This is a genomic window from Pseudoalteromonas citrea, assembly GCF_000238375.3.
Classification (GTDB): Bacteria; Pseudomonadota; Gammaproteobacteria; order Enterobacterales; family Alteromonadaceae; genus Pseudoalteromonas; species Pseudoalteromonas citrea.
In genome coordinates this window covers 576,716-634,386 of the sequence record NZ_AHBZ03000012.1, presented here as the reverse complement: position 1 = coordinate 634,386, position 57,671 = coordinate 576,716, and the positions used below count along the sequence as shown (strand labels likewise).

49 protein-coding genes and 1 tRNA gene (2 of these 50 running past the window's edge) are annotated in these 57,671 nt (G+C 40.5%); 41 read left to right on the top strand and 9 right to left on the bottom strand.

The window, feature by feature from the left end:
• From PCIT_RS02875 to lpxC, 13 genes are all read left to right on the top strand, one after another.
• A protein-coding gene (locus PCIT_RS02875; RefSeq protein ID WP_010361401.1) for a peptidoglycan glycosyltransferase FtsI crosses the window boundary here: on the top strand, positions 1 to 1,686 show its 3' portion. It extends 129 nt beyond the left edge of the window; the window shows 1,686 of its 1,815 coding nt (coding positions 130–1,815); the start codon falls outside the window, past its left edge; its stop codon occupies positions 1,684 to 1,686.
• Positions 1,679 to 3,142, top strand: a complete 1,464-nt coding sequence (locus tag PCIT_RS02870) for a UDP-N-acetylmuramoyl-L-alanyl-D-glutamate--2,6-diaminopimelate ligase (RefSeq protein WP_010361402.1) — start codon at positions 1,679 to 1,681, stop codon at positions 3,140 to 3,142. The genes PCIT_RS02875 and PCIT_RS02870 overlap by 8 nt, the downstream gene beginning before the upstream one ends.
• Positions 3,139 to 4,530, top strand: coding sequence for a UDP-N-acetylmuramoyl-tripeptide--D-alanyl-D-alanine ligase (locus PCIT_RS02865; RefSeq protein ID WP_010361403.1), 1,392 nt, complete (start codon positions 3,139 to 3,141; stop codon positions 4,528 to 4,530). The genes PCIT_RS02870 and PCIT_RS02865 overlap by 4 nt, the downstream gene beginning before the upstream one ends.
• A complete protein-coding gene (mraY, locus tag PCIT_RS02860; protein WP_010361404.1) occupies positions 4,524 to 5,606 on the top strand; it encodes a phospho-N-acetylmuramoyl-pentapeptide-transferase in 1,083 nt (360 codons plus the stop codon). Before PCIT_RS02865 ends, mraY begins: the two co-directional genes overlap by 7 nt.
• Entirely contained in the window at positions 5,607 to 6,932 is a 1,326-nt protein-coding gene (gene murD / locus PCIT_RS02855; RefSeq protein ID WP_010361405.1) for a UDP-N-acetylmuramoyl-L-alanine--D-glutamate ligase, read from the top strand. It begins immediately after the preceding gene.
• A complete protein-coding gene (ftsW, locus tag PCIT_RS02850; RefSeq protein ID WP_010361406.1) occupies positions 6,929 to 8,104 on the top strand; it encodes a cell division protein FtsW in 1,176 nt (391 codons plus the stop codon). The genes murD and ftsW overlap by 4 nt, the downstream gene beginning before the upstream one ends.
• Positions 8,101 to 9,165 carry an undecaprenyldiphospho-muramoylpentapeptide beta-N-acetylglucosaminyltransferase gene (gene murG, locus PCIT_RS02845; RefSeq protein ID WP_010361407.1) on the top strand — a complete coding sequence of 355 codons (1,065 nt, stop codon included), beginning with the start codon at positions 8,101 to 8,103 and terminating at the stop codon, positions 9,163 to 9,165. The genes ftsW and murG overlap by 4 nt, the downstream gene beginning before the upstream one ends.
• Before the next feature lie 19 nt (positions 9,166 to 9,184).
• Complete coding sequence (gene murC / locus PCIT_RS02840) at positions 9,185 to 10,636, top strand: UDP-N-acetylmuramate--L-alanine ligase (protein WP_040698039.1); 1,452 nt, start codon at positions 9,185 to 9,187, stop codon at positions 10,634 to 10,636.
• A complete protein-coding gene (locus PCIT_RS02835; protein ID WP_010361409.1) occupies positions 10,633 to 11,541 on the top strand; it encodes a D-alanine--D-alanine ligase in 909 nt (302 codons plus the stop codon). The genes murC and PCIT_RS02835 overlap by 4 nt, the downstream gene beginning before the upstream one ends.
• A gap of 1 nt (position 11,542) precedes the next feature.
• Complete coding sequence (locus PCIT_RS02830) at positions 11,543 to 12,322, top strand: cell division protein FtsQ/DivIB (RefSeq protein ID WP_010361410.1); 780 nt, start codon at positions 11,543 to 11,545, stop codon at positions 12,320 to 12,322.
• Positions 12,319 to 13,551 carry a cell division protein FtsA gene (gene ftsA / locus PCIT_RS02825; protein WP_010361411.1) on the top strand — a complete coding sequence of 411 codons (1,233 nt, stop codon included), beginning with the start codon at positions 12,319 to 12,321 and terminating at the stop codon, positions 13,549 to 13,551. The genes PCIT_RS02830 and ftsA overlap by 4 nt, the downstream gene beginning before the upstream one ends.
• Before the next feature lie 21 nt (positions 13,552 to 13,572).
• Positions 13,573 to 14,805, top strand: a complete 1,233-nt coding sequence (gene ftsZ, locus PCIT_RS02820) for a cell division protein FtsZ (RefSeq protein ID WP_010361412.1) — start codon at positions 13,573 to 13,575, stop codon at positions 14,803 to 14,805.
• An 84-nt stretch (positions 14,806 to 14,889) separates the two neighbouring features.
• Positions 14,890 to 15,801: a UDP-3-O-acyl-N-acetylglucosamine deacetylase gene (gene lpxC, locus PCIT_RS02815; RefSeq protein ID WP_010361413.1), complete on the top strand. Its 912-nt coding sequence runs from the start codon at positions 14,890 to 14,892 to the stop codon at positions 15,799 to 15,801.
• Positions 15,802 to 15,835: 34 nt separating this feature from the next.
• Here lpxC and PCIT_RS02810 read toward each other — a convergent pair whose 3' ends face one another.
• A complete protein-coding gene (locus PCIT_RS02810) occupies positions 15,836 to 16,330 on the bottom strand; it encodes a DUF721 domain-containing protein (RefSeq protein WP_040698036.1) in 495 nt (164 codons plus the stop codon).
• Positions 16,331 to 16,733: 403 nt separating this feature from the next.
• Between PCIT_RS02810 and secA the strand changes: the two genes are divergently transcribed.
• From secA to nagP, 5 genes are all read left to right on the top strand, one after another.
• Positions 16,734 to 19,442 carry a preprotein translocase subunit SecA gene (secA, locus tag PCIT_RS02805; RefSeq protein ID WP_010361415.1) on the top strand — a complete coding sequence of 903 codons (2,709 nt, stop codon included), beginning with the start codon at positions 16,734 to 16,736 and terminating at the stop codon, positions 19,440 to 19,442.
• A gap of 67 nt (positions 19,443 to 19,509) precedes the next feature.
• Complete coding sequence (gene mutT, locus PCIT_RS02800) at positions 19,510 to 19,902, top strand: 8-oxo-dGTP diphosphatase MutT (protein ID WP_010361416.1); 393 nt, start codon at positions 19,510 to 19,512, stop codon at positions 19,900 to 19,902.
• Positions 19,903 to 20,020: 118 nt separating this feature from the next.
• Entirely contained in the window at positions 20,021 to 22,090 is a 2,070-nt protein-coding gene (locus PCIT_RS02795; RefSeq protein WP_010361417.1) for a M13 family metallopeptidase, read from the top strand.
• A gap of 215 nt (positions 22,091 to 22,305) precedes the next feature.
• Entirely contained in the window at positions 22,306 to 24,885 is a 2,580-nt protein-coding gene (locus PCIT_RS02790; RefSeq protein ID WP_010361418.1) for a family 20 glycosylhydrolase, read from the top strand.
• A 263-nt stretch (positions 24,886 to 25,148) separates the two neighbouring features.
• Positions 25,149 to 26,450 (top strand): N-acetylglucosamine MFS transporter NagP, encoded by a 1,302-nt coding sequence (gene nagP / locus PCIT_RS02785; RefSeq protein ID WP_010361419.1) that lies wholly within the window; start codon positions 25,149 to 25,151, stop codon positions 26,448 to 26,450.
• Between the two features lie 480 nt (positions 26,451 to 26,930).
• Here nagP and PCIT_RS02780 read toward each other — a convergent pair whose 3' ends face one another.
• A complete protein-coding gene (locus tag PCIT_RS02780) occupies positions 26,931 to 27,092 on the bottom strand; it encodes a hypothetical protein (RefSeq protein ID WP_157592884.1) in 162 nt (53 codons plus the stop codon).
• A 483-nt stretch (positions 27,093 to 27,575) separates the two neighbouring features.
• Positions 27,576 to 27,651: transfer RNA gene (locus tag PCIT_RS02775), tRNA-His, on the bottom strand.
• 179 nt (positions 27,652 to 27,830) lie between these two features.
• On the opposite strand from PCIT_RS02775, the gene PCIT_RS02770 reads away from it, so the two are divergent.
• From PCIT_RS02770 to PCIT_RS02680, 19 genes are all read left to right on the top strand, one after another.
• Positions 27,831 to 28,649: a mechanosensitive ion channel family protein gene (locus PCIT_RS02770; protein ID WP_010361420.1), complete on the top strand. Its 819-nt coding sequence runs from the start codon at positions 27,831 to 27,833 to the stop codon at positions 28,647 to 28,649.
• Positions 28,650 to 28,667: 18 nt separating this feature from the next.
• Entirely contained in the window at positions 28,668 to 29,444 is a 777-nt protein-coding gene (locus PCIT_RS02765; RefSeq protein ID WP_010361421.1) for a DUF481 domain-containing protein, read from the top strand.
• A gap of 169 nt (positions 29,445 to 29,613) precedes the next feature.
• Complete coding sequence (locus PCIT_RS02760; protein WP_052023330.1) at positions 29,614 to 32,232, top strand: polysaccharide biosynthesis/export family protein; 2,619 nt, start codon at positions 29,614 to 29,616, stop codon at positions 32,230 to 32,232.
• Positions 32,233 to 32,305: 73 nt separating this feature from the next.
• Complete coding sequence (locus PCIT_RS02755) at positions 32,306 to 33,340, top strand: nitroreductase family protein (RefSeq protein WP_010361424.1); 1,035 nt, start codon at positions 32,306 to 32,308, stop codon at positions 33,338 to 33,340.
• Positions 33,337 to 34,329 carry a polysaccharide pyruvyl transferase family protein gene (locus tag PCIT_RS02750; RefSeq protein ID WP_010361425.1) on the top strand — a complete coding sequence of 331 codons (993 nt, stop codon included), beginning with the start codon at positions 33,337 to 33,339 and terminating at the stop codon, positions 34,327 to 34,329. Before PCIT_RS02755 ends, PCIT_RS02750 begins: the two co-directional genes overlap by 4 nt.
• An 8-nt stretch (positions 34,330 to 34,337) precedes the next feature.
• On the top strand, positions 34,338 to 34,493 hold the full coding sequence (locus tag PCIT_RS02745; RefSeq protein WP_157592883.1) for a hypothetical protein: 156 nt from the start codon (positions 34,338 to 34,340) through the stop codon (positions 34,491 to 34,493).
• Positions 34,494 to 34,549: 56 nt separating this feature from the next.
• Positions 34,550 to 34,945 carry a type II secretion system major pseudopilin GspG gene (gene gspG / locus PCIT_RS02740; RefSeq protein WP_010361426.1) on the top strand — a complete coding sequence of 132 codons (396 nt, stop codon included), beginning with the start codon at positions 34,550 to 34,552 and terminating at the stop codon, positions 34,943 to 34,945.
• A complete protein-coding gene (locus PCIT_RS02735; protein ID WP_010361427.1) occupies positions 34,942 to 36,603 on the top strand; it encodes a GspE/PulE family protein in 1,662 nt (553 codons plus the stop codon). Before gspG ends, PCIT_RS02735 begins: the two co-directional genes overlap by 4 nt.
• Complete coding sequence (locus PCIT_RS02730) at positions 36,603 to 37,802, top strand: type II secretion system F family protein (protein WP_010361428.1); 1,200 nt, start codon at positions 36,603 to 36,605, stop codon at positions 37,800 to 37,802. Before PCIT_RS02735 ends, PCIT_RS02730 begins: the two co-directional genes overlap by 1 nt.
• Positions 37,786 to 38,196, top strand: a complete 411-nt coding sequence (locus PCIT_RS02725) for a prepilin-type N-terminal cleavage/methylation domain-containing protein (RefSeq protein WP_010361429.1) — start codon at positions 37,786 to 37,788, stop codon at positions 38,194 to 38,196. The genes PCIT_RS02730 and PCIT_RS02725 overlap by 17 nt, the downstream gene beginning before the upstream one ends.
• The gene (locus PCIT_RS02720) at positions 38,186 to 38,593 is read left to right on the top strand and encodes a PulJ/GspJ family protein (protein ID WP_010361430.1); all 408 of its coding nucleotides are present in this window, start codon (positions 38,186 to 38,188) and stop codon (positions 38,591 to 38,593) included. The genes PCIT_RS02725 and PCIT_RS02720 overlap by 11 nt, the downstream gene beginning before the upstream one ends.
• Positions 38,593 to 39,297 (top strand): prepilin-type N-terminal cleavage/methylation domain-containing protein, encoded by a 705-nt coding sequence (locus PCIT_RS02715; RefSeq protein ID WP_010361431.1) that lies wholly within the window; start codon positions 38,593 to 38,595, stop codon positions 39,295 to 39,297. The genes PCIT_RS02720 and PCIT_RS02715 overlap by 1 nt, the downstream gene beginning before the upstream one ends.
• A gap of 4 nt (positions 39,298 to 39,301) precedes the next feature.
• Positions 39,302 to 40,189: a type II secretion system minor pseudopilin gene (locus tag PCIT_RS02710; protein WP_010361432.1), complete on the top strand. Its 888-nt coding sequence runs from the start codon at positions 39,302 to 39,304 to the stop codon at positions 40,187 to 40,189.
• 2 nt (positions 40,190 to 40,191) lie between these two features.
• The gene (locus PCIT_RS02705; protein WP_157592882.1) at positions 40,192 to 41,271 is read left to right on the top strand and encodes a hypothetical protein; all 1,080 of its coding nucleotides are present in this window, start codon (positions 40,192 to 40,194) and stop codon (positions 41,269 to 41,271) included.
• A 13-nt stretch (positions 41,272 to 41,284) separates the two neighbouring features.
• On the top strand, positions 41,285 to 41,839 hold the full coding sequence (locus PCIT_RS02700) for a hypothetical protein (RefSeq protein WP_010361435.1): 555 nt from the start codon (positions 41,285 to 41,287) through the stop codon (positions 41,837 to 41,839).
• A complete protein-coding gene (locus PCIT_RS02695; protein ID WP_010361436.1) occupies positions 41,836 to 42,315 on the top strand; it encodes a hypothetical protein in 480 nt (159 codons plus the stop codon). The genes PCIT_RS02700 and PCIT_RS02695 overlap by 4 nt, the downstream gene beginning before the upstream one ends.
• The gene (locus tag PCIT_RS02690; RefSeq protein WP_010361437.1) at positions 42,299 to 44,383 is read left to right on the top strand and encodes a secretin N-terminal domain-containing protein; all 2,085 of its coding nucleotides are present in this window, start codon (positions 42,299 to 42,301) and stop codon (positions 44,381 to 44,383) included. The genes PCIT_RS02695 and PCIT_RS02690 overlap by 17 nt, the downstream gene beginning before the upstream one ends.
• 299 nt (positions 44,384 to 44,682) lie before the next feature.
• Positions 44,683 to 46,152 carry a hypothetical protein gene (locus tag PCIT_RS02685; RefSeq protein ID WP_010361438.1) on the top strand — a complete coding sequence of 490 codons (1,470 nt, stop codon included), beginning with the start codon at positions 44,683 to 44,685 and terminating at the stop codon, positions 46,150 to 46,152.
• Between the two features lie 129 nt (positions 46,153 to 46,281).
• A complete protein-coding gene (locus PCIT_RS02680) occupies positions 46,282 to 46,827 on the top strand; it encodes a hypothetical protein (protein WP_157592881.1) in 546 nt (181 codons plus the stop codon).
• Between the two features lie 151 nt (positions 46,828 to 46,978).
• Here PCIT_RS02680 and PCIT_RS02675 read toward each other — a convergent pair whose 3' ends face one another.
• A complete protein-coding gene (locus tag PCIT_RS02675) occupies positions 46,979 to 48,241 on the bottom strand; it encodes a flippase (protein ID WP_010361440.1) in 1,263 nt (420 codons plus the stop codon).
• Positions 48,241 to 49,119: a hypothetical protein gene (locus PCIT_RS02670; RefSeq protein ID WP_010361441.1), complete on the bottom strand. Its 879-nt coding sequence runs from the start codon at positions 49,117 to 49,119 to the stop codon at positions 48,241 to 48,243. The genes PCIT_RS02675 and PCIT_RS02670 overlap by 1 nt, the downstream gene beginning before the upstream one ends.
• Positions 49,120 to 49,492: 373 nt before the next feature.
• Here PCIT_RS02670 and wecA point away from each other — a divergent pair, with 373 nt between their 5' ends.
• From wecA to PCIT_RS02655, 3 genes are all read left to right on the top strand, one after another.
• Positions 49,493 to 50,569: a UDP-N-acetylglucosamine--undecaprenyl-phosphate N-acetylglucosaminephosphotransferase gene (wecA, locus tag PCIT_RS02665; RefSeq protein WP_010361442.1), complete on the top strand. Its 1,077-nt coding sequence runs from the start codon at positions 49,493 to 49,495 to the stop codon at positions 50,567 to 50,569.
• 108 nt (positions 50,570 to 50,677) lie between these two features.
• A complete protein-coding gene (locus PCIT_RS02660) occupies positions 50,678 to 52,066 on the top strand; it encodes a lipopolysaccharide biosynthesis protein (protein WP_010361443.1) in 1,389 nt (462 codons plus the stop codon).
• A complete protein-coding gene (locus PCIT_RS02655) occupies positions 52,063 to 53,202 on the top strand; it encodes a TDP-N-acetylfucosamine:lipid II N-acetylfucosaminyltransferase family protein (RefSeq protein ID WP_010361444.1) in 1,140 nt (379 codons plus the stop codon). Before PCIT_RS02660 ends, PCIT_RS02655 begins: the two co-directional genes overlap by 4 nt.
• Here PCIT_RS02655 and rffA read toward each other — a convergent pair.
• The 4 genes from rffA to rfbB are packed head-to-tail and all read right to left on the bottom strand — an operon-like array spanning position 53,199 to position 56,942.
• Entirely contained in the window at positions 53,199 to 54,338 is a 1,140-nt protein-coding gene (rffA, locus tag PCIT_RS02650) for a dTDP-4-amino-4,6-dideoxygalactose transaminase (RefSeq protein ID WP_010361445.1), read from the bottom strand. The two genes, PCIT_RS02655 and rffA, sit on opposite strands and share 4 nt — an antisense overlap.
• Complete coding sequence (gene rffC, locus PCIT_RS02645) at positions 54,335 to 55,030, bottom strand: dTDP-4-amino-4,6-dideoxy-D-galactose acyltransferase (protein ID WP_010361446.1); 696 nt, start codon at positions 55,028 to 55,030, stop codon at positions 54,335 to 54,337. Before rffC ends, rffA begins: the two co-directional genes overlap by 4 nt.
• Positions 55,020 to 55,889 carry a glucose-1-phosphate thymidylyltransferase RfbA gene (rfbA, locus tag PCIT_RS02640; RefSeq protein WP_010361447.1) on the bottom strand — a complete coding sequence of 290 codons (870 nt, stop codon included), beginning with the start codon at positions 55,887 to 55,889 and terminating at the stop codon, positions 55,020 to 55,022. The genes rffC and rfbA overlap by 11 nt, the downstream gene beginning before the upstream one ends.
• Before the next feature lie 9 nt (positions 55,890 to 55,898).
• The gene (gene rfbB, locus PCIT_RS02635) at positions 55,899 to 56,942 is read right to left on the bottom strand and encodes a dTDP-glucose 4,6-dehydratase (protein WP_010361448.1); all 1,044 of its coding nucleotides are present in this window, start codon (positions 56,940 to 56,942) and stop codon (positions 55,899 to 55,901) included.
• A gap of 217 nt (positions 56,943 to 57,159) precedes the next feature.
• On the opposite strand from rfbB, the gene PCIT_RS02630 reads away from it, so the two are divergent.
• On the top strand, positions 57,160 to 57,671 hold the 5' portion of the coding sequence (locus tag PCIT_RS02630) for a Wzz/FepE/Etk N-terminal domain-containing protein (RefSeq protein ID WP_162144425.1). Its footprint extends 421 nt past the window's final position; the window shows 512 of its 933 coding nt (coding positions 1–512); its start codon is at positions 57,160 to 57,162; its stop codon lies off the right edge, out of view.

The following is a 57,671-nucleotide window of genomic DNA, read 5'->3' as shown; positions in this document are numbered from 1 at the left end:
AAGGCTCGTGCTGAAAATGCCAAACGGACCGTTCGCGTGGAAACGCTAACAGTACAGCGCGGTATGATTTTTGACCGTAATGGCAAAGAGTTAGCGGTAAGTGTTCCCGTTGTGAGTGTGTATGCCGATCCTCTGGCATTAGACAAGTCGATCGCTAAAAAAGTACTTCGAGCAGCACGTAAAAATGGCGAAGACCATAAAGCACTCGCGTTAGATGAAGTCACTTTGAACGAGAGAAAAATACAATGGTACGCGCAAGACTTACGCTGGCGAGAGCTTGCGGATGTATTACAAATCGATAATGACAAAGTAGATTCGCGTCTACGAGGGAATACCAGTCGTCGTTTTGTGTATTTAAAGCGGCAAGTAACCCCTGCCGTTGCAAATTACATTCGTCAACTTAAGCTGCCTGGTATTCATTTGCTTGATGAATCAAAACGATTTTACCCCAGTGGTGAAGTTTCTGCGCATGTTTTAGGTTTCACGAATATTGATGGTGTAGGAATTGAAGGCATTGAAAAACTGTTTGAAAATGCTTTAACTGGCGCAGAGGGCCGCCGTACTATTCGTAAAGATGCGCAAGGACGAGAAGTACAAGTTTTATCTGAAGAGCAGCGAGTAGAGCCAGAAAATATTGAACTCAGTATTGATTTACGAATTCAAGCCATCGCGTATAAAGCATTAAAAAGTGCCGTACTCAGTTACAAAGCAACATCTGGTTCTGCGATGGTTGTGGACGTGACCACAGGTGAAGTCTTGGCGATGGTAAATAGCCCGAGCTTTAATCCTAATGACATGCGAGATGCGGCGCCCTATAAACGCAGAAACCGTGCAATTACAGACTTATTCGAACCCGGCTCAACACTTAAACCTTTAGCAGTATTAGCTGGACTGGATTATGGTGCAATTGAAATAGATGACACGGTCAATACTTTCCCTGGCTGGATGCGTTTAGGCGGTAGCTTAGTGAAAGATACCCGTAATCATGGCGAAATGTCTTTGCGAGAAATTCTAAAAGTATCATCCAATATGGGGGTTGCAAAAATAAGTCAAATGCTGCCCAAAGAATATATGGTTGGGCTGTATCAAAAAGTTGGTTTTGGACAGGACACGGGCACGTTGATGGTAGGAGAAAGTAGCGGACTATTTTACCCAAATCGTCGTTGGTCAGATTTTGAGATAGCAACGCTTTCTTACGGGTATGCTGTTTCAGTAAGTACAGCGCAGATTGCGCGTTTGTATGCAACATTTGGTGCTGGCGGCATTTCACGACCCCTTACTATTTTGAAGCAAGAAAAGCCTCAAGAAGGTCAACGTGTGTTTGAAGAAGAGCATGTAAAAGCCGTAGTTGCGATGATGGAATCGGTATTTGAAAAAGGCGGGACTGCGACCAATGTAAAAGTGGATGGTTACCGCGCGGCTGGAAAAACAGGTACATCGAAAAAAGCGGTTGCTGGTGGTTATGGTGATGAATATGTTGGCTATTTTGCCGGTGTTGCACCTGCAAGTGATCCTAGACTTGCTGTGGTTGTTATGGTGAATGAGCCTGGTGATGATATTTATTATGGGGGCCAAACATCAGGCCCCGCTTTTGCAGAAATCATGTCAAACTCATTGCGTATTCTCAATGTTGCACCAGATAAAGATCGAGTAGCACGCGTATCGGAGGATAAGAACGATGCGTGATCTAGCCCAAATACTTATCCCATTAGGCGTTTCATGCCCGACTCTGTTAGTTGAGCATTTACGTATAGACAGTCGAGAAATTCAGCCGGGAGATGCTTTTATTGCGCTGCGAGGTCATATTCAAAATGGTGAGGAATATGTGCATGCAGCATTTGAGCAAGGCGCAAAATGTGTTTTGGTCGACAGAGAAAGTGATGTGTTGCCAGAAGATAGCCGTGTTATTAGAGTAACGGACCTTAAAAAACGCATAGCGCAAATTGCGGCCGACTTTTATGGGCGGCCAAGTGAACAAATGACATTGGTCGGAGTAACAGGCACTAACGGCAAGTCAACCACCACAGCGATGATTGCTAATTTAGCGCAACTATGTGATAGCCCATCCGCGGTGATTGGTACCTTGGGTTATGGACCTGTCGATCAATTAACCCCTTTAGCGAATACCACCCCATCCTCGATTGACTTACAGCGTATTTTGGCCACGTTAAGAGAAACAGCGCAACTCGTTGCAATGGAAGTATCGTCACATGGTTTAGAACAAGATAGAGTGGGTCAGAATCGCTTTGAAGCAGCTGTTTTTACAAATCTTTCGCGTGACCATCTAGATTACCATGGCTCCATGCAAGCGTATGCAAATGCGAAACTTAAGCTTTTCAAGGCGTGTCAGCCAAGAGTGAGTGTGCTGAATATTGATGATGAATATGCACAGCAGTGGTTAGATGCACACACCTTCAATCATTTAGTTATGTATGGTTTGAAGCCAGCAAAGCACAATTTCAGCCAGTATGTTTGGTTTGATGACGTGCAGTGCTCTCAATATGGCATTCGTGCAAAAATTCATACCAGTTGGGGCGATACAGACGTTGAATTGCCATTATTTGGCTTATTTAATTTATATAATTTAGCGGCGTCATTAGCGACCTTATTAACGTTAGGTTATGACCTGAAAGCGCTGTTACGAGCGGTTAGTGCGCTAAAGCCCGTTGCTGGGCGAATGGAGGCGACGTTTACCGTAAACAAACCGACCTGCGTTGTCGATTATGCCCATACACCAGATGCGCTGGAATTAGCGTTAAAAGCCTTGCAACAGCATGTTCCCGGTAATGTGGTTTGTGTCTTTGGATGTGGTGGTGATCGGGATGTTGGCAAACGGGCATTAATGGCACAAGCGGCAGAAAAATATGCCAATAAAGTGATTATCACCAGTGATAACCCACGTAGCGAAGATCCAGACAAAATCATTGCAGATGTTAAGGCTGGGCTCAGTCAACCTCAGTATGCTTACTGCCAATCAGATCGTGCATTAGCAATTAAATATGCGATTGAGCAGTCACCGAGTAATAGCGTTATTCTCATCGCCGGTAAAGGTCATGAAGATTACCAGATCATCGGTCAGCAGCGTATCGCATTTTGCGATAGACAATGGGTTAAAACAATTTTAGAGGGGAAAGGAGCATGATCAAAGTGGATTTCACTTGGCTTGCTGATGTACTAAATACCTCTTTTAATGGGGAAAGTAGACTGATCGGTAATATAAATACCGATACAAGAACAATAACAACAAATGAAGTGTTTCTTGCACTAAAGGGCCCTAATTTTGATGGTCACAAGTTTGTCCAACAAGCACAAGAAAAAGGGGCCATTGCAGCAATTGTTGAGAGCAAAGTTGATTGCGATATTCCGCAATTTGTCGTAGAAGACACACGTTTAGCATTGGGCGCAATCGGTAAAGCGATCATGGCCCAAGTTGCGCCAAAAACTATCGCGATAACAGGCAGTGTTGGCAAAACGACGGTAAAGGAAATGTGCGCAGCAGTGCTTGCTCGCAGAGGTCATGTACTCGCGACTAACGGCAATTTTAACAATGATATTGGTGTCCCTTTAACCTTAATGAGATTAGAAGCGCAGCATGAGTATGCGGTGATTGAATTGGGGGCTAATCATATCGGTGAGATTGCGTATACAGCCGCATTAACACAACCTGATGTTGCTGTGGTATGCAATGTTGCGCCAGCGCATATTGAAGGGTTTGGCTCAATTGAGGGAGTTGGCCAAGCGAAAGGTGAGATCTTTTCTGGATTAAAAGCCAGCGGTGTCGCGGTTATTAACTGCGATAGTGAATTTGCTGGTATGTGGCAAAGTGGGTTGGGTGATAAATCGCAAGTGCGTTTTTCACTGACAGAAAAGTTAGACATTTGGGTTGAGAACGTTGTACTCGATCACATGGCGTACGCCAGTTTTGAATTATGCACTGAAAATGAACGAGTTTCGGTAACATTGCCATTACCAGGTGAGCACAATGTGATGAATACCCTAATTTGCGCTGCATTAACTACGCAATTAGGTGCAAGCTTACAGGACGTCGCCGAAGGTGTATCACAAATGAATGCGCCAAAAGGCCGGGTAAATTTAATTAAGGTACATGACTCATTGACAGTGGTTGATGATACGTACAATGCAAACGTTAGATCAGTGAAGGCAGCAATTGATCTTTTAACGCAGATGCCGGGACACCATATCTTTGCGTTAGGCGATATGGGAGAACTTGGTGAGCAAGCACGAGAATACCATGAAGAAGTTGGAGAGTATGCGCGCGAGAAAGGCATTGACGAGCTATTCACCTTAGGGGTTTTAAGCCGCTATGCCAGTGATGTATTTGAGCAGTCAGGGCAACACTTTTCAACAAGAGAGCATTTATTAGAAGCTGTAAAGTTAAGCCTTTCTAAACAGTTAGGGCATTGTACTGTGGTAGTAAAAGGATCGCGCAGTTCTCGTATGGAATTATTAGTAGCAGATTTAGTCGACAGTGGCCGTGAAACAGGCACTGATGGAGCATCAGTATGTTAGTTTGGTTAGCTGAGTATTTAACCCAATATTATAGTGGTTTTAATGTTTTTTCGTATTTAACCCTACGTGCTATTTTAGGTATTTTAACGGCATTATTTATCTCATTGTATTTTGGGCCTAAGTTAATACGTGCATTGCAACGTATGCAAATAGGACAAACAATACGTGATGATGGTCCTGAATCTCACTTATCTAAGTCGGGCACACCCACCATGGGCGGATTACTCATTTTAGCTGCCATCTTTGTGAGTACGTTGATGTGGGGGGACTTGGACAATAAATATGTGTGGGTTACTCTATTTGTAATTGGTAGTTTAGGTATTGTTGGCTTTGTAGACGATTATCGTAAGGTGATCCGAAAAGACAGTAAGGGCTTGATCGCTCGTTGGAAGTACTTTTGGCAATCTGTAATTGCTATCAGTGTAGCCAGTTTTATGTATTTTACTTCTCACTCTGCGTCAGAAACCGTCTTGGTAGTACCATTTTTAAAAGATGTCATGCCTCAGTTAGGTTTGTTCTATTTAGTGATGAGCTACTTTGTCATTGTGGGTACTTCAAATGCGGTGAATTTAACGGACGGCCTAGACGGCTTAGCCATTGTACCAACCATTTTAGTTGCTGCGGCACTGGCAATTATTGCGTATGTTACTGGTAATGTGAACTTTTCATCTTATCTCCATATTCCTCATATACCTTTGGCATCAGAATTGGTGGTGGTTTGTACCGCAATCGTGGGCGCTGGGTTAGGCTTCTTATGGTTTAATACATATCCTGCTCAAGTATTTATGGGCGATGTAGGTTCGTTGGCCTTGGGTGGTGCGTTAGGGATCATTGCTATTTTAGTCCGCCAAGAACTGGTGTTACTTATCATGGGCGGTGTTTTTGTTATGGAAGCCCTATCGGTTATTTTACAAGTTGGTTCGTATAAATTACGAGGGCAACGCATTTTTAGAATGGCACCGATTCATCACCACTATGAATTAAAGGGTTGGCCAGAGCCAAGAGTGATAGTTAGGTTTTGGATCATTTCTATTATCTTAGTTCTAGCTGGATTAGCGACGTTAAAGATCAGATAAATGCAATATTTAAAAGCGCTTAAAAATAAGAAAATAACAGTGCTCGGGCTCGGTGTAACCGGTCTGGGCATTGTGCGTTTTTTATTGTCGCATCAGATTATACCTAAAGTGGTTGATAGTCGTGCTGTTCCACCCGGCGCAGACTGGTTAGCAGATAATGCCCCGGAATGTGAGGCTGTTTTTGGTCCATTAGCCGAAGCTGGCTTATCTTATGCCGAGATGGTGATCATCAGCCCAGGCATTGCCCTTTATGAAAGTAGTGTTGCACATGCAATTGCTAAAGGGGTAGAAGTCATTGGTGATATTGAACTATTTGCTCGCTTAAATACGACTCCTGTAGTAGCGGTAACTGGGTCAAATGGTAAGTCAACAGTAGTGAGTCTAGCAACCGAGGTATTTAAAGCTGCGGGATTAAAAGTTGGCTTAGGAGGTAACATTGGTACGTCCGTGTTGACACTACTTGATGAGCCGCATGATGTATATGTCTTAGAATTATCAAGCTTTCAACTAGAGACCACAGACAGTTTAGTGTGTCGTTCAGCAATGATCTTGAATGTTACTGAAGATCATATGGATAGATACCCTGACTTTGCAGGGTATTGTGCAGCTAAACAACGGATTTATAAACATGTAGAGCAGTTAGTGTTTAATGCTGATGATGAATACACCTTTTCTGCGAGTAAACAAGGCACAAGTGTGTCAGTTGATTCTGGTGATTATAGAGTCTTGACTGACAATGGTATGGCGTATTTTTCGGCTTATGGTGAAGTATTGTTACCAGTGGACTCATTGGGTGTTGTTGGCCGGCATAATCAGTTTAATGCCTTAGCAGTCATGGCGTTACTGGCACCTTTTAATCTACCTATAGAACACTTTAAGCAAGCATTTAAATCATTTAAAGGGCTTGAACATCGCTGCCAGCTTGTCGCTGAATTTCAAGGCGTGAGGTATTTCAACGATTCTAAAGCAACCAATGTCGGAGCAACGGTTGCCGCATTAGAAAGCCTAGCGTGTGAGCGAGGTAAAATTCTACTTATTTTGGGGGGGGATGCAAAAGGTGCAGATCTACAGCCTTTAGTAACGCCGTTAACACGCTACTGTAAAGCCATCTTTTGTTTCGGCCAAGATGGGAAACAGTTTATGGGGCTCCATGAAAAAGCTTATCTGGTAGAGAGTTTAGACGCAGCGGTTCAACAAGCCGCTGTATTATCATGCAGTGGTGATAGCGTATTGTTGGCCCCGGCGTGTGCAAGTATTGATATGTATGCCAACTATATGGTGCGTGGTGAAGCCTTTTGTAAATTGGTTGCGGAGCTAGAAGGATGACTTCTTTTACGCAACTCATCGAGGCTTTAACGCCTCGCCAATCTGATGCACTATTTGATGTGCCTTTACTTTACAGCATGCTGTGCTTGATTGGCGTTGGCTTTGTTATGGTAACAAGTGCCTCTATGCCGGTTGCAGAACGGCTATTTAATAATCCTTATCATATTAGCATTCGCCATGGCATGTTTTTAGGTATGGGGCTTTTTTTGTTTTGGGCAAGCACCAGCGCGCCAATGGCGTGGTGGAAGCGCTGTAATCCTTATTTATTGTTACTTGGCTTTGGGCTGCTCATTTTAGTGCTGCTGGTTGGCCGTGAAGTTAATGGTTCGAAACGTTGGATCCCTGTCGGTCCTGTTGGCGTGCAAGCGGCTGAGCTAGCCAAGTTATTCTTTTTCAGTTATATCGCTGGTTATTTGGTGCGTAAAAAAGAAGAAGTACAAGAGAACTTGAAAGGCTTTGCTAAACCGATTGCCGTGTTCGCAGTGTATGCTTTTCTTATCTTAATGCAGCCTGATTTAGGCACTGTGGTGGTGATGTTTGTCACGACGGTTGGTCTACTTTTTTTGGCGGGCGCTAAATTATGGCAGTTTTTTGCTTTGATCCTGACGGGGATTTTTTTAGTGGTCTTGCTCATTATTTTTGAGCCATATCGTATGGCGCGAGTAGTGGGCTTTTTAGAGCCGTGGGATGACCCTTTTGGCAAGGGCTACCAATTAGTTCAATCACTTATGGCTTATGGGCAAGGTGGTTGGTTTGGTCAAGGCTTGGGCAATAGTGTACAGAAGTTACAGTACTTACCTGAAGCCCATAACGATTTTATCTTTGCGGTAATAGCTGAAGAGCTCGGTTTTATCGGAGTGGTGAGTATTATTCTGCTATTAGGATGCTTAGTGTTTAGAGCGCTCCTTATTGGTCAAAAAGCGTTGAAGCATGGTAAAGAATACGAAGGTTATTTTGCCCTTGCGATAGGTATATGGTTTGCTTTTCAAACCATGGTAAATATTGGCGCAAGTGCCGGAATACTGCCGACGAAAGGGTTAACATTGCCGTTTGTCTCTTATGGTGGCTCTAGTTTGTTAGTAATGGTTGTCGCTGCAGGTGTGTTACAACGAGTAGATTTTGAAACAAAGATGTCGACTAAACAAGCAACTTCGCGAGGAGGAAAACGATGAGTAAACGTTTATTGGTCGTTGCTGGAGGTACTGGTGGGCATATATTCCCAGGGATCGCTGTTGCGAATGAGCTCAAAGCACAGGGTTGGAGTGTATCTTGGGTAGGAACACCCGATCGTATGGAGTCTGAGGTTGTTCCGAAGCACAATATCGATATTGATTTCATTCATGTTCAAGGTGTACGCGGTAATGGCATAAAAAGGTTAATTACAGCGCCCGTGACAGTGTTAAAAGCCATATTCGCTGCAAGAAACATAATCAAACGCCGTAGGCCAAACGTAATTTTGGCAATGGGCGGTTATGTAACCGGCCCTGTAGGCATTGCAGCTAAGCTATTGTCTGTTCCTTTGGTGATCCACGAGCAAAATGCAGTGGCAGGTTTGAGCAACCGCTTATTGGCGAAAGTTGCCAATGGGGTATTGGGTGCCTTTCCAAGTGCTTTTTCTGATAAGCGCTTTCAGGTTGTTGGTAATCCAGTGCGAGCGTCTGTTTCACAATTGCAGCCTAAGCAGCCAAAACAAACAATAAACTGTTTAGTTGTTGGTGGCTCGCTAGGGGCGAAAGTGTTGAACGACACATTACCTGAGGTGTTCGCTAAGTTACAAAACGACATTGAAGTACCCTTGGCTGTGAGGCATCAAAGCGGCAAAGGTCAAAGTGAACATTTGGATAAGCGTTACCTCGGTACCGGTGTAAAAGCCAATGTTAGCGATTTTATTGATGACATGGATAAAGCATATGCGTGGGCTGACATTGTAATTTGCCGCTCAGGTGCACTTACGGTGAGTGAAATTGCTGCTGCAGGTAAAATGGCGCTATTTGTGCCTTATCCACATGCGGTTGATGACCATCAAACTGCCAATGCTGATTATTTAGTAAAAGATAATGCCGCATTGATCATGCCGCAGTCTCAATTTGAATTAGACGCCATTGTGGCGGTATTAAGGCCCTATATGTTGCAACCTGAGCTTATTACTGAGATAGCGATGAAAGCTAAAAGTTTAGCCAAGTTAGATGCAACACGTTCAGTTGCCCAAATATGTGCACAGTTAAGCCGATAGTGTATTGAATAAAACGATGATGAAAGAGTGTGTAGTGAAAGAATCAAGTAAACGCCGAGCGATGAGAAGAATTAACACCATTCACTTTATTGGTATTGGTGGAGCTGGCATGGGCGGAATTGCGGAAGTACTTGCGTTTGAAGGCTATAGAATTACCGGTTCAGACATTGCCAATAACGCGATGACAGAGCGGCTTATTAAAGCGGGTGCCGAAGTGTTTATTGGTCACCATGAAAGTAATGTAAAAGATGCTGATGTGGTTGTGGTATCAACAGCAATTGATGAAACCAACCCTGAAATTATTGCGGCCAAGGCAGCAAGAACTCCCGTGGTTCGGCGCGCCGAAATGTTGGCTGAACTGATGCGTTTTCGCCATGGTATTGCGGTGGCGGGTACACATGGAAAAACCACGACTACGAGCTTAATTGCCAGTATTTTTGCACAAGCTCAACTAGACCCGACATTTGTGATCGGTGGCTTATTAAATAGTGCAGGCACTAATGCTAAGTTGGGGAAAAGTGATGTATTGATCGCAGAAGCAGATGAAAGTGATGCATCATTCTTACACTTGCAGCCAATGGTGTCAGTTATCACTAACGTTGAAGCAGACCATATGGATACTTACGGTGGTGACTTTGATAAGTTAAAAGACACGTATGTGGAGTTTATCCATAACCTTCCTTTTCATGGTTTAGCTGTCGTGTGCATAGATTCACCAGTCGCTCTGGAATTAATTCCGCGCTTTGCTCGCCCAACGATCACCTATGGTGAGGGGGAAATGGCCGATTACAGAATGGTTAATTTTACCCAGTCGGTTAATAGCAGTAAGTTTTCTGTGGTCACCAAACAGGGTGACTGTATTGAGGTGGAGTTAAATATGCCAGGTAGGCATAACGCACTCAATGCAACTGCTGCAATTGCTGTCGCGAAAGATCATGATATTGAAAACCACTTTATTTTAAAGGCACTCGCTGAATTTGAAGGGATAGGGCGTCGCTTTCAACATTATGGTGAATTTGAAAATGAACGTGGCACGGTGATGTTGGTCGATGATTATGGTCACCATCCATCAGAGGTTCAAGTGACCATTGAGGCTGCGAGAGCGGGTTGGCAAGATAAACGTTTAGTAATGATATATCAGCCGCATAGATTTACTCGCACCCGAGACTTATATGAAGACTTTGTGAAAGTTTTAGCTGAAGTTGATCAGTTAATCTTATTAGATGTATATAGTGCGGGTGAAAATCCAATTATTGGCGCGGATAGCAAAAGCTTGTGTCGTAGCTTACGTCAAAGAGGGGTTGAGCCCATCCATGTTGCAAACCGTGATGAATTATTTGGGATTTTGGCAGATACGTTGGCAGATAATGATTTAGTGATCACCCAAGGTGCAGGCAATATCGGCCAAGTAGTAAAAACTATAGCGGCGACAAATATGTCGATTGGTAAGTTACAGCAAGGTGATGCATGAAGCAGTTTGGTAAGGTTGCCGTTTTGCTAGGGGGAAACTCTGCAGAACGGGAAGTGTCATTAAAATCTGGTGCCGCAGTACTTAAAGGGTTAATTAATGCAGGCGTCGATGCTTTTGCGTTTGATCCAGCTGAACGTAATATTCTTGAGCTTAGCAAACTTGAGGTTGATAGGGTGTTTATCGCACTGCATGGCCGAGGCGGAGAAGATGGAACGATTCAAGGTGCGCTTGAGTTTATGTCATTGCCTTATACTGGTAGCCAGGTTCTAGGCAGTGCATTAGCGATGGATAAAGTTCGTAGTAAGCACTTATTTCGCGCGGCACAACTAAGCACCGCAGCTTATACTGTCGCCAATGCAAAAGAGGGTTTTGATGCAGCAGCTATCATCGCTGATTTTGGTAAGGTTATGGTTAAACCAAGCCATGAAGGCTCAAGTATTGGTATGGCACAGGCAAGTACGGCAGAAGAGTTAACAGAAGCACTTACCGCAGCATTTGCGTTTGATGATGAGGTGTTAATTGAACAGTGGGTCACGGGTCGTGAGTTTACTGTGGCGATGCTAGGTAATGACGCTCTACCCGTTATTGAGATGAAAACGCCCCGTGGTTTTTATGACTACGAAGCGAAATATCAAGTCAATAGCACAGAATATTACTGTCCTGCTGATATCAGTGAGGCACATACTGCGCAGTTACAGATCATGGCAAAGCACGCTTTTGAACTGGTTGGTGCGACTGGTTGGGGCCGAGTTGATGCGATGCAAGATGAGCATGGCCAGTTTTATTTATTGGAAGTAAATACGGTTCCAGGTATGACTGAAAAGTCTTTGGTGCCAATGGCTGCCAAAGCACAAGGTATAAGCTTCGAACAATTAGTGGTTCGCATTTTGGAGCAAACGCTTTAAGATGCGTGCGTTTTTTGAAAAAGTCAAAATACTCAATCAAAGATGCAATTGGTCTTTTATATTTGGTGTTGGTTTTTTCATCGCTGTCATTATATCGCTAACAAAGAGCACATTTTGGGTCAGTGATTGGCTGGTAGAACACAAAGATGCTCAGTTAAAAAAGTTAACTGTATTAGGTCAACCTCATTACAGTAGTGAAAATGAAATTATATCGGCTATTAAACGAGTTGATTTAAGTAGCTATTTTGAGCTTGATGTAAAAGCTGTTCAGCAGTCGGTTCTGTCGTTGCCTTGGATTGCGAGTGTATCAGTGCGCAAGCAGTGGCCAGATCAACTGCATGTATATGTGGTTGAACACCAGCCAGTGGCAATATGGAATAGCGACTTATTGTTGAACGAAGAAGGTGAAGTTTTTCAAGCGCCAAATGAAAGCTTAGCCAGTAAATTGCCGCAATTGTACGGCCCAGAAGGCAGTGAGACTGAGGCGTGGCAAACATTTTTACAGTTAAAAGCGATGCTGGAAGTCAATCAGTTTCATTTAGTGAGTTTGGCCTTATCAGAGCGTTTTGCATGGCAATTGTGGTTAGATAATGGTGTGCGCTTAAATTTAGGGCGCGAAGAAAAAGCAAAGCGAGTACAGCGTTTTATTGATGTGTATCCGCAAATGCAAAGACCGGAAGGTGCGTTAATTGACGTGATAGATTTACGCTACGACACAGGGCTTGCGGTGAGCTGGAAATATCCGCAAGTTGAAGCACAACAAAATAAGAGTAAAGCATGACGAAGTCAGCAGAAAGAAACTTAGTGATAGGGCTCGATGTTGGTACCTCTAAAGTGGTAGCAACCGTGGGTGAGATCACCGCAGATAATCAGCTTAGTATTGTGGGTGTCGGTAACCAAGTCTCTCACGGCATGGACAAAGGTGGCGTGAATGATTTGAACTTGGTTTCTGAGTCAATTCGTCGTGCAATTGATGAAGCTGAACTGATGGCAGATTGTCGTATTAGTTCTGTGTATCTTGGTATATCGGGCAAACATATCCAATGCCAAAACGAAAGTGGCGTAGTGGCGATAAATAACTCTGAAGTAACAGATGATGACATAGCTAATGTGATCCATATCGCGCGTTCGGTGCCCATTTCTGCTGAACGTAAAATGCTGCACTCATTACCGCAAGAATATAGCATTGATATGCAAGAGGGCATTAAGAACCCACTTGGTATGAGCGGTGTGAGAATGGAGGCAAAAGCCCATATCATCACTTGTTCAAACGATATGGCAAAGAATATCGAAAAGTGTGTGGAGCGCTGTGGCCTTAATGTTGATCAGTTGACGTTTAGTGCATTAGCATCTTGCTACTCTGTGCTCACTGAAGATGAAAAAGAATTAGGGGTTGCCGTTGTTGATATTGGCGGTGGCACTATGGATATTGCTATCTACTTAAATGGAGCATTGCGCCACTCTGCTGTGATCCCTGTGGCAGGTAACCAAGTGACAGGTGATATTGCAAAAATATTCCGTACGCCGATATCCCATGCTGAATCACTGAAAGTACAATATGCATGTGCAAGTAGTCAGATGGCAAGTAGTGAGGAAACCATTGAAGTGCCGAGTGTTGGTGGTCGACCAGCCAGGTTAATGTCGCGCCATACGCTTTCAGAAGTTGTAGAGCCCCGTTATAGAGAGTTACTTGAGCTGACATTGGAAGAAATACGTCGTTCAGGGTTTGAAGATCAAATTGCTGCTGGACTGGTTATAACCGGAGGGAGTGGTAAAATGGCCGGCGCGCTAGAAGTGGCCGAAGATATTTGCCAAATGCCAGTAAGAGTGGGAAAACCCATTGGAATTACTGGATTAACAGATTATGTGAACGATCCTGCATACGCAACCGCGGTAGGTTTGTTACAATATGGCCGTACTCTGCAGTCGATGAATGCACAGAAGTCGAAATCAGAGTCGGAAGGAAATTGGTGGAACCGCGTTACGAAATGGTTCCAAGGCGAGTTTTAAGCTCAAGTCGGAGAGTGAAAGATGTTTGATATAATGGAACAACACAGCGAAGAAGCTGTTATTAAAGTCATTGGTGTTGGTGGCGGTGGTGGCAATGCCGTTGAACACATGGTTAAGCAAGAAATTGAAGGTGTGCGCTTTGTTGCTGCGAATACGGATGCACAAGCGTTACGCAAATCATCGGCTGATATCACCGTACAGCTTGGTACACAGATCACTTCAGGCTTAGGTGCTGGCGCAAACCCAGAGGTTGGTCGTAAGTCTGCTGAAGAAGATATTGAAACGATTAAAACAGCATTGGAAGGTGCTGATATGATCTTTATTGCTGCGGGTATGGGCGGTGGTACAGGTACAGGTGCTGCACCTGTTGTCGCGCGCGTAGCAAAAGAGCTTGGTATTTTAACGGTTGCTGTTGTGACTAGACCTTTTGATCTTGAAGGCAAAAAGCGTATGGCTGCAGCCGATCAAGGTATTGGTGAATTGTCAGAAATTGTAGATTCACTTATTACAATTCCAAACAATAAATTACTGAAAGTATTAGGGAAAGGCACTACATTATTAGATGCCTTTGCAAAGGCAAATGACGTACTTTACGGTGCAGTTCAAGGTATTGCCGAATTAATAACTCGTTCAGGATTGATCAATGTGGATTTCGCAGACGTAAGAACAGTAATGTCAGCGATGGGCACTGCGATGATGGGAACGGCTTCTGCGTCGGGTCCAGATCGTGCTCAAGAAGCGGCTGAAGCGGCCATTTCAAGCCCGTTATTAGAAGATGTTGATTTAACTGGTGCAAAAGGTATTTTGGTTAATATCACAGCAGGTATGGATATTACCATCGAAGAGTTTGAAATCGTGGGTAACCATGTAAAAGCCCTTGCATCAGAAAATGCAACGGTTGTTGTTGGTGCGGTTATTGACCCAGAAATGAGTGATGAACTGCGCGTGACCGTTGTTGCAACGGGTTTGGGTGGCGAACGTCGTCCTCAGTTTGGCATTGTGGATAATGGCTTCAAAAAAGCAGCTGGTGGTGACACAACGAGTACAGCTGCAAGTCAATCTGCGGGGATGTTTGTTCCGAGCTTTACTCAATCTGAGCCGGCGCAAGAAAGTACACCTAGCACAGTGAACACTGCACAAACGGTAAATGTTCCAGCGCCGGAGAGCCAGGTAGCATCTAAACCAACTGAACAGGAAAAAGAGAAGGGGGACTATTTTGATATTCCCGCATTCTTACGTAAGCAGTCAGACTAAACTGGCTATTAATTAAACAATTGGCAGGTGGTCGTATCTGTGATACAATCCGCCGCCTAAGTGTAATTTGAAGTAGGCGAAGCTATGATTAAACAACGTACAATTGCTGAAGTTGTTAAGGCAACGGGTGTAGGGCTTCACAAGGGTGAAAAGGTTACGATCACTCTCCGACCCGCGAGCGAAAATACCGGAGTGGTATTTCGTCGTGTTGATCTTGACCCTGTAGTGGACTTTGAAACCACGCCTGATGCTGTTGGTGACACGCAATTATGTACATGTTTAACAAATAAAGATGGTATTCGTCTTTCGACTACAGAGCATCTGATTGCGGCTGTTGCTGCACTAGGTATTGATAACCTAGTAGTAGAATTAGACAGTGCAGAAGTGCCAATAATGGACGGGAGTGCATTACCGTTCATTTATTTATTACAAAAAGGCGGCATTAAAGAGCAAAACGTTGCGAAACGCTTTATTCGCATCAAAGAAAAGGTGCGTATTGAAGACGGTGATAAGTGGGCTGAAATTACACCTTACGATGGTTTTCACATTGACTTCGAAATCGCATTTGATCACCCTGCAATTAATGATAGCCGTCAGCGCATAGGACTTGATATTACCGCGCAAAGTTTTACTGAAGAAATTAGTAGAGCGCGTACATTTGGGTTTATGAAAGACATTGAGTACATGCATGCTAATAACCTAGCACTAGGTGGAAGCATGGATAACGCCGTTGTGTTAGATGAGTATAAAGTATTAAACCCAAATGGATTACGCTATCCTGATGAGTTTGTGAAGCACAAAATACTCGATTGTGTGGGTGATATGTTTATGGCAGGTCATAACATTTTAGGAAAAATCACGTGTTATAAGTCGGGTCATGGCCTGAATAATAAACTATTACGTGAAATCATGGCGTCAGATACTGCATGGGAATGGGCTACATTTGAAGAGCCAATTAATATGCCAGCGCCAGGTATGGAAGTTACTACAGCATGAACTGCTAAAGATTCAAAGAAATGACGCGATAGCGTCATTTTTTTTGCTTATTTTTTTGTGCGTGTTTAGCTAATTTTAATAATTTGGCTTGCAAGCTAGGGGGAGCATTCCCCGCGATTTCAGTTAGCTGCTGAGCCGTTTGGTCACTCATGACTCTACCTTCAGTTTGTTGTGTTGGGGAAGATAGGCTATCTCTTTTAGGGGATAGTCGCTGTTGTGCTTCGGGGTTGGTGACGACTTTTACTTGTGCGCACTCTATCATTCCCGCAGCTCTAAACTGAGATAAAATCTCCATTTTTAAAAAGTTTAGTCGGGTCGCAAGAGTGGCTGATGCAGCCTCGATAACTAATGTGCCTTCACGATAGTTACCTACTCGGCACTTCTTAATTAAGACTGGCCCTACTGCTTTTTCTAAACACTTTTGCCATTGAGCCATTGCTTGCGATTTCTCGGTATAGCTCACCATTTTATTTGACCACTTGCCCATTAACTCATTGAGCTGCTTTGGGGCATACCGATTCTTTGCCATTGTTATTCGTTCAAAGTTTACCAACACACTCATCAGTATAGCGGCGCCTTAAAGTGAACAACAGTTAAATAGACAAGGAAGCTTGATTTATCGCTTATTATCACCATATCTAAGGTTAATCTCGATAATGTTTCAATTTGTTGCTACATTGGGTATTTGTTGCAAATAAAAATCGCAACGTTGGTTTACGTAAAACCGCTTTTTATCAGGAAAACCTCGCTGTTTTGACTTCAATGGTTTGCAGCAACGTAGAGTCTGGTATGATAGGGGTAATAAATTGAATTTGGCATAGAGCAAACGCAATTAAGCATTTGTTGCCGACAGGAAGCAGTGCGACCTCAGTACCCAATGACGTATATGCATAGGTAAGGTCAGCCATCAATAGAGTGAAAACGGTTTTAACATGATAGCTAATATTTTTACCAAGATTTTTGGTAGTCGCAATGACCGCACTATTAAAAACTTAAGAAAGACAGTTGCTTTAATTAATGCCTTGGAAGAGCAATACGCAGCTCTGACCGACGAACAACTAAAAGCTAAAACAGCGGAGTTCAGAACGCGTTTCGAGCAAGGCACGAGTTTAGATGATATTTTACCTGAAGCATTTGCAACAGTGCGTGAAGCATCGAAACGTGTTTACAAAATGCGCCATTTTGATGTGCAAATGATAGGTGGTATTGTCCTTCACCAAGGCCGTATTTCTGAAATGCGTACTGGTGAAGGTAAAACACTCACCGCAACATTACCTGCTTATCTTAACGGTTTAACGGGTAAGGGCGTTCACGTAATTACGGTAAACGATTACTTAGCGAAACGTGATGCAGAAACCAATCGCTCATTATTCGAGTTTTTAGGCTTGAGTGTGGGCTGCAACGTGCCAGGTATGATGCCTGAGCAGAAAAAGCAAGCTTACAAGGCTGATATCACATACGGAACCAACAATGAGTTTGGTTTTGATTACTTACGTGACAATATGGCATTTAGCATAGAAGAGCGAGTTCAACGCCCTCTATACTATGCAGTCGTGGATGAAGTGGATTCAATTTTGATTGATGAAGCACGTACACCACTGATTATTTCAGGCCCAGCGGAAGACAGCTCTGCGCTGTACACGCAAATTAATAAAATTGTCCCTTCTCTTATTTTACAAGACAAAGAAGATGAGGAAGGTGTTGAAGGTGATGGCGATTTCACAATTGATGAAAAGTCAAAACAAGTTCACCTTACTGAGCGTGGTCAATTAAACGTTGAAGAGCTATTACTTGAGCATAAGCTTATAGAAGAAGGTGACTCACTTTATTCAGCAGCCAGTATCACATTATTAAGCCATGTTTACGCCGCACTTCGTGCGCACAAACTCTACCAAAAAGACGTTGATTATGTAGTCAAAGACAATGAAGTCATTATTGTTGATGAGCATACCGGTCGTACAATGGAAGGGCGTCGTTGGTCGGAAGGGTTACACCAAGCTGTAGAGGCGAAAGAAGGTGTTCGTATTCAAAACGAAAACCAGACATTAGCATCGATTACATTCCAGAATTACTTCAGAATTTATGACAAGCTAGCTGGGATGACAGGTACCGCTGATACTGAAGCATTCGAATTCCAATCAATTTATGGTTTAGACACGGTTGTTATTCCTACAAACAAACCGATGGTTCGTGACGATAGAGCGGATTTGGTTTATTTAACTCAAGAAGAAAAGTTTGAAGCCATTCTTGAAGATATCAAAGGATGTCAGGAACGCGGTCAACCGGTTCTTGTTGGTACGGTGTCGATTGAAAGTTCAGAATACTTATCGCACTTTTTACGCAAAGAAAAAATTGAGCATAATGTTCTAAACGCGAAGTTCCATGAACAAGAAGCCGATATTGTTGCAGATGCGGGTTTACCGGGTAAAGTGACTATTGCAACCAACATGGCTGGTCGTGGTACCGATATTGTACTCGGTGGTAATTGGCAGAGTGATCTTGCTAAATTAGACAATCCATCAGAAGAAAAAATTGCTGAGGTGAAAAGCAAGTGGCAAGAAACGCACGATGCTGTATTGGCCGCTGGCGGTTTACATATAATTGGTACTGAGCGTCATGAGTCACGCCGTATCGATAATCAGCTTCGAGGCCGCTCGGGTCGTCAAGGTGATGCAGGTTCAAGCCGCTTCTATTTATCAATGGATGATGCGCTGATGCGTATTTTCGCTGGTGAACGCATGACAAACATGATGCGTAAACTGGGGATGCAGCGTGGTGAAGCAATCGAGCACCCTTGGGTAAACCGTGCAATTGAAAACGCACAGCGTAAAGTTGAAGCACGTAACTTTGATATTCGTAAGCAATTACTTGAATATGATGATGTGGCGAATGATCAACGTCGTGTTGTGTATGAGCAGCGTAATGAATTGCTTGAAGAAGGCGATATTTCAGAAACCATTAATGCTATTCGTAGCGATGTGCTTAATGGCACCATTGATCAGTTTATTCCACCGCAGAGTCTTGCTGAAATGTGGGATATCAAAGGTTTGGAAGAGCGTATTAAAGGTGACTTCCTTATCGAGCTGCCGATTGAAAAGTGGTTAGCTGATGATGAAAAACTATACGAAGAGAAGCTGCGCGACCGTATTAATGAAGAAGTAGAGCAATCTTATAAAGATAAAGAGCAGATGGTTGGCCCAGATGTGTTACGTCAGTTTGAAAAGGCAATCATGCTACAAAGCCTTGACCAGCACTGGAAAGATCATTTAGCTGCGATGGACCATTTGCGTCAAGGTATCCATTTACGTGGTTATGCACAGAAAAACCCGAAGCAAGAATATAAGCGTGAGTCATTTGAGTTATTCTCTGAAATGCTTGAAAACTTGAAAGTAGACGTAGTAGGTATTTTAAGTAAAGTTCAGGTACGTGCTGAAGAAGATGTTGAGAAAGTAGAACAGCAGCATCGTCGCAGTGAGCAAGCGCCTAAAGAGTACCAGCATGCTGAAGCTGAACAAGTTGGTGGCGAAGTACCAGAAGGTGTTACTGTCGCTGCAAGAACTGATGTTAAGGTCGGCAGAAACGAAGCATGTCCTTGTAAATCAGGGAAAAAGTTTAAACAATGTTGTGGTAAATTAAAGTAGCCATAAACATTTTTGTTTTATGAAAAAGCGACTCTTGAGTCGCTTTTTTTATCGGAGAATTTTTAGAATGAAAAAAGTCGTTGAAGTTGCTGTTGGGGTTATAAAAGCAAACAATCAAATATTTATAAGTAAGCGTCATGATGCGCAACACCAAGGCGGTTTATGGGAATTTCCTGGTGGTAAAATTGAAGCCGGTGAAACGGTATTTGATGCGCTAAAGAGAGAGTTAAAAGAAGAAGTTAATATTGATGTAGTAAGCTCTATTGAACTACAAGTGATAGAGCATGACTATATTGATAAGTCCGTACGATTGATGGTGCATATAGTCGAAGACTTCACCGGCGAAGCGAAAGGGTTAGAGTCACAAGTTTGCCAGTGGGTGGATATTCACGAATTGACCAATTATGACTTTCCAGAAGCAAATCAAGAAATTATCAGTCGGCTCCACAGTACAATTTAGAATAAACGCTGACGAACCTATATTTTTTGCGACTGATAGCTGGTATTTACAATGAGTCGGTTGTTTATTATGAGTGCTGGGGTTTATTATGAATAAAAATGTTAAATGGAATGGTTTTATGAAAAATGCCTCGTTAACGGCGCTTGGTGTTGCGCTCGCATTAGGTTTGAGCGGCTGTAGTGAGCCCCCTGTGGAAAATAACACATCAAAAACCGTGGTTGAACAACCGCAACCAGCGCTCAATTCTGGTATTGAATTAGCTAATATAGATAAGTCGGTACGCGCGCAAGATGACTTTTATTATCATGTAAATGGTAACTGGCTTAAAACGACAGAAATACCAGCTGATAAATCGAACTATGGCTCATTTACTGCTTTGTATGATGAGTCTCAGAAAGCGCTTCGAGCAGTTTTAGACAATGCCGTTGAGAATACCTCTGTAGAGCAAACGGATGATGAACGTAAGCTTGCCGATTTCTATAGTAGCTATCTTGACGAAATGGCAAGAGAGGAATTAGCTCTCGCACCATTGAAGTCTTATTTAGCGCCAGTGAATGCACTGACAGATAAAGCTCAGTTGCCGAGAGTCATGGCCAAGTTATTACTTCAAGGCGGCACCAACCCTTTTGCTTGGTATGTAAATAATGACGCGAAGAACTCTAGCGAGAATGCGCTCTATTTATATCAAAGTGGCTTAGGGTTACCTGACCGTGATTATTATTTAAAAGACAGTGACAAATTTGCCAATATTAGAGCACAGTACGTGCAATATATAGAGCAAGTGTTACTTCGTACCGGTGAACAAAAGCCTAAAGCAGCTTCCGCGCGCATCCTAAAACTAGAAACGGCAATTGCGACGGCACAGTGGTCGAGAGTAGAAAGTCGTGATGCCACTAAAAGCTACAATAAACTGTCGTTAAATGATGCAAATGCCTTGATCCCCGCATTTGATCTTCAAGCCTATTTCTCAACTGCAGGTTTAAAGGTGAGTGAGTTGGTTGTAAACCAGCCATCGTATATTGAGCAGTTATCACAAGTTGTTGATGAGAGTTCATTGACTACATGGCAACAGTACCTTACTTTCCACTTTGTAAACAACCATGCCGCGTTACTAAACAAAGAGATGGTTGATCTGAAGTTTAATTTTTTTGGTAAAACATTACGCGGTGTGCAGACACAAGCACCCACATGGAAAAAAGCGGTAGATGCCAGCAATGAAGTACTGGGTGAGCTGCTTGGTAAAATCTATGTAGAAACTTACTTTCCCCCTGAAGCCAAAGCACGCATGACGGAGTTAGTTAATAACGTAATTAAGGGCTTTGACCATGCGATAGACGACCTTGAATGGATGAGCGCAGAAACAAAAGTAGCAGCTAAGGATAAGTTAAGTAAATTTACGCCTAAGATTGGCTACCCAGAGAAATGGCGAGATTATTCTCAATTGAATATTGATGCCGATGATTTACTTGGAAATTATGTGCGCTATTCTGAGTGGGCTTATGCTGATATGGCAGCTAAAATTGGCAAACCAGTAGACCGTTCTGAGTGGTTTATGACACCGCAAACAGTCAATGCTTACTACAACCCTGTCAATAACGAAATTGTTTTTCCTGCTGCTATTTTGCAACCCCCATTTTTCAACCTTGAAGCCGATGATGCCGTTAACTATGGTGCCATTGGAGCTGTAATAGGTCATGAACTCGGGCATGGATTTGATGATCAAGGTGCGAAATATGACGGTGAAGGAAATCTTCGAAATTGGTGGAGCGAGTCTGATTTAAGTCAGTTTGAAAAGCGTGGCAATAAACTTATCGCACAATATGCGCAGTTTAAACCGTTCGAAGATGCCCATGTCAACGGTGATTTGACATTAGGTGAGAATATAGGTGACTTGGGTGGTTTGACTGTATCGTATAAAGCATATCAGTTAGCTTTAGCCGGTAAAGCTTCGCCAGTGATTGATGGTTACACTGGGGAGCAGCGCTTTTTTATGGGCTGGGCACAAATATGGCGCCGTCAATATAGAGAAGAAGAACTCCGTTCAAGGCTAATGACGGATTCGCATTCTCCGAGCCATTATCGTGTTATTGGGGTGCTCCCAAATATGCCTGAATTTTACAAAGCATTCGATGTTAAGCCGGGAGATGAAATGTATCTTGAGCCTACAGAGCGGGTGAAAATTTGGTAGGTTGACGGTTTTAATAAAATTTAATTTATATAGCCTACTGTTAAGTAGGCTTTTTTTTAAATTCATCTTAATAAATTGTTAGTTCAGTAAATATTGATAGCGCTGTCATTTTTGTTTTTATATGATGAAGCTAATGTTAATAGTGACTGAGCCCTTTAAGTTCATAGTTTTATATCAAATCATGAGTGCAAAGGCGTTTACCAAGGAGCAAACTTATGACCTTTAAGCAACACGTGCTAGCGAGTCTATTGATGACGACGCCGTTGTTCGCCAACGCTAACTTATCACAATCTCAATTAGACTCTTTTACCCAAGGCACAAAACTTGTATTTACCGCAGAAGATAACTTTCATAATGGTGCTTCAAGTCTAATTGCATCAATGACTTTGACGAATGATTCGGATATTGCGTTAGGTAAAGGTAAGTCAGATTGGCAAATTTATATACACTCAGTACGAAAAATTCATACTAAATCTGCGGCAGGTTTTTCCATTGAACATATTAATGGTGATCTACACCGCTTTGTTCCCAATGACGACTTTGCTGGATTAGCAGTTGGCGAGAGCATTAAGGTTGAATTTGAGGCAGGTGCTTGGGTTGCAGCATATAGTGACTTTATGCCACGTGCATTTATGGTCTCACAGCAGAATACTCCTGCTATTTTTGCAAATACAGACACTGAAGATTTCAAGCAATACATTGCGCCATTTGAGCGAGAAAACCAGCTCAGACGATATAATGATCCGGTTGATAAGACGAAGTTAGCATCGGCTGAGCTGCGCTATGAAAGAAACTTATCCTCGGTGAAGACAACAAAAGAAGATGCGTTAAAACGTATTATACCTCAACCACAAAAAGTAGACTTTAATCGTGGCAGCGCAGTGCTAGATTCAACGTGGGAGTTGCGTTTTGCAGGGCGTTTAACCTCTGAGGTAGCTGTTTTTAAAACTGATTTAGCCGATTATGGGTTAGAGCTAGAGAGTAAAGCCGACCATATTAAAGCCTCTAAAGCCCCGACTATTTACTTAAAAGTAGACGAAAGCTTGGCTGACGGTGCTGCTGAAAGTTATCAGCTAGAAATAGATGATGATAAAATCGAGATCATTGGTAGCGATAATGCTGGCGTGTTTTACGGTATTCAAAGCTTATTAGCGCTCTTCCCAGCAGGCAGCAAAAATACCATCACTGTTCCTAATGTTGAAATTGAAGATACGCCAAGGTTTGTATGGCGTGGCATGCACTATGACAACGCGCGTAATTATCATGGTAAAGATGCACTGTTTAAATTAGTAGAACAGATGGCGCGTTATAAACTGAACAAGTTTCATTGGCACTTTTCAGATGATGAAGGGTGGCGTGTTGAGATCCCAGGCTTACCCGAGTTAACCGATATTGGTGCTCATCGGTGCTTTGATTTAGAAGAACAACGCTGCCTGTTAACTCAGCTAGGAACTGGGCCATTTAAGTCTGGTTCAGGTAATGGATATTTATCACGAGAAGATTTTGTTGAGTTACTTAAGTTTGCTAATGCCCGCCATATTCAGATCATTCCTGAAATTGAAGGCCCAGGTCACGCGCGTGCTGCAATTAAATCAATGGAAGCGCGTTATAATAAATTAAAAGCACAGGGCAAACTTGACGAAGCTAAAGCATACTTACTGACAGATCCAAAAGATGAATCAAAATACATCACGGTGCAAAATTACACTGATAATTCATTTAATGTCTGTTTAGACTCAACGTATGCCTTTATTGAAAAAGTAACTTACGAGCTGCAAGCGATGTACCGAGATGCAGGCACTCGATTGACTAATTTACACTTTGGTGGAGATGAAGTGGGTAGTGGCTCATGGACACAATCACCAGCATGCGATGTACTTTTTACCGATGCCAATAATGGCATTGCTGGGGCTGCCGATTTAAAGCCTTATTTTACTCAAAAAGTCGCACATATATTTGCTAAACGCGGGATCTCCCCAGGTGCTTGGGAAGATGGCTTAATGTATGACAAAGTGAATCCATTTAAACGAGATGAATTCCCGAATCAAACTTTTACAGCAAACGTATGGGATAACATTTGGGAATGGGGGGTTGCTGACCGTGCTTATCGATTAGCAAATGATGGTTATCAGGTTATTTTGTCACACGGTACACACCTGTACTTTGATCACCCTTACGAAGCTCATCCAGAAGAGCGTGGTTACTATTGGGCGACACGATACATTGATACAAAGAAAGCATTTAGCTATATGCCGGATGACGTATACGCAAACGCTGATTTTACCCGTACACGAGAGCCGATTGTGAATCTAGAAGCCCTCGTAGGTAGAGCGATGCCTAAGCTTGAAAAGCCTGAAAATATTCTGGGTATGCAAGGGCAAGTATGGAGTGAAACCATTCGTACGGAAGAACAAGTATTAGCGATGATTTTCCCTCGAATTTTATCTGTTGCAGAACGAGCTTGGCACAAAGCAAGTTGGGAAGGGAATCAAATAGCAGAGAAACCTTTTGCGAAGGATTGGCAAAGCTTTTCTGCCGCTTTAGCGGTAAAAGAAGTTCCGAAGTTGATTTCAGCGGGTGTTGACGTAAATCTACCTGTACCTGGTGCCGTTCGAAAAGGTAATAAGGTTTATGCTAACAGTGCATTTCCTCATTTAGATATCGAATATAGCTTAGATAAAGGGGTTACTTGGGTAAATTATGCAGATCCGATCAGTGTAGACAATAACGTACCAGTGTTATTAAGAACTCGCTCTGGAGATGAAAATACAAGTAGAATCACAGAGTTAAACTAAATTTAAGTTAATATAAACTAAAAAAGGGCCGCTTGGTCCTTTTTTAGTGAACTAACTGGTTAAATTCTAGCTAGTCAAAAGTTAAATTTTAACGTAAAGTTAAATGTCAGCGCTGTCATTTTTAATGGTGGCCTAAAATTGCATCAATTTGGCACGTTAAATATATTGATGCTCAATAATTATACAGAAATCATTCTGATCTTATTCCTAGGTCTGCTGCAAAGCGGACCTGTAGTATATTAATTAGCAACAAGAAGAAACTTATGGAAGCGACAGTGGAAATTGAAGATAAAGTGAAGCAGAGTATCTGGCTCCCTATGGTGCTCGCTGGGTCAATGTTTTTTATTCTAGGGTGTATTACCTGGCTTAATGGTGCGATAACCCCATTTTTACAGCAAATGCTTGAACTAACGCCATTACAGGCGTCTTTCATCATTTCCTCTTTTTATATTGCTGTAACTGTCGCGGGTATTCCTTCGGCTATGCTAATTAAGCGGGTTGGTTATAAAAATGGTATGGCGCTTGGGTGTATCGTGATGGCTGCATCCGCGCTTATGTATATTCCAGCGGCAAAGCTGCAAATGATCGAGATATTCTTGTTCGCGCAGTTAATGATTGGTGTTGGGCAAACTATCTTACAAACAGCCGTTAACCCGTACGTTGTTAAAATGGGTTCAGAAAAGTCAGCAGCAGTTCGTGTATGTATTATGGGACTACTTAACAAGTCTGCGGGTGTAATTGTACCAATTATTTTTGCTGCGGTTGTTGTCAGTGGTGTAGTAGAGCCTGGTGCACAACTATCTCAAGAGCAAAAAGATGCAATGGCAAATAGCTTGATTATGCCGTACATCGGTGTTGCTGGTCTTATATTTCTATTTGCTGTTTTTGCTAAAATTGCCCCTCTTCCTGATTTAGTTTTTGAAGAGTCTGCCGGTAATGGCAAAGGTGAATTAAAAGAAGCATTGAGCCATCCTCATTTAGTACTGGGTGTTATTGGTATCGCGTTGTATGTTGCGGTTGAAGTTATCGCTGCCGATACCATCGGTTCTTATGCATTGCAGCTTGGTATTGCTGATTACTCTGTGATGACTTCTTATACTATGGCATGTATGCTTATTGGTTATGCTATCGGTATTGCACTTATTCCACGTTTCATGTCGCAACAAAATGCATTGGTTATGTCTGGGATCGCAGGTATCGTTACAGTATTGGCGGTCGTTACGGGAAGTAACGAGTCATTTGCAATTTCTAACATATTACTTGTACCATTTGGTGGACCTCAATTACCAGATCCGCTATTGTGTATCGCATTACTTGGTTTTGCCAACGCGATGGTTTGGCCTGCTATTTGGCCATTAGCGTTAAATGGACTAGGTCGTTTGACTGGTACGGCTTCTGGTTTACTTATTATGGGTATTGCCGGTGGTGCGTTAGGTCCGTTATTGATTGGTCTAGGTAATGTCGCAGGCTTAGGCGCTCAAGGCGCGTATAGCTTAATGATACCTAGTTACCTATTTATTTTATTCTATGCTCTTAAAGGTCATAAAATGACGAGCTGGAAATAACTGAATTTCTATCTGTAAATAGAAATAATCCCGTGTGTAATGCCACCTTTTAGGTGGCATTTTTTTTGTGAAAATAAACGACATATGTGGATCGGTTTTGTTAAAGCAACGATTGTGGTTACTTTTACATAAGAAAAACGATCAAATTGCCGGCGGTGAAATTTTTACCTATCACAGCTTTATTCCCAATATATTAATTAAAACCACATGGTAGTCCAATGCTTTAAGCGTAGGCTTTTGAGATGCTATCTATGTATTTCAAGTTTGACTGTAGCTATCAAACAGTGTCATTAAATCCCTTAAAGTAGCGATTAATCAGTGCCTTGTATCTATTTTTGTTGATATGAGGTTAAGTTAAGCAAGTCGGGTGTAATAGGTTATGGACCGTGAAAGCAGAACCGGTAGATGGTACTGTTATTTGGGCCGAGGGGATTAGTGGAGTTTCAATTAAATGATACCGTTATCTAGAGGTGCTTATTCTTATGCTAAACCACTTAAGTTGGCTGTAATCACTTGCTTATCTTTCCTGCGTAGGAGATGAACTAGACAATTAAGCTCACCACCTTCAAGTACCTTGCTTTTCTCTTCCTGACATAGGTCAGGGGCTGGAGTAACTATGCTCACCACTTTTAACCCTTCCATTTTCAAGTACCTCACTTTTGTCTTCCTGACGCAGGTCAGGATCCAGCTCTCTCGCGCTATCCATTTATTTACTCTATGCCGACTCATATTAGGTATTTCGAACACCTGTGTTTTGCTAGCTCAGTTATTTTTCGGGGGAATAAGTACTGATTTATAGCAATATGGCTTTCTTATGAGGATGTTCGATGCTTACTGAATGCTATGTAAAATACAGAAGTGATATTCTAGTATAGGTTGGAAGTTCATTGTGCTTTGCTTAGTGAGGCGTTGCTAGTTGTATACAACGGGGTACGCGAACCAAGCATACAAGCCTGCTGTGTGCATATTAGAGTACTGGTGTATGAAAATGTGAAAAATAAAAATAATTAAATCAACGTTTTTTGAAGTTTAGTCAATACTTACTACTAGATTTATTACTGAAAGATAGAGATATAGTTCTAGATTTGAAGTTCAATAAAGTAGACTTCAAACAAAGGGGGAAGATGGGGCGACTGATGGGGCTCGAACCCACGACAACCGGAATCACAATCCAGGGCTCTACCAACTGAGCTACAGCCGCCACAACACACCTCGTTTGGTGTGGCGCGCATAATACATAATATTTTGAGTCTTGCAAAGAGAAAAATGCATTTTTTTCCAAAAAAGGAAAAAACCAAAAAAGTCATCCCATACAGCAAATATTCATATAGGCTATGTATGATCCACCAAAACTATTATAAGCGCTCTCAAGGAGGCTCTATGGACACCATCATCAACTGGGTAAATGAGAATTCCGATGTGTTATTACATTATGGAGTTCAAATCATTCTCGCAATTATCATTCTATTAATCGGTGTGAAAGTTGCTAAGTTCTGTGCAGGGCTGACTGAAAAAGCCTTCTCAAAACGTAATATCGACAAAGCCGTTGGTGGCTTTGTTGCCAATATAATTTATGCCCTAGTCTTTGCTGCCACCATATTGATGGCGCTTTCCCAAGTCGGCATACAAACCACTTCGTTTGTTGCTATTTTGGGTGCTGCCGGTTTAGCAGTAGGCCTAGCATTACAAGGTTCATTGTCTAATTTTGCTTCAGGCGTATTAATCATTATGCTGCGCCCGTTTAAGTCTGGGGATTTTATTGAGGCTGGCGGAAAATCTGGTAGTGTTGAAAAGATAGAGATATTCTCAACTGAGTTACGTACACCAGATAACAAAGTGATCATCATGCCTAATTCTGCGATCATGTCTGGCGCAATTGTAAACTATTCAAGAGAAAAAACACGTCGCATTGATTTAGTGATTGGTGTGAGTTACGAAGCTGATTTAAAACAAACTAAGCAAGTGCTACAACAGGTATTAGATCAAGAGTCGCGATTGTTAAAGACCCCAGCATACACTGTCGCAGTTTCAGAACTTGCCGATTCAAGTGTTAATTTTGTAGTGCGCCCTTGGGTTAATACATCTGATTATTGGCCAACGTATTTTAGCTTGGTGGAAAATATTAAACTCGCCCTTGATGATGCAGGTATTGCCATTCCATTTCCGCAAATGGATGTTCATCTTCATAAAGATTCTTAATAGTAAGGTTATTTAGTAATGAAAGTTAAATTGTTATCTATGTGTGTTTGTGCGGCTATTGTGACATCTGCGCAAGCTGCAGATACAAAAGAGCAAAAAACATGGGATGTGACCAGTGAAGTAGGTGCAATTATTACCAGTGGTAACACTGAGACTACGACACTAAAAGGTGGATTGAAAGCGAAGCACCACTTAGAAAATTGGCACAATGAATACAAAGTAAATGGCATCTATAAAGAAGATGAAATTGAAAGTGACGGCCGTAAAATAGACAAACGTACAAATGAAAAGTATGGACTGTCGTTACAAGGTAACGACAAGTTAGGCACTGAAGGCAGTCATTTATTTGTGCTTGGTTCTTATGTGTCAGACTATTTTGGTGCATACCGTAACGAAGCACTGGCATCTGTTGGTTACGGTCTCACATTACTTGATAGTGATGACATGAATTTGAGCTTTGAAATCGGTCCAGGTATGAAGTGGTTTGAGTACGGCAAAGATACTACAGATGATGAAGGCAATTTGATCGAAGGCCAGTCTGAAAGTGAATTTGTAGGCGTAGCTAAAGCAAATTACGATTGGCAAATTTCAGATAATGCAAAGTTTACTCAATTATTTGCGGTAGAAACCGGTAGCACGAATACGAAGAGTATTTCGGAGTCTGCGTTGCTAACTAAGATAAACGGCTCTTTACAGATGAAGGTTGCCTATAACATCATCCATAATTCAGACGTTGATGATAGTAAAGAAAATACCGATACAGAAACGTCACTGACCTTAGTTTATAGCTTTTAATTATTACAATTTCACACATAAATGGGGCCGTTGGCCCCATTTTTTTTATCGTGAAAATACGGTATGATGCGTCGGTTAACTCACGCACTTAATTTATAAGGGTATATTTGTGAAGTTCAGTAAATTAGTCGTTGTTGCGACGCTGTTATTTTCATTAATTTATATAAACATGGAAGAAGCTGTGGCTGCGACTCCGAGCGCCCAGCAAATGGAGCAGTTCAAAAAGCTACCAAAAGCCCAGCAAGAGGCGCTTGCAAAAAAATATGGCTTTAATTTAAAGGATTTGAAAGGAAAACAAAGCGATGATCAAAATATTGAGCTTCCTGAATCCACGATTGAGCCGCGAAGTAAAGAAGAAATTGAAGCGGATGAATTAGAAGAAAAGTTTAAGCCAAAAGAAGATGAATTAAAGCCATTTGGTTATGAGCTATTTGAAGGTGAGCCGACTACGTTTATTCCTACCGAACTTGCCGCGATCCCAGATACTTATCTCATTGGGGTTGGTGATGACGTTAAAATTAATTTGTACGGCAAAACCAGTGAAGAGCATGAGGTAAAAGTAGACCGAGAAGGTCGATTAGTTATTCCGGGATTGCCACCAGTGCATGTCGTGGGGATGTCATTTCGAGAGTTAAAAGAATTTATTAAAAGTAAAGTATCAGAAGAGATGATAGGTGTTCGTGCTTTTGTAAGCATGGGGCAACTCAATGCGATGCGCATAATGGTTGTGGGTGAAGCATATAAGCCTGGCAGCTATACAGTATCCCCTTTGGCTACCGTGACACATGCTTTATTTGTTGCCGGCGGTGTTAACGAGCTAGGATCTTTACGAAAAATTCAAGTTAAGCGTGCTGGTAAAAAAGTAACAACGTTTGATCTCTATGATTTATTATTATTTGGTGATAGTTCTAAAGATGTCAGTTTAAAACCAGGTGATGTGGTATTTATTCCTCCAGCAGCGAAAAAAATTAAAATTAGAGGTGAAGTGACACGTAAAGCAATCTTTGAATTGGTTGAGAAAGATGATGCGCTAAGCGTCATTGCAATGTCTGGTGGGTTTAAAGCGAGTGCGAATAAGTCTAAAGTTGTTGTTTCTCGGTTTAATGGTTCAGGGTCACGCGTAACATTAAATGTAAACTTTAATGGGGAAACGCAATATAAGCCAATGAATGGCGATGAAATTGTTGTGAATACGGCTTCACAGAGAATGAAAAACACCATTACTTTAATTGGTGCAGTAACAAGCCCTGGTAATTATGAGTGGCATGAAGGTAAAACAATTCGTGATGTCTTTACAAGTCCAAGAGATGACATATTGCCGATTGCCGACTTTTCATATGCATTAATTGTTCGTGAGGTAAACTTAGAGGGGGATATTGAAGTTCTACAGTTTTCTCCAGAGGACGCCTTAGTTACTAAAAAATCTAACGTAATATTACAGAGCAATGATACTGTTATTGTATTTAGTCGCTATGATTTAAAAGCGGATGAAGAGTCGACGTTACAAAGTTTAGCGTACAATCAAGAACAATTGAAATTAAAAGAAAATATCCTTTTATGGGAACAGTATGAGCGTGGCGAATTTCTTAAATTTATCGGTGTGAAAGAGGATGATGAGTTTGACTTTTCTGAAGAAGAAGAGGAGTTCATCAGTAGTATTAATGCATTATTCGAGGAAGATGACGAAATTGAAGAAGATGAATATGCTGTTTTTAGCCGTCATAATCTTTTAAAACCGATAGTTGCTAAATTACAAAAGCAAGCGACTGCATCTGCTCCAGCAAAGCTGTTTGCAGTAAACGGTCGAGTTAAATTCCCTGGGGTCTATCCTTTACCTAAAAATGCCAACTTTGCGATGTCCATAGAGGCTGGTGGTGGTTTCTTGGAGTCGGCATATCTGGATAAAGTAGAACTAACCCGTGTTCATGCTGATAATTTAAAGCAAGTAGAGCATATTCAGTTTAGTGCTCGTGATGAGTTACAGGCGCTAGAACATACATTGCAGAGTAAAGATACGGTCAATATCTTTCCAAAACCGAATTGGCATGAAAAGCTAGAAGTTGAAGTTGTTGGTGAAGTTATGTTCCCAGGTACTTACACAATTCAAAGAGGTGAAACGTTAGAGAGCTTAGTCAAACGTGCTGGCGGCTTTAGTGAGTTTGCTCATAAAGAAGCTGCGATCTTTACACGAGAGTCAATAAAGCGAAAAGAAAAGTCACAAATACAAAGGTTAACACAAGAGTTAAGACGAGACATTGTGACAAACAGTTTTCAGCAAGTGAGCAAAACAAGCAGTGCAGAATTACCGTATGAAGATCTTGATCAAATATTAAAAGATCTTTCAAAAATAGAAGCGGTTGGCAGGCTTGTGATTGATTTGGATAATCCATCTTCGCAGAGTTTACAACTTGAAGGGCAGGATGCGCTTTATATACCAGCAATTCAAGATTCTGTCAGTGTAATTGGTGAAGTAAACCTTGCATCAACGCATATATATGACGCGAACAAAGATGTTAGCAATTACATTAAAGCCAGTGGTGGTTTTAAGCAAAAAGCGGATGAAGATAGGATCTATATTATTAAGGCAAACGGTTCGGTTGAATTACCTAATGACAGTGGCTCTTGGTTTGCTGTAAATCAAGAAAGCAACCAACTTTCGCCTGGTGATACGATTGTTGTACCATTGGATTCTCAACACTTGGATAGCTTAACCTTATGGAGCACGGCGACTCAGATCATTTATCAGCTCGGCCTAGCTGCAGCATCCATTGCGACATTGAATAAATAGATGCCGCTTATATTTTATACGTATATAGGTGAGGGGCTATAGGCCCCTTCTTTTTTAAGGTCTATCAAACAGTATGAAACAGCGCATTAAAAAGCTGCTCAATGCATTCCAAATTACAATACAACCTGCATTTACACGCATTTCATTTTTATCAAGGTTGTATTTTTTTCTATTTGATCAAGCGTATGGGTTTGAGCAGCAATCTGTATTAAAAGGTAAAGTGGGATATAGAAAGGGAGCTGGCATTCAAGCGGCTAGTAGTTCTTTATTACGAAGAAATATTCATCGATTAGAAAAAGGGTTGATCATGCGCCCGAGAAGGAGCATTTTTGCCCTAGATTATATAGGCGAAACACTAACGGTTTTTGACTCTGCGCGTAAAATTGATGGATTCAGTGAAAAGGAGCTAATTTGGGCAAGCGCAGTATTGAGTGAATATTTTTCAGTAATAGATACAAGCCATGCAGCACTGAAAGCGCACTTTGATTTTTTTGAGTCCTTAAATATTACTAATAAGCATGAGGCTATTCCTTATATCAGTCAGGACAGAGCCCAACACACAGTCAGTTATACTCAGCTTAACGATTTAGCCAAAGCACGACGTTCTACTCGTTGGTATCAAGATAAGCCTGTTTCTAGGACCTTAATTAGTGATGCTGTAAACATTGCAACTCAAGCTCCCAGTGCTTGTAATCGACAATCATTCCGATTTATTTGCATAGATGAGAAGTCGTTAATATCAAAAGTGGCGAAGTTACCGGGGGGGACGGCTGGCTTTAGTGATAATATCCCTTGCCTAATGGCCGTTGTAGGAGATCATTCTGCGTATTTAGAAGTCAGGGATAGGCATGCAATTTATATAGACTCTTCTTTGGCATCAATGCAGTTTATGCTGGCATGCGAAACACTAGGTTTAGCAACATGTGCTATTAATTGGCCAGAATTAAAGCAATTAGATAAGCGTGTGACTAGTTTACTAAAACTGCCTCAGCATGAAAGAATAATTATGTTTATTGCGGTTGGGTATGCATTACCTGAAGGGGGGATTGCATATTCTAGTAAAAAGACAGCAGAACAGTTATTAACGTATTTAGGTGATGTAAAGTGATAAACATTGAAATAAAAGGTGTGCAATTTTCGAATAAAGGCGCAGAGCTGATGCTCGTTGCCGTCCTTCAGCAGTTAGACAAGCATTTAGATGAGTATCAAATTACGTTATCGCCTGGTGTGAACTTACCTTATGAAAAAAGGGCCAAACTTGGCGCGTGGCAAAAGTTAAGCTTCAGACGTGGTAATTTAGATTTAACAGGGCTGTTTGGCAAACTACCAGGTGTTATTAAGCGTTTTCTTAAGCGTTTTGGCATTGTTACAGAAGCTGACATTGATGTGATTTTAGATACAAGTGGGTTCTCTTATGGGGATCAGTGGCCAAAGCGAGATTTGAAAAACGCAGTAAAAGAGATGAAACGCTTTCAAGGTGGGAGGAAGCTTTATATCGTTCTACCGCAAGCTTTGGGCCCCTTTGATAGAGCAGATATTAGAGCTGAAGCTGAGCAATTTGTTAACTCTGCACATTTGATATTTCCTCGTGATGAAAAATCTTACAAAGCCTGTTTAGCATTTAGTAAAAATAATAACTTGCAACAAAGTCCAGATTTTACTGCATCGGTTATTTGCCCTGTATCACCTCAGTCGTTAGATAATGTGGTATGTTTAGTACCAAATAATAAAATGGTATCTAGGTACCATAATGATGAGGCTCATCAAAAAGAGTCTATTTATATCGATTTTTGGTGCTATATAATTGAGTTCTTTAGTAAGAAAGGCTTTAAGGTTGTGTTATTGAACCATGAAGGGAAAGAAGATTTAAGTTTATGTCATAAAATACAGTCCCAATCATCTATTAATACAGAATTACTTGATGGTTTAAGTGCGCTTGAAGTAAAGGGCTACCTAGGTCAATGTCATGCAGTGATAAGTAGTCGGTTCCATGGTTGCATTAGCGCGTTAAGTCAAGGGGTACCTTGCTTAGCCCTAGCTGGAGTCATAAATATGAGGCTCTATATAATGAGTATGGTTTACCAGAAAATATTTTAGATTTTGAAATGTCTGAATTAGAATTGAGTGAAAAGTTGAACCAATTTGTGATGGAGCTGACTAACCAAAGGGAAAAATGTTTGGCGTACTCTTTAAACGTTAAAGAACAGAATATGGAGATGTGGCAAACAGTGTTTGAGAAAATAGAACAAATACGCCAATAGTCGACACTATTTTTTCACCTTGATATACTCCCAGCGCTTAATTATAGGAATAAAAAATGAAAAAAGAACGTGGTTTTAGCTTAATGGAACTAATGATTGTTCTCATCATTCTCGGATTGTTGGGCTCTTTAGTTGCACCAAAACTTTTCTCTAAAGTAAGTTCTTCAAAAAAGAAAACTGCAGTTGCACAAATGCAAATGTTTGAAACTGCTATCGATACCTATCGTTTAGATATGGGACGAGTCCCAGGTAAACTTGATGAATTAGTATCAAGTGACCTTGCTAACTGGGATGGCCCATATTTACCTAAAGCTATTCCCTTAGACCCTTGGGGAAAGCCTTATGTTTACACTGTGCCTGGTACGGGTATTCATCCCTATGATTTGTTGTCTTTTGGCCTCGATGGGCAAGAGGGTGGCGAAGGTGAAAATGAAGATATATATCATCAATGATTGATATTAAACTCCTGCTTAATGATTTATTCAATGTATCGGCCAGCGACATTGAAAAAGCTGCAGCTTATCAAAAAAGGTATGATGGTCGATTAGAAAATATTCTTGTCAATATGGGATGTCTTACTGAGGATGATTTACCGCCTTTGTACCATAACCTATTAGGTTATCCTTTATTTGAGACTGAGAGCTTTCCAAATTGGAAGCCTGATGATTCGATTAAATTTTCTGAGCATGAGATTTTAAAGTCGCATCACTGTTTACTTTTGTCTGCAACAGATACAGAGTGGTCTATTGCATGTAAAGATCCCCTAGATCCAAGTTTGTCGCAATTTTTAAGTAAAAAAAGTGTCGAAATCAAAGTCTATATTGCGTCAGACGCCCAGTTGCAAAGCTTCTTTTATGAGATACAAAGCCAGACCGAAGCCAACTTTAATGATGATGAGCTTACAGGCACAGAAGAGGCAAGGTTAAGAGAACTAGCATCAGAAGCTCCTATCGTTAATTTACTCAATGCTTTAATTACAAAAGCGTTGGCCAGAGGTGCGTCCGATATGCACTTAGAGCCTCACGGCGGACGATTTCGAGTTAGATATCGAATCGATGGGGTATTGCATCAAGTAGATTCATTGGCTGCAAAAATGCAGTTGCCCTTAACCACACGTCTAAAGATTTTGTCGGGTATGGATATTGCGGAAAAGCGCCGCCCCCAAGATGGTAAAATCGAAATGCGTATTGCCAATCAAGATCTTGATATTAGGGTCTCGGCGTTGCCATTAAATGCAGGTGAGAGCATTGTATTACGTTTCCTTCGTAAAGATTCTATAAAATATGATATGTCGGTATTAGGACTGTCAAACGATACCCAAGCTCTGATCAATCAAGATCTAAAAAAGACAACGGGAGTGATCCTACTTACTGGTCCAACTGGTTCAGGTAAAACGACGACTTTGTACACTTTTTTAAATGAGTTAAATACAGATAACGTTAAAATAATTACATTAGAAGATCCGGTCGAATATCAGTTGGATGGGGTCAGTCAAGTACAAATTAATGCCGACATAGGATTCGATTTTGCTGCAGGTTTGAGATCTATTGTTAGGCAAGATCCTGATATTATAATGGTCGGTGAAATTCGTGATAAAGAGACGGCACAAATTGCACTTCAGTCGGCATTAACTGGGCACTTGGTTTTCAGCACCGTTCATACAAATGACGCGGCTAGTGCATATACGCGCTTACTGGATCTAGGTGTAGAAGAGTTTTTATTAAATGCCGCTTTAGTTTCTGTTGTAGCACAACGTTTGGCGCGAAGGTTGTGTGGGCATTGTGCAAAACCTGCGGAAAATGCAGAAGAGCTCATTGCAAAATATCCTTTGAAAGAAATAGCTTCTATGGCAGGGTTAGATGCATTGAATATTATGCAAGCTCAAGGTTGTGAGCATTGTAATAATACGGGTTTCAAAGGAAGAATAGCGATAAATGAATATCTTCGGTGTGATGATGGAATCAAAGTAATACCAAAGGATGATCAATTTATCGCTAAAGCCAAAGCTTATAATCACTCTCAAAATCGAAGAGATTTACTCGAAGATGGCTTTTATAAAGTGGTCACTGGCGTTACTACGATTGATGAAGTATTGAGGGTTGCAGGGTAGTGGAATTCGAGTATAAAGCGATTGATAATAATGGTTCACGTCATCAAGGTACTGTGGAAGCAAATGATTTAGGTCAGGCTAAGCAGATATTAAATGATGATGGTTTAAGTCCTTTTGAAATTAAAGCGCTTGCAAAGTCAAATTCTCTATCAGGGTTTTTCTCTCAAAATGTGACTTTAGATCAGTTAGAGTTTTTTACTAGTGAGTTATCTCTGCTTTTAGAAAGCGGTGTACGAGTGGACAAGGGAATTGATATTATTAGGCAGTCTAATAATAACCCTGCTTTAAATCGTTTGTTAAATCAAATAGCGTCCTCTTTAAAAAAAGGAGAGTCATTAAATCAAGCTTTTGCAAAACACGAGTCTTTGTTTGGGCCTCTTTATATTAGCCTTCTTAAAATAGGTGAGACTTCTGGGAACTTACCAGGGGTGTTAAAACGATTAGCTGCAGATCTTAAATTTCAAAAAGATTTAAAAGCGCAAGTGAGTGCGGCTTTGACATACCCCTCTGTTATATTTTTTGTGTGCATTATGGCTGTATATTTTGTATTAACTTTTATTGTACCTAAAATGGCCGGGATTTTTACAGATCTTAGTCAAGCACCTTGGTATACACAAATGATAATAGGGACGAGTGATTTTTTTATTAGTTATCAAATGCCTATTGTTATTAGTGTATTAGCATTTTTAGGTATTGGAGGGTACTCGTTACAGAAGCCATCCGTTAAAAGCTGGTTATATGTGGCTATGAGTCGAATTCCTGGTTTAGGCGCTATTATAACGACTTCAGAGAGGATTCGATTCGCACAGTCTATGTCCATGATGTTAGAAGCGGGTCTCCAACTAGATACTACTTTGGAGTTAACGGCCGATACGCTTAAGCATCCTGATTACAAAAGAGATGCAAAGCATGCACTTAAGCAGTTAAGAACCGGTAAGCAATTGGGGCAAGTATTAAGCAAAACGCGTATATTTCCTGATTTCTTTCTATCTATTATTAAAGTAGGTGAAGAAACGGGGCGGCTACATCATGTATTTGCAGAAGTGGCGTCTCGATCCCGCTCAGATCTAGAGCAGGTTATCAAGCGTTTCACAACGATGCTTGAACCTATAATGTTGCTATTTATGGGTGGATTTGTTGGTGGGATTGTTATAACAATGCTGATGAGCATGGTATCGATTAATGATGTCCCGCTTTAGAAAAACCAGAGGCTTTTCATTGATCGAACTTATGGTGGTTCTTGCCATCATGGGGGTTGTAATGAGCTTGACTGGTGGGTTGGTTTTTAAAGCATTTGAAAAGAATAAAAGGCATGTTGAGCTGCAACGAATAAAGCAAACTTTTAAGGTCTATAGTTACAAGTCATTTTATACTGGCGCCAATATAAAAATAAAGTTAAGAGATAACCAAGCCATTATTACTAATATGGTAGATGATAGTACAAAGATTATGATGTTTGATTCGCTTAACTTTGTATCAGACACTTTTTCTATTAGCAGAAAGTTGACCGTGGTTCCTAATCAATTTGGTATTTTTATTAATGAAATACCTGTGTTTTATCCTGTCCCAAGTGTTTTAAAGAATGAAAAATAAAGTATCAGGCTTTACTTTAATCGAAATATTAATTGCGTCGGTGATACTTTTTTCATCTATAGCTGTCGTAGCTGAATTGTTTTCTGCTGGTAATTTAACTTCTAGTAAAATTATTAAATCATCGCAACTTAGTCATGCTATTTATGCCAGCATACCGACTATTAAAGAGGAGTTACGTAGTAGGCTCTTCTTGCTTGAAAAGCCAGAGTATAACTCGGGAGTAATTAGCAGTAACTCGGTGGCATTGGCATGGACGGCTAATATTGTTGAGCGTTTTGCTCCCCCGAGTGATATAGACGATTTATATGAACAACCGAAGCGATATGCTGTTTACCGCGTATCAGTAAGAGAAATAAATTCTGATAAACTATTTTCATTCAATGTGGTTGTGTGGTGATGAAAAAAAATAAAGGCTTCTCATTAATAGAGTTAATGATTGCAACGACATTATTGTCGTTAGTCATGTTCTCTGGTTACTATAGTTACAGCCTTTACAGCAGCTCATGGGAAAAAAGAGTTGAGCGGTTTTGGAGCGGAGCTCATTCTGGAATGATGACAATTAGATTAGTTGAGTTGTTACAAGGAATGCAGCCGTACGTTATAAAAAAACGGAGTAAGCAGGGCTCTTTTATTGCCTTTTTAGGTGAACCCGAACAGGTTGTGTTTGTTTCTAATAACGCGTTTCACACGACAGGGTTGGCTGTAGTGAGGCTTAAGTTACTCTCATCTCAACGGAGCGGTTTACAAAGGCTAACTTATAGTGAAGTACCGTTAGCTGAATTGTCATTATCAAGTAAAGGGTTGGACGATATCACATGGCCTCAAGCTACCGTGATATTTGAACAATTAGAGTTAGGAACTTTTTCATATTATGGGTGGGAAGACCCAGCTATGGCTTTTAAAACCTCAGGGCTAGACAGTCTAAACAGTCGAAATGATAGCGAGTATCGCTGGTTTGAACGTTATGATTCTCGCGAGCTACGTTTGAGCCCATTAAAAATATCGTTTCAATACCGTAAAGAAAATACACTCAATGACTCTGTTATAACGCTTCCGCTATACAGTAAACCAGAATTAATAATAAGTAACCTCAAAGGTTAATGTGATGACGAATAATAGCCGTGGTATCGCGTTAATTCAGGTGTTGATAATTACAGCTGTATTAATGTTGCTTGCTATTTTTATTCAACAAAGCATTAAGCAACAGATCCAAGTTGTATCCTCTATTAATGAAAAGCTAAGCTTGAGATTAGTATTAGAAAATGCAGAGGCAGAGGTTTTTAAAGCCTTGCTATCGAGCAATCGCTACCAAGATACAACAAGCTCAAACCCTGTTGTGCGCAATTGGAATTTTTACGGAAAACCTTTTTCTGTTGATATTACTACAGTGAAATTGCAGGACGTGAGTGGGTTAATTAACTTGAATTATATCAACCGCACCTTTTTAGAGCGTTTTTTAGCTTTGGAAATTGATGAGCCAAAGCGTACTACTCAGCTTATTGATGCGATATTAGACTGGAAAGACGCTGATGATTTAAGGCGCCTCAATGGTGCAGAAAAATCAGATTATAAAGAGGGTATAATACCAAGTAATGATTATATGCAGCATGTTAAAGAACTAGATGCAATTCTTGAGCATGTTAATGTACGATTTAAGTCAGAGCGTGTGTATAACGAACTAACAGTGGAACGGCTAGCTGGTTTTAACCCATTGAATGCGCCTAGTCGGGTGTTGGCTGCGTTTTTACAAGATGAAAGCCGACTTACACAGGTGATTGCAGCACGAAATAATGGGGGGTTAAATAGATTTCGTTTTTTTGAGTTGACAGGAATTGAACAGGACGAATACGTTACTTTTGGTACTTCGAGGTATCTTAGGTTAGAATTAAGGGCTTCGAAAAACGGGGTGGTACTTACCAAGCAAATAGAGCTTAAAGTAAGTCCTAGAACGCGTGACACGCCAATAATAATTTCTAAAATAGCATGGTATTAAGCTTGAATATTCTTAAAAAAATAAAACAACTACTATCAAATTACTTGTCAAAAAATGTAAGTTATTATAATGGTGAGCATTTTTACATTGGCGAAGGCTGTTTTTCACCTTTACCAAAAGCTAAAGCTATTTGTATTGTTGCTAGGAATAGGTGTACTGAATCAAAACAAAGTTATTCATCAATAAGTCGTAAAGAGCTTTCTTCATTACTTCGTTTAGAGAAGAATACAGCTAGTCGACCAATGCATTTTCGAGTCACCGCAGATCTGGATAATGACTTGTTTGAAGTGCATAAAACGACCTTTGAAATAGATGCAACTGAGGCCGATAGTGGTTGGGTTTTAATTCCAGAAAGTTATATCCTGGGAACGGCACACCCAGATGGTGTTGTATCTGCTGAGACGCCCAGTGGGTTGCTATTTGCATACATGGACAACTCACCTACCAGCTTATACCGGGCGGGGTTAATTCAAACAGTAGAAGCGTTCAAACATAGTATTGGTCTACCCGCAGACACAAAGCATGAAAAAATACAGATGGAAGCTTATGCGTCATTGTTAAGTAATATCAAACTAAATAAAGCGTTCATTGATCTTGTCAAAGCCGCTAGATTAAATGTAGCTACTCAGTTAAGTCCTCTGAAGTTACACGCGCTTTATATTGCTCCACTCATTATGTTTACTTTATTATCAGGCGTCAGCGTGGGTTGGCAGTCGTATCAATTACACCAAAATGAGCTACAGACTAATATCGATAAAGAGCAGGTTTTTAAAATACTATCGACATCCAACCAAATAGATAAATTGAACGCCACCATCAATGAGGTTAATGAGGGGGTGTTAAATACCGCCCTTACTGATTCGCATTGGGAGGTGTTACGGGTTTTTATCGAAGCTAATGTGCGATTGAACTTTGTTCGGTTTGATGGTCAAGTATTGGAAGTGGATGGTGAAGTCGCAAATTCGAGTGAACTACTTGGGCTTGTGACTCAGCAGGCACAAGTTCAGAGCGCACAGTTCATTGGTGCGGTGAATAAAAGCGGCAGTACGGATAAGTTTAATATGGGTATTTTTTTAAAGTGAGTAAGTTAATTTAATGAATGAAATAAAAAAATACAAACACTACTTAATTGTGCTCACTGCAGTTTTGTTTGCGCTATATGTGACTGAGCCTCTGTGGCTTATGCTTAACAAGCAAAAAGAAACGCTGTTACTTTCTGATGTTCGAATAGCTAAAGCACAAAGGTTAATGAGAAATAAAGAGCAGTTAGACGCGCAGTTACAACAACTAATTCAAGATGCAGAAAAAGTGCCTTCTTTGGTGTTTGTTGATGCTAGTGAAGGTGAATATAAGCTCTCAGTACAAACAAAAATTGAGGCAATATTACAAAGTGCTGGCTGTAAACTCAATATTCTAAATTGGGATGAGTCTGCACAAATACTAAATAATTTAGAGGCGAAAAGCGTTAAAGTCGACTTTAGTGGTAGCCCTCTGTGTTTAGCTAAAACCTTCAGAGCAGTCGAAAACAGTCAACCAGTGCTGCGTATAGTTAAGTATGCCTACGGAGCTCGAGGTTGGTACGGTAAAATAAATGAAAACCTGGAAGCTGAAATAACGATTAAGTCATGGCGTAAGGTGGCGGCACAATGACCAAATTAACGATCGTACTTTGCTTTATTGTTACTATATTATTTGCTTACAGCCAAGTTGCTAGTCAACATGAACATTCTTTAAATAGCTTAGCGTTAACAGTACCGCAAGCTCTTGATATGCCGCAAAGCGTGACAATATCTGAATTAGAAGAGGTGTGGCAAAGCGAGGTACGAGAAAAGCAAAACGCTCAGGTTGAGCTTGAGAAAAAACCGGTTGTAGCGAAAAAGAATAATAATTTAATTTATATCAGTGATAAATATTTTGAATTGATTGGGGTTTTTAAACATCAAGGTGAGAATTTTGTTTTATTGAAACCGAATAATAATAATTTGATAAAAGCGATTGCAGGCCAAATCATATCTGATGATATTAAAGTCGAAGCAATTTTCCCTAGCCATGTAGTCCTTAGTACGGCAACAGAGCGTAAAGAATTTAAACTTTTTAGATGGCAAAAAAATGAAGCAGTTAAGTAAATTTATACCGTTTATAACCATGCTTTTGGTTTTGTCTGGGTGTAAAACCTTAGTGAACCCCAGCGCAGTAACAGAGGCGCAGCAAGTAAACCTTGAACGCTCTTTTTTGGAACAGGAAAAAGAGCAAAGCAATGAAGCTGACACATTTAACGCAGAAGTAAACGCTGAACCACGCAGCTTTGAGCGCTTAAATAGGCTCTCTGATGCAAAAGATAATATTAAACTTGAAATAGATTTATCGAGTCAATTTAATGCTGCTGACAAGTTTCAAGTATCTGTAAACGCTTTGCCTTTGAATGACTTTATTCATTATGTACTTGGTGAATTGCTTGATGTTTCTTATTTGATTGAACCGAGAGTAAAAGCAAAGTCGACACCAGTGACACTTAAGCTTAAAGATGCAGTAGATGCAAAGCAGTTGTTTCAGCTGGTTCAAGAAGTGCTTGCACAAAATAGTGTCGATATTACGCTGAATGAAGGGGTATTTTATGTCTACCCATTTGAAAAATCGGGAAGTAAATCGGAACGTGCATTTGGCTTTGGTCGTACCGAGGCGTCAGTACCTAACGTATCAAGTGAGATTATTCAGTTGGTGCCGATTAAGTATGGGGTGACAACTGGCCTGAGAAATGCAGTATCAGGACTGGTTGATGCCAGCATTGCTATCGATATAACGCAAAGCATGATGACGATCATTGGAAAGCGTGAACAAATATTGCGCGCATTGGACTTGTTGGCACTCATAGACAGTCCGATGCTGAGTAATAAATCAATCGCATTGATGAGCTTTACATATATTGATTCGCAAACATTTGTAGAAAAAGTATCTGAGTTATTAACAAATGAAGGGATCCCGGTTGTTTCAGGGCCGAGAAGTTCAACAAGCCTTCAATTTGTGCCTATTGAACATTTAGGTAAAGTAGTTGTGTTTGCAACAGCAGATGAAATTATTGATAGGGTTGAATATTGGGCAGCACAGCTTGATAAACCAGCGACAGGCTCAGAACAGCGTTTTTATATTTATCACCCGAAATATGCACGTGCAACAGACTTAGGGCAGAGCTTAATTCCATTGTTGGGAGGCAGTGCAAATACGTCAAGTAGCAGAAACGCAGGAAATACTAACTCAGCAAACTCAGGCCAAAATAATGGCAGCTCTCAATCTAGTTCAGGTTCGAATAAAGGGGCAGAACAAGGTTCTATCGCCATAGAAGGGGATGGTATAAAGTTGGTTGTTGACCAAAGAGCCAATGCGCTAATATTTTACTCTACAGGGCAGTATTACCAAGAGCTTCAACCAATATTAAAACAATTGGATGTGATGCCAAAGCAAGTGATGATGGAAGTAGTCATTGCAGAGGTAAAGCTAACAGGCAACTTTGCAAAAGGTGTGCAATATGCACTTGAGAAGGGAACATCCGGGTCTTCCTCTGGGAGCTTTAACGCAGAGACTGGGTTTAATTACTCTATAGTAGGTATGTCCGGTACGATTAAAGTTAATTTAAACCAATCAAATGGTTTGATTAATGTACTGTCAAGACCCACGTTGTTAGTGCGCGATGGTGTTTCAGCCAATATCAGCGTGGGTGATGATATTCCCACGGTGGGGAGTACGACCTCAGATCCGCTTGATAATAACGGCAGGGAAACCACGACAATACAATACCGAAAAACCGGGGTTGATTTAAAAGTTACCCCTACAATTAATGCGCGAGGCACGGTTATAATGACTATTGAACAAAGCATTTCAACAGTCAACAAAGAGGCGGGTGGGGCCTCCAATACGCCGGCTATTTTTGAGAGAAGCTTGAATACTGAGGTGGTCGCGGGTAACGGCCAAACTGTGTTGCTTGGTGGGCTAATAAGTGAAAATAACTCTCAAGGTGCCAGCTCTATTCCTTTATTGGGTGCGCTACCGATTGTAGGGCATTTATTTAGAAGTGACGAAAGCAGTACTGATAAAACAGAGCTCGTAGTGCTTGTTACTCCTAAGATAATTCACAGTCAGCAGGATTGGTTGAAAGTTGAGCAAAGTTTTAAGCGAGGGCTTGAAAACTTGACTTTTTAACTTGATAATTAAGGGTAGAAAGAGTATTTTAGCCTAGATTAACGCTTAAACGGTTACTTTTAACAGTTTATTACTTAATTTTGAAATAAAAAATATGTATAATTGTCTGCGGTAGTGTGAGTACAAACTCAAAAGTAAACTAAAATTGTAAGTTGTATTTACGTTATTAGCATAAAGCTTGACATAAAGCTTAGTTATGCATAGATTTGCATAGTTTTTGCAGGTTACTATAAAAATTCTGGGCTTATTGAACTTCCTACTCAATAAGCCTGTTTCATGAAACTAGGAGAATGGAAATAATGAAACTATTTAAAAAAGCACTAGTAGCAACAGCTATTTTTGGTGCAATCGGCGCTCAAGCTGCAGATGTACCTGATGCAACTAAGTCAACTTCAACTCAGGGCTTTTCTGTAGGTAACTTCGCAACAATTACAGATGAAGATCCTGGTGTTCGTGTTATTGTTCGTGAAAAGCTTGAAGCCGGTGACAGAATCAAGCTTACATTTGGTGCTGGTCTAGATTTTAACCAAACAGGTACAGCAGCATTCTCAGGTGTTACTCTGTTCAATAATAGTACCACTGCTACTACACTTCCAGCTGCAGGTGTTCCTACTGGTGTTTTAGGTATCAACACTGGTTCAGGTACATACGAGCTAGAAGAACTTACGGCTTTGCGTGATCTTGCAAATGGTGTTGTAGTTCTTGAAGTTAAAACTGGTTTTACAATTGAGCAAGATGAGTCATTTGAAGTGATTCCTGATGTTGTATTGTTTGATAGCAAGGCAACAACAGCAAATGCAACAGTTACTTACTCTGCAACTAGATGGCAAGACGGCAATCCAAAAGATACAACTGGTGACAACACTGGTTCATTCCTTAAGTTTGCTGATCAGTACGCTGCGGCAGTGTCAACTAAGCTTGACGGTGTAATTGAGCGTGAAAATCAAGTTACGTTCATTTCTGGTTTTGTAACTGCCGACAATGTTGCTGATACTTTAAAAGTAGCGATCACAGATAACAGCACGTACATTGCTGCTGCTACAGGCGCTAACGTTTCAGCTGATTTCGTACTTACAGGTGACTTCTCTGATCTTGTTGTTGGTGACTTTACTGCTGTAGCTGACGCTGGCGCAAACTTTGCTACTGGCGACATTGCAATCGCACTAGCTGGCGACAAGAAAACTGCAACTGTAACTGTTTCTGATACAGCTGCGTCAGATGATGGTATTGCTGGTTCATTTACACTAACTATCGATAATGCTACTCGTACTGGTGCAACTACACCAGTAACAATTAAAGCAACTTCTTTCACTGTTAAAGGTGATGTTGATTTTGATGGTGCAGGCACTATCACTGATGCAAGCGTACTAGCTGCTGGCACAGATGCTGGTCAATGGGTACTTGATGCAACTATCATCAACGTACCTTACTTCCCAGTAGGTTTTGAAGGTGTTAACTCACAAGTTAACTTTGCAAACGAAGGCAGCGCAGCTGTTGACGTTAACGTAACTGCTATCGATGCAACAGGTACTCAGTACTCTGGTTCTCTAACTGACCTTGCTAAGTACAGCACAACTAAAGTAAGCCAAACTACTTTACAAGCTGCACTTAAAGACAGCAAAGGTAACACTGTACCTGACGGTTCTAAGTTAAGCGTTACTTTCAATATCGATGCAGATGATGGTAAAGTAAATGCGTACGCGTTCAGCGAGAAAGTAGGTCTAGGTCGTCAGTCTCTAGTTACTTCTCAGCAAAAAGGCATTAAGTAATTAATATACTTACCCTTTAAAAAAGCCCAGCTTATGCTGGGTTTTTTTTATTCAAAATTAAAATGATTTATAAAAATTCAGGCTAACATCGTATTCTGCGAGGTTAGGTTTATAGTGAGGGTCATTATCTTGAAGTATATGATACTAAGTAGTATTGCATGTTTATTCTCTGCATTTGTACAGGCAAATAACTGCAACGTGCCAGTAAAGCTACTTAATACTGATAGCAATAAGCAAATAATCCCCCTTTCGGGAGATAAAAAAATGCACCTAGAGCGCTGGGTAAGCCAAGAGACAGTTAAACCCCACGCGGCAGTTATGGCAATCAACATAACTTGTCAAAAGCTGGAGGGAGTGAAATATACAGGCTCAAAGGAGGAATGGTATGGTTTACTTAACTCGATCACAAAAGGTTTTGTTCAACGTAAGGCAACCGATATTAGCCTGACGCTTGTTGGTGATGACAAAGCAGTTTATAGAGGCAATGAAGCGCACCAGGAGTATGTTATTTCAGCAACGCTGGGTGGTAACGAGCAGGTTATTTATAATATTACATGGCTAGATTTTTTTAAAAATACAGCACTCACGGTGTCCGTTAGTGGCAATATTTTAATTGATGATACGGTAAATGGTAAATACAGAGCACTGGTAAAAACAATAGCTGCCAATTTATAATTGCCTAATTAAACCGTAAAGAGAGTTTTGAGACTTTGTTACTTAGTGGGTAATGATATGACTTAAAAGTCATGTTGCACTGATACTTGCGATCACCATTACGGGTTTTATAATGACGCAGCTTTACAAAAATACTAGTGTGAGCGATATATTATATTTGCTGATGAGCGCTTGACTTACGAAGTGCAGCTCTTGCACTGACGCTAAAGCCGAAAAAGCCAACCGTCGCAAAAAAGTATGCGATCACACTGGCAATAGCTGCCCCTACCCCCCCGTAAAGAGGGATTAAGAATAAGTTAAGTATAATATTACATATGGCCCCAGCGCATTGGCTTTGTAAGCTCAGAGGATAATTACTGGAGAGCACAAACCATTTACTCAAAAATGCCCGGTTGAATATGAATAAACATCCGATAATATGGATTTGTAAAATCATTACACTTGGTTGGTAATCGGCCCCATAGATTAATGTTATTGCAGTATCTGCAAAGAGTTGCGTGGTAAAGATGAGTAGTATTGCAATGACACTAGAGACTATAAAGAGTTGTCGTTTTAGAAGCCAGTACTTCTCTCGTGCATTTTTGTATAAATGCACCAATTTAGGCATCAGAACGTTTGCCACTAACGCTGGCAGTACATACCAAAACTCAGATAGCTTTGCAGCAGCAGCATAGTAAGCAACGTCTTCTGCCCCCAGCATACTCCCTAGCATAATCTGGTCTATTTTAAGATATATCACAGCGGCCAAACCCGATAGTACGAGCCATTTACTTTGGTATAGTAGCCTTTTTGCAGTAAGTTGCATGGACCTTGAACTGGCGCTTTGCTGGAGCGAATTTTTTTGATATCGATACAGTAGCAAGTAACCAAGGCCTATGAGGATGTATTCTAAGCCCGTCAGAAAAACCCAGACGACCATTGATTGTTCCGTTATGATTGCAATTAATAACAGCAATTTAGCGGTGAACTGCACCGTGACTCTCATTAGCAATGTTTTAAGTACTTGCTTTTTTGAAAGAAAATAAAACTCTATAATATTGAGAGCATTGCCAACTTGTAAGGCGATTAAAAAAGCACAAAGCCAAGCTTGCTTTTGCTCAAAATTTACAAGCGCGACAACCAGTGCTATGGGTAAAATTAAGATAGCGCAGCTGACTCGAATGAAAATGGCTGAACGCAAGTAGTGTTCCCGATTATTCGGATACAAAGAAAAATACTTACCACAAATATTGTTGAGGCCCATTTGAGTAAATATTAAAAATAAGGAACCAAAGGCAATAATAATCGAATACGAACCAAACAACTCCGGGCCGGCATATCTAGCAAGTAAAATGCTATTGACAAAGCTAATGGCTAAAATAATGAATCGCTCTGTGATTAATAATGCGCTATTTACCCAATTAGCGTGTTTCATTACAGTACTTGCCGAGCAGCTTCATATTTACGTAATTCAGCTTCGCAAAGCTGTGCTATGTGCCGTTTGATTTTAGGTTGATCAAAATAGTCGGTTAGTGTGGTTTGTACTTGAAGGTTTTCTGGGGTTACGAGGCTTTGTGTATTATTTCTCGATTTAATATCTAATGTGCGGTTAAAAATCCTTTGAAACTTAGCTTCAAAAGCGCGAAGCTCTTCGAGCACACCCACCAGCTCAAATTTTGCTATGTTTTTTGCAAACTGAGGCGTAAGTTGATGGGCATCTTGGCTGTCTTTTGGGTAACGACCACAAATAAAAGCAGTTTGTGTATTAGCCATTTGCCAACCCCTAATGCCAAAGAGTAGTTCATTGGCTTCGGCAATAATATTATCAGTATGCAAATTATTTGGTGGCATGATAGCTGAAGTATTAGTCAGTTTATTAAATATGTAGTTTGACCTTAATCGAGATGAAGGTTCTCTGAGCATTGTTATGAATCTCACATGCTTATATTTACTCAGCAGTGTTTCATTTGCCCCCCAATGACCACTAACATATGGGCGCTGCAAAGACAGGAAGTAATCAAGTGTACCTTGAAGTTGTTTTAGGTGATGAGCTGCAAAGTCACAGCTATCATTTATTGTGACTAAAGGCTTGTTAAAGCCTGCGATGCTTGCTGCGATACTCGTATCTCTACACAGCCTAGAGCAATTGGGAGTTGCCAATTGCTGCCGCAATGCATTATCAATCGAGATACCACCGCACTTTGCAATGTGGATAAATGCCGTATTTGTTTCTAAAGGTTTGTTTGTGATTTTAGCTAGAGTGGGGTGAAGGCCAAACTGATTGAATGTTGTTTTTACGAATTTTTTTAGCATGTGAGGAATACGTTTTTATTGTCTACGAAGTGCGAATTGGCAAAAGCCATATCAATAATGGAAGTTTCTAATTTTAGCAAATCGATATATTCCATAGTTAGCTACGTAGGATAGCATAGTAATCAGGAAAATACCTTAGCTTGTACCGTATAGATTTTTTAAAGCCAGAATGTGAAATAGAGAAGCAAACAATAAAAAGACCGCATTTTGTCATTAATTTTCATTATAGTGTGATAAAAAACGCTGAAATTGTTATTTTTTGTATTTGTGTATTGGCAAGGGTTCTCGGAAGTTGGTAGAATCACTTTGATAAATCTTACGTGCTGGTGAAGTTCATATTTTACTAGTGTAGATACTTCTTTCCGTGGTCTATATGAACGATATTCTTTTAATTACAACGATTGCTATATTTTTAAGCTCATTCGTCAGTTTGTTTGTGTTTCGAAAAGTAGCGAAAATTATTAACTTAGTCGATGTACCGACTAATCGAAAAGCGCATCAAGGCGAGATCCCACTAGTTGGAGGGCTTGCTATTTTCATCGTTGTACTCAGTTTTGTCGCGATTTCCCCGTCTGCGTTAACATCATCATCTGTTTATGTTTTCTGCGCCTTAGCTTTATTGGCTTTGGGAGTTTTGGATGACTATTTTGATGTTAGTTTTAAGTTGAGATTAATTGTACAGCTTTTGATGACTTTCGCCATGATGTATCTGGCAGATTTACAGCTTACAGCATTACCTAACGTTTTTGGGCCTTTTGACATTCAACTGGGATTGTTTGGCGCTATTTTAACTGTAATTGCCGTTATTGGGGCTGTTAATTGTTTTAATATGATTGATGGTATTGATGGACTATTGGGTGGTATTGCGACAGTCACATTTGGTTCAATGTGCTTGTTATTTTATATTGCTGGCGATGTGGATAGCGGGTTGCTTTGTTTAGTGATTGTGGCCGCGACTATCCCATATATTTTGATGAACTTAGGGGTTCCGCTGGGGCAGCGATTTAAAGTATTTATGGGTGATGCGGGCAGTACGGTAATTGGCTTTACGGTTGTTTGGATGTTAATCGAAGGCTCACAAGGTAACGACATTGCATTTAGCCCTGTAACGGGATTGTGGGTTGCTGCTGTCCCTATCATGGATGCTATTTCTACTATTTGCCGCCGCATTAAAAAAGGGCAGTCTCCGTTCAAACCTGATAGAGAGCATCTTCATCATATTTTAATGCGCTTAGGGCTAAGCCCTAAGCATGCGCTTATAGCAATATGCTTGTTTGCATTGTTGTTAGCTTCCTTTGGTATTAGCGCTGAAGTACTTGAAATACCACATTATGTAATGTTCTGGCTTTTTGTTGTCGCAACGTGTACTTACTATTATTTCATGAGCCACATTTGGCGTATAACGGTACGAATTAGAAAGTACTTCAATATTACGACTAAGTATAGATAGTCTATTTAACTGCTTGAGATAGAATGGTGACATTCAGCTTTGCAGCCCTATTGTTGCGTTAAATACTGACCATATAGTCGATTTTTAGCCCGAAATAACTAGAACTTAATGAAATTAAAAACGATCTTATCTTTTGCAGCTGGGCCTATCATGGCGTCAGGGTTGGGGCTTATTACTGTTCCTCTACTCGCGTGGCTTTTTCCAAAGTATGTTGTTGGTCAGGTGGCGCTTTTTAATTCCTTAGTTGCCGGTGCATGTTTGGTGTTAACCCTTGGTTTTGATCAAGCTTACGTAAGGGAATACGCTGAATCAACGAACTCAAAACAATTACTAAAGAGCTTATTACTGCCTGTATTTGGATTACTGATTGTTATATTTATATTACTTGTAGCTAGCTTCTCTTATTGGGTCCCCCTGGCTCTAAAGGCTAATGATAATAAATTGGTGATAGCCATATTGGTAACAATGGCTATTGTTTTCTCGATTTTTTATCGTTTTTGTTCATTAATAATACGTATGAAAGAGCAAGCAATTGCTTTCTCTGTATTACAAATTATGTCAAAGGCAGCAATACTTTTCGGGTTGTTGTTTGTTTTTTTATTTGAACTTCCTACAGACACAACATCTGCTATTGGTGTTTTTTCCTCAGCATTGGTTTTTAGTGCTGCTATAGCTATTTGGTTATGCAGAAAAGTCTTATATTCTGCATTTTTCACACCTTATTCTAAAGTGATTGTATTACAAAGTTGCCGCTTTGGTTTACCTTTGGTGATATCGGGTTTCGCGTTTTGGCTATTGATTTCAGTTGACCGATTTATGTTAGCTGAATATGGTTCAGTTGAAAGTGTTGGTGTGTACTCTGTTGCATTAAGTTTTGCGGCAGTGATGGGGGTATTACAGCAGGTGTTTTCGACAATATGGACGCCAAAGGTTTATCAGTGGAACAAAGATGGTGTAGATGTTAGTGCTTTTTCTAAAGTTATAAATATGAGTACATTTGTATTGGCAATTGCATTTTTTACTTTGTTATTATTCTCCCCTCTCTTAACGTTTATTTTGCCTCATTCCTACTCTCAGGTTGTTTTTGTTTTACCTCTGTGTGCAATGTATCCGCTTTTTTACACGCTTTCTGAAACAACCGTAGTAGGTGTTAATATTGAGAGAAAAACGCACTGGTCAATTCCAATTACATTGTTTCCCGTTTTAATTAGTATCAGTGTCGCTTACTATTTGATCCCTGACTACTATGAGCTTGGAGCAGGCGTTGCTTTAGCATCAGGGTTTCTACTCTTTTTTATTGCTAGAACAGAAGCCTCTCGATTTTTATGGCAGCGCTTTGCTATTACAAAGGTATACTTTACAGTTTTAATCGTATTCTTGAGCGGATTGTTACATGCTTTTCAGGCTTTTGAACATTTTTTTGTCGTACCATTAATTGGAATTATGATGGTTATCTTTTTATATTTTAAAGAATTAAAGAGTTTCAAGGTATCATGAAGAATATACTGCATTTAATGACAAAGTTACCGGACAAGTATAATAGTAAGTACGTCGAGTTTGCTAATCATGCGTTACCTGATTATAACCATACATTTATATGTTTGGTATCTGGATCAGGTTTAGATGAAAGCCTTAATCAGCTTAATTCGGTTAATATTATTAACTTGAATAATAGAGGTAAGTTGGTCAAGTGGATAGACGTTTGTAAGCTGCTAACAAGTAAACAATATGATTTAAATATATTTCATGGGTTGTTTTATACAGGGCCGTTCTTGATTTTTTTGGCTGCTATATTTAGGGTTTTCTCTATCGGGGAAAAAACCCTTTGGATGACGTGGGGCGGTGATATTTACTATTTCCAGAATAGGGCCAAAACTTTTTCTGGATGGCTTAATGAGCAATTTAGAAAGTCAATAATTAAGCGTTTTTCATTTATATCATCTCCGATCAAGGGAGAGGTTGATTTGGTAAAGTTAACTTATAAATCAAATGCAATTGAGTTTTCAACACTCTACCCAAATCCGCTTCCTTATCTGGACATCACAGCAGAACATTCTGTTATTGTTCAAGATGAAAAAGTACACCTTATGATAGGTAACTCAGCTGATCCTCAAAATAACCATTTAGCTATCCTTGAACAGATATCGCACTTGCGAGGAAGTGTTAAGGTTACTTGTGTTCTATCATATGCCAATGTTGATAGTTGCTACACAGAAGCTGTTATTAAACAAGGGGAGGCGCTCTTTTCTGATGATTTCTATCCAATCAGAGATTTTATGGCTCCTGATGACTATAGCCAATTATTGTCAGGTGTGGATATAGCAATTTATTACCACAATAGACAACAAGCAATGGGAAATATCTATCAGTTTCTATATCTGGGTAAGAGTGTCTTTGTTCGAAGTGATACTTTATCAAACCAACATTTAAAGCTTTTAGGCTTTAGAGTTTGTGACAGTGAAAAGTTATCACAAGTCTCTATTGCTGAATTACAGGCTCTAAAACAGGATTCATATGAGCGTAAGATTGAAAATCAAGGCATTATTAATGAGTATTGTTCAGACCGCGTAGCTAAAAAGCTTTGGGACGAAGCTTTATTATACATATTTGCGCTATTAAAAAAGAGCGATTAATCGCTCTTTTTAAAGAATAGCAAAATAGAGTTTATAACACTTTCCACCTCATTCTTTTCTAGATTATAAAAAAGAGGCAGTCGGAGCAATTTTTCTGATTCAATAGTCGTATTGTTATCTTCACCATGTAACCGTCCAAACTTCTTCCCTGCTGGGCTTGAGTGCAGTGGGATGTAGTGAAATACGGTTAATATATTTTCTGCTTTGCAATGCGCTATAAGGCTACTTCTGATGTCTTGACTATTTAGCCTAATAAAAAACATATGTGCATTATGAGTACTGAATGCTGGAATATAGGGTAATTTTATATGGCCAGCTTGCTCAAGAGGTTTTAGCGCTTCGTAATACTGTTGCCATATTGAGAGCCTCTTCATGTTAATGTTTTCTGCATTTTCAATTTGGGCAAGTAAATAAGCAGCTTGAATTTCTGAAGGTAGGTAACTTGACCCAATATCTTGCCAAGTATATTTGTCGACGTGACCACGAAAGAATTGGCTTCGATTCGTGCCTTTCTCTCTGATAATTTCTGCCCGTTGAAGCAATTCCTTATCATTTATCAGTAATGCGCCCCCTTCACCACCTGAAGTATAGTTCTTTGTTTCATGAAAGCTATAGCATCCAATATGGCCGATGGTGCCTAGGTAGTCAGTTTTGTACTTTGCCATGACACCTTGAGCGGCATCCTCGATTACCCAAATGTTATTTTTTTGAGCTAATGCCATGAGCTTATCCATATCACAGCTGATGCCTGCATAATGGACAGGAACAATGGCTTTTGTTTTCGAAGTAATGGCGCGTTGCACTGCGTCTATGCTCAAATTCATAGTGTCAGCGTCAACGTCGACGAAGACAATTTTTGCCCCTCGCAATGCGAATGCGTTTGCTGTTGATACAAAAGTGTAACTAGGCATGATTATTTCATCATTTTCGCTAGCATCTATTAAAATAGCTGCAAGTTCAAGTGAAGCGGTACAGGATGGTGTGAGGAGTACTTTATGGGCGTTGAATTTAGACTCCATAAGTTCACTCACTTTTCGAGTAAACCCTCCATCTCCACATAACTTGTTACTTTTTATTGCTTCCTCGATATAGCTGAGCTCTAGGCCTGTTACAGGGGGTTTGTTAAAAGGGATCATTTATAAAACCAGTAAGAAATTTTTTCAGGTAAAAAACCTTGTTTTAGATATGCGTTAATGGCTACTGTATTTGATAACTGAGTAGCAACATTTAGCTCGTTACATTCATTTTGAATCGAATAGGATATTGCTTGCTGCAAGAGACGCCTGCCTACTCCCATACCTTGATGTTCAGGCTTAACTGCAATTAAGCCAATTCGAGCCTTGGGACCAAGCACTTTAAGCGTGATAAAGCCAACAACTGAATCTTGCCTACGTTCTACGAGGCAGAGATCGTCATGTTGCGCATAATGTGCTTTTTCTACCCAGGTTTTATAAAGTGCAGAGCGGGCACTGGGCTCATACCAAGGAGAACGGTAACGAGATAGCAATAAAGCTTCTTGAGCGATACTTTTTAGTGCGTCTACGTCTCGCTCTGTTGAAGGGAAGAGTTGTGTTTGTAAAGTGTTTAAATTTAATTCTAAACTCAGATCCATTTCGCCCTCAACAAACTTAAAATTAAGCGTGTTGAGGAGGTTTATTTTATCACTATCTTCAGATGACACTTTACACTGAATTATATCAAAGTCAGTTAGTGCCGGAGGTGGGTCACTAGGCTTCGATGCAGGGAAGCTAAGTTGCCCTATCTTTTTTTTAAAAAAGTCACTGTCCCAGCTTAGTTTTGTTACGAGCGGAGCTGCATCACTTCCCATTTGCAATATCCATCAAATAATGGCCATAGCCCGATTTTAGCAATGGTGTGGCATAGTTAATCAGGTCATCTTTGCTTAACCATTGATTTCTATATGCAATTTCTTCTAAGCATGCAATCTTGTATCCTTGCCTATGCTCTAAGGTTTGTACGTACTGACTGGCTTCCAGTAGGCTATCATGAGTACCGGTATCGAGCCAGGCAAACCCTCGACCCAGTAATTGAACTTGCAGTTTCCCTTGTTCTAGATAAGCATTATTAATGCATGTTATCTCTAATTCACCTCGGGCTGAAGGCTTAACACTTTTCGCTATGTCTACCACACTATTATCGTAAAAGTATAATCCAGTAACTGCCCAATTTGATTTAGGAACACAGGGTTTTTCTTCGATGCTTACAGCTGATTGTTTGTCATCGAATTCTACGACACCAAAACGCTGAGGGTCTTTGACTTGGTAACCAAAAACACAGGCTCCGCTCTTTTGTGTGGTAGCTAGAGCAAGCTTTTCCGCAAACCCTTGTCCATGATAAATGTTATCTCCAAGTACCAAGCATACACTGTCATTACCAATAAATGACTCGCCAATAATAAAGGCTTCTGCTAAGCCATTAGGGTGTTCTTGCACTGCGTACGTCAAATTAATACCAAATTGCTCACCATTACCGAGCAAGTTTTTAAAGCTAGCTAAGTCATACTCGGTAGTGATAATTAAAATGTCTTTTATTTTGGCAAGCATTAGAACCGATAAGGGGTAATATATCATTGGCTTATCGTACACAGGTAGTAACTGTTTAGAGACGCCTTTCGTTATCGGATAAAGACGGGTTCCTGAACCGCCAGCAAGTATAATACCTTTCATACTTTTTCCTTATAAACCTTCATTTCGGTAAGAACCATCAAGAATACTTTGCCACCAATCGCTATGCTCTAAATACCATTGTATGGATTTTCTTATACCGGTCTCAAAACTCTCATCTGGGGTCCAGCTAAGCTCTTGGGCAATTTTCGTAGCATCGATTGCATAGCGTTTATCATGTCCGGGACGATCTGTTACGTGGGTAATTAGATCTTTGAAGTCTGTTATGTTTTTGGGCTTTTCTACAACAAGTTCATTCAATATATCGCATATGGTATGGACTACTTCTAAATTACTTTTCTCGTTATGACCACCAATATTATATGACTCTCCGTCTTTACCATTGAGCGCAACCTCAACAAGTGCTTTTGCATGGTCTTCAACGTAAAGCCAGTCTCGTATTTGAGAACCATCGCCATAAATTGGCAAATTTTTACCTGATAGGGCATTTAATATAGTGACAGGTATTAGCTTCTCAGGAAATTGATAAGGCCCATAATTATTTGAGCAATTAGACAAAACGATTGGTAGATTATATGTTCTGCCCCAAGCTCGAACTAGGTGATCTGAAGCTGCTTTAGATGCAGAGTAGGGCGAACTAGGTGCATAGGGGGTACTTTCTTCAAATAGGTTATCTGTACCATGTAAATCACCAAAAACTTCATCTGTAGATACATGATGAAATCTAAAGTGGTGCTTTTCAGCACTGAGGCAATAACTACGTGATACTTCTAACAGGTTAAAAGTACCAATGATGTTTGTATTAATAAATTCACTCGGCCCAGAGATAGAGCGATCAACATGGCTTTCTGCTGCAAGGTGCATGATTAAATCAGGTTGGAATGATTCAAACACCTCTTCTAAAGCTTGTTTATTACATATATCAACTTTCGAAAACGTATATTGCTCATGTAAGGCCACTTCGTTAAGTGATTGTAAATTGCCTGCATACGTCAACTTGTCTAAATTAAGCACTTGGTGATCTGTATTGGCAATAAGGTGTCGAATTACCGCAGAACCAATAAAACCAGCTCCTCCGGTGACAATAACGTTCATAAAACTAAATCCTAACAATTGAAATGGGAATACAATGGTATGAGTGTCGCGTGTCGATACATTCTACATGAGAACATAATTAAGCTCAATTTAAGGATTTTTCCGATAGTTTGTATATTTAAGGTACTGTCATGCTATTTATATGAGAACCTATTCAGCAAAGTTATATTTTTTTGCTATACTACCTGCCATTTTATTTCTTGTTATGCAGCCAAATATGGAGAACAGTGCACAAGTGAAATCAAATTATACAACTATAGATGGCACATTTATGCAGTTATTCAGGTATAAGTGGTTGATTGCTATCGGTACTTTTTTATCAGCTTGCATAGCAGTTGCGATCGCTTTGAAACAGCCAAATGAATATACAGCAAAAGTTATTTTAATGCCCGTTGACTCACAAGAAGGTGGTGGGCTTTCTCAATTAGCGGGTCAGTTTGGTGGTCTTGCGAGTATGGCTGGTATTTCTCTCGGTGGGGCGCAAGGCAGTGACATAGAAGCTGCGCTAGCATTTATGAAAAGTCGAGGTTTCTTACAGCCATTTATTGAGCGACGAGAGTTGTTACCTGAGTTACTGGCATTAAAAGGGTGGGATGAGAAAAAAGAAACACTCATATATGATCCTGAAATTTATGATTCAGAAAACAAAAAGTGGCTATTAGTTGATAAGGATGGTGAACTCAAGAATATGAAAGCTTGGGATGGTTTTGAGTCCCTTTTATTTTCATT

What these genes read in the sequence shown, in the direction of transcription:
- PCIT_RS02870 (WP_010361402.1), top strand. Translation starts at nt 1,679, where the DNA reads ATGCGTGATCTAGCCCAAATACTTATCCCATTAGGCGTTTCATGCCCG.
- PCIT_RS02865 (WP_010361403.1), top strand. Translation starts at nt 3,139, where the DNA reads ATGATCAAAGTGGATTTCACTTGGCTTGCTGATGTACTAAATACCTCT.
- mraY (WP_010361404.1), top strand. Translation starts at nt 4,524, where the DNA reads ATGTTAGTTTGGTTAGCTGAGTATTTAACCCAATATTATAGTGGTTTT.
- murD (WP_010361405.1), top strand. Translation starts at nt 5,607, where the DNA reads ATGCAATATTTAAAAGCGCTTAAAAATAAGAAAATAACAGTGCTCGGG.
- ftsW (WP_010361406.1), top strand. Translation starts at nt 6,929, where the DNA reads ATGACTTCTTTTACGCAACTCATCGAGGCTTTAACGCCTCGCCAATCT.
- murG (WP_010361407.1), top strand. Translation starts at nt 8,101, where the DNA reads ATGAGTAAACGTTTATTGGTCGTTGCTGGAGGTACTGGTGGGCATATA.
- murC (WP_040698039.1), top strand. Translation starts at nt 9,185, where the DNA reads ATGAAAGAGTGTGTAGTGAAAGAATCAAGTAAACGCCGAGCGATGAGA.
- PCIT_RS02835 (WP_010361409.1), top strand. Translation starts at nt 10,633, where the DNA reads ATGAAGCAGTTTGGTAAGGTTGCCGTTTTGCTAGGGGGAAACTCTGCA.
- PCIT_RS02830 (WP_010361410.1), top strand. Translation starts at nt 11,543, where the DNA reads ATGCGTGCGTTTTTTGAAAAAGTCAAAATACTCAATCAAAGATGCAAT.
- ftsA (WP_010361411.1), top strand. Translation starts at nt 12,319, where the DNA reads ATGACGAAGTCAGCAGAAAGAAACTTAGTGATAGGGCTCGATGTTGGT.
- ftsZ (WP_010361412.1), top strand. Translation starts at nt 13,573, where the DNA reads ATGTTTGATATAATGGAACAACACAGCGAAGAAGCTGTTATTAAAGTC.
- lpxC (WP_010361413.1), top strand. Translation starts at nt 14,890, where the DNA reads ATGATTAAACAACGTACAATTGCTGAAGTTGTTAAGGCAACGGGTGTA.
- PCIT_RS02810 (WP_040698036.1), bottom strand. Translation starts at nt 16,330, where the DNA reads ATGGCAAAGAATCGGTATGCCCCAAAGCAGCTCAATGAGTTAATGGGC.
- secA (WP_010361415.1), top strand. Translation starts at nt 16,734, where the DNA reads ATGATAGCTAATATTTTTACCAAGATTTTTGGTAGTCGCAATGACCGC.
- mutT (WP_010361416.1), top strand. Translation starts at nt 19,510, where the DNA reads ATGAAAAAAGTCGTTGAAGTTGCTGTTGGGGTTATAAAAGCAAACAAT.
- PCIT_RS02795 (WP_010361417.1), top strand. Translation starts at nt 20,021, where the DNA reads ATGAAAAATGCCTCGTTAACGGCGCTTGGTGTTGCGCTCGCATTAGGT.
- PCIT_RS02790 (WP_010361418.1), top strand. Translation starts at nt 22,306, where the DNA reads ATGACCTTTAAGCAACACGTGCTAGCGAGTCTATTGATGACGACGCCG.
- nagP (WP_010361419.1), top strand. Translation starts at nt 25,149, where the DNA reads ATGGAAGCGACAGTGGAAATTGAAGATAAAGTGAAGCAGAGTATCTGG.
- PCIT_RS02780 (WP_157592884.1), bottom strand. Translation starts at nt 27,092, where the DNA reads ATGGAAGGGTTAAAAGTGGTGAGCATAGTTACTCCAGCCCCTGACCTA.
- PCIT_RS02770 (WP_010361420.1), top strand. Translation starts at nt 27,831, where the DNA reads ATGGACACCATCATCAACTGGGTAAATGAGAATTCCGATGTGTTATTA.
- PCIT_RS02765 (WP_010361421.1), top strand. Translation starts at nt 28,668, where the DNA reads ATGAAAGTTAAATTGTTATCTATGTGTGTTTGTGCGGCTATTGTGACA.
- PCIT_RS02760 (WP_052023330.1), top strand. Translation starts at nt 29,614, where the DNA reads ATGGAAGAAGCTGTGGCTGCGACTCCGAGCGCCCAGCAAATGGAGCAG.
- PCIT_RS02755 (WP_010361424.1), top strand. Translation starts at nt 32,306, where the DNA reads ATGAAACAGCGCATTAAAAAGCTGCTCAATGCATTCCAAATTACAATA.
- PCIT_RS02745 (WP_157592883.1), top strand. Translation starts at nt 34,338, where the DNA reads ATGTCTGAATTAGAATTGAGTGAAAAGTTGAACCAATTTGTGATGGAG.
- gspG (WP_010361426.1), top strand. Translation starts at nt 34,550, where the DNA reads ATGAAAAAAGAACGTGGTTTTAGCTTAATGGAACTAATGATTGTTCTC.
- PCIT_RS02735 (WP_010361427.1), top strand. Translation starts at nt 34,942, where the DNA reads ATGATTGATATTAAACTCCTGCTTAATGATTTATTCAATGTATCGGCC.
- PCIT_RS02725 (WP_010361429.1), top strand. Translation starts at nt 37,786, where the DNA reads ATGATGTCCCGCTTTAGAAAAACCAGAGGCTTTTCATTGATCGAACTT.
- PCIT_RS02720 (WP_010361430.1), top strand. Translation starts at nt 38,186, where the DNA reads ATGAAAAATAAAGTATCAGGCTTTACTTTAATCGAAATATTAATTGCG.
- PCIT_RS02715 (WP_010361431.1), top strand. Translation starts at nt 38,593, where the DNA reads ATGAAAAAAAATAAAGGCTTCTCATTAATAGAGTTAATGATTGCAACG.
- PCIT_RS02710 (WP_010361432.1), top strand. Translation starts at nt 39,302, where the DNA reads ATGACGAATAATAGCCGTGGTATCGCGTTAATTCAGGTGTTGATAATT.
- PCIT_RS02700 (WP_010361435.1), top strand. Translation starts at nt 41,285, where the DNA reads ATGAATGAAATAAAAAAATACAAACACTACTTAATTGTGCTCACTGCA.
- PCIT_RS02695 (WP_010361436.1), top strand. Translation starts at nt 41,836, where the DNA reads ATGACCAAATTAACGATCGTACTTTGCTTTATTGTTACTATATTATTT.
- PCIT_RS02690 (WP_010361437.1), top strand. Translation starts at nt 42,299, where the DNA reads ATGAAGCAGTTAAGTAAATTTATACCGTTTATAACCATGCTTTTGGTT.
- PCIT_RS02685 (WP_010361438.1), top strand. Translation starts at nt 44,683, where the DNA reads ATGAAACTATTTAAAAAAGCACTAGTAGCAACAGCTATTTTTGGTGCA.
- PCIT_RS02675 (WP_010361440.1), bottom strand. Translation starts at nt 48,241, where the DNA reads ATGAAACACGCTAATTGGGTAAATAGCGCATTATTAATCACAGAGCGA.
- PCIT_RS02670 (WP_010361441.1), bottom strand. Translation starts at nt 49,119, where the DNA reads ATGCTAAAAAAATTCGTAAAAACAACATTCAATCAGTTTGGCCTTCAC.
- wecA (WP_010361442.1), top strand. Translation starts at nt 49,493, where the DNA reads ATGAACGATATTCTTTTAATTACAACGATTGCTATATTTTTAAGCTCA.
- PCIT_RS02660 (WP_010361443.1), top strand. Translation starts at nt 50,678, where the DNA reads ATGAAATTAAAAACGATCTTATCTTTTGCAGCTGGGCCTATCATGGCG.
- PCIT_RS02655 (WP_010361444.1), top strand. Translation starts at nt 52,063, where the DNA reads ATGAAGAATATACTGCATTTAATGACAAAGTTACCGGACAAGTATAAT.
- rffA (WP_010361445.1), bottom strand. Translation starts at nt 54,338, where the DNA reads ATGATCCCTTTTAACAAACCCCCTGTAACAGGCCTAGAGCTCAGCTAT.
- rffC (WP_010361446.1), bottom strand. Translation starts at nt 55,030, where the DNA reads ATGGGAAGTGATGCAGCTCCGCTCGTAACAAAACTAAGCTGGGACAGT.
- rfbA (WP_010361447.1), bottom strand. Translation starts at nt 55,889, where the DNA reads ATGAAAGGTATTATACTTGCTGGCGGTTCAGGAACCCGTCTTTATCCG.
- rfbB (WP_010361448.1), bottom strand. Translation starts at nt 56,942, where the DNA reads ATGAACGTTATTGTCACCGGAGGAGCTGGTTTTATTGGTTCTGCGGTA.